A 57671-nucleotide genomic window follows, 5' to 3' on the forward strand; every position below is an offset into this window, starting at 1 on the left:
TCCTTTATTTTCGTCGCCCTTGTTGTCGTCGCCCTTGTTTCGATTGCCACTGTTACGATTACCTTTGTTTTCGACACCTTTATTGTCGTTGCCTCGGTTCTTGTTGCCGGTATTGCGGCTTCCTTTGTTGTCGTCGCCCTTGTTGTTGTTTCCATTATTCCTTGAGCCGACGTTCCCGTTGCCCTTGTTCTCGCTGCCGCGATTGTTGTTCCCGTGATTATTGTTGCCCGTATTGCTGTTGCCGGAGTTACCGTTACCGTGGTTGTTGTATCCGACGTTGTGGTCGCCGACGTTTCCTTTTCCGACATTGCCCTTGCCCTGGTTTCCCGAGCTCTTGGTCAGCGGCGTCACGTCGATGGCGCCTTTACCGCCGGGGCCTCCGGCAGCGAAGGCGACACCGCCACCGAGCATGTTCGCCGCGAACCAGATCGCAACGATCGCCACCGTCCCCCCGATGGTCCACAAAAAGATTCTCGCGGTGATTTCAACGGCCCCGACGACGCGCGCGCCGGCTCGGCCGAGCAGGGGACTCGGTGGACATGTATCGATGCTGGAGGCCACGGCTGACTCCGGAATCTCAGTCTTGGGAGGGGTGGTGGAGATTGAGAGATGTCGCGGGTCTGACGTTCAGTGCTTCCTAGCTCGAGGAACGGCTCATCGAGGCGGGAGTGATCGGCTCCGTGGTTGCGGTGTACGGAGGCTGCGTCCGATTCCGACGCGACATCCAGTAGGCACCGGCGGCCACGGCCACCAGGAACACCAGCACCGACACCGCGATCAGTGCGTAAAAGATCGGGGATACCGAGTACGGCGCCGGGGCAGGCACGTGGTTTCCGTGCAGCAGGTTGGCGGGGGCGATGAACAGGGGGCCGTGGCCAGCGATCAGTGACATGGGTTTCCTTTCCGGGATTCGTTCTCAGGTGGCGGTCGAGGAGTGGTGCGCATTCCCACCGTGGTGACCGGTGGGGTTGGCGTGGGTCCCGGCGGAGTGGTTCTGGTCGTTGCCGGTCTTGGCGCTGCCGTGCTCACCGGCGTGCCGGTCGGTCTTGGCTGCGGAGTGGGCGCGCTGGTCGAAGGCGTGCAGGCTGGAGCGGGTACGGGAGTCCTGCCTAGAGAGCGAGCCGCCTGCCGCGCGGTTCTGAGACGAGTGATCACCGGCGAGCACGTGCTTGCTGCCCCTGTGATGGTCGTGGCGCGGGGCGGATTCGGTTCCGGCGGTCCGCCGGCTGTGCTCGTGGGTGCGGGTCTTGTCCAGGTTTCCGGTGCGGGACCCGACGTTCGTCGACTTCGCGGTCTTGGACCTGGCGGTCCTGGTCGTCGTCGCGTTCGTCCTGGCGGCGGCGCCGACGTGCCCGGAGCGCTGGTCCTGGGCGCTGCGCTGCGCGGCCTGCGTGGCCCGCTGGGCCTTCTGGTCGGCGGTGTGAGCGTTCGTGGTGGCCTTCCGGGCCTGCTTCTCGGCCCGCTCGAGGGTGCGCTGGGCGCGCTGGTGCTCGCTGGTGCTGGACGTGGTCGCGGCCAGGGCCCGGCGGGCCTGGTCGGCCTTCGCCGAGGCCGCACCGGCCCGGTCGTGGGCCTTGTTGGCGGCGGCATCGCCGGCGGTCTGGTTCTTCTTGGCGGCGGCGGCGAGCTTGGCGAGCACCGGCGCCCAGGCGCGGCGAGCCGCGTTCCGGCAGTCCTGCAGGCTGCGGTGGGCGCGCTGCTCGGCGGCCGTGCGAGTCGTGAGGGTCTGCCGGGCCTGGGCGAGCCGGTGCTCGGCGGCGCTCTGCTGAGCGCGCAGTGCCTTGTTCGGGTCGCCGTGCGGGGCGTCGTTGGCCGCGGCGGGGCGGGTGGACGCGCTGACCGAGGAGCGGACCCGGGCCAGGTCGTGCTCGGAGGCCACCACCTGTGCCTGCGCGGCGCTGGTCTTCTTGTGCGCGCCGGCCAGCGTGCGGTCCGCGGCCTGACTTTGCCGATCAGCGGTCAGACCGGCCTGCCGCAGCGCGGCCGTGCTGGTCGGGGCGCTCTTCGGGTCGGTCTTCTTGCGCTTCTTGCCGTGGGGTTCGTTGGCTGTCTTCGGCGTGATCGGGGGGCCGGAGCGGGTGGGCCGCGGAGCGGGATGGGGCGGGGCGCCGGTGGTGACACTCGCGGGCCGTGGCGGCGCCGGAGCGGCGTTGGCCACTGCCGGGGTGACGCCAGGGGTCGAGGGAGCCAGGGAGGAGATGGCGGCGGCGAGCAGGAGTCCGCCACCGAGCAGGCCGATGATCCAGAGACTGACACGCAGCGCAGGACGATCCAGCAGGGACATCAGGACTCTCCGAGGACAGGTCGTTCCGGCCGGGACCGACCGGAGACGAAGAAGCGAGTGGGGGCGGGAGACGGCGGAGCCGGGCGATGCGGAGGACGCGGAGGCTCGTGACCGAGAACGGTCAGGAGATGAGCGCCGGACGGAACGTGCTGTCCAGCGCGGCTGGCTACGACCGGCGCGGACGGTGTGTCGTCGGCGGCGGGTGCGCGCGGCAAAGTGCGCGGTCCGAGACTGACGACGATCGCGGCTCAGCGGCACATGCGACCGACGTCCCGGACCTGGTGGTGCGCGGCCTGGAGCTCACGCAGAACACCTGGTCTGGCTGCGCACCCGAACGCGATCGTGAGTCCCCAACGATCAAGCGTTCATGATGTGCGCTGGCACTGTAGGCACCTGTGGCCGAGAAGGTCAACGGATCTCCGGAACCAGTACTGAGGCGGCCGCCGGCCGCGAGCCGGGCGTCCGACCGACGGCAGCATGGGTTGAATGGCGCCGCTCCTCCGCCCGCGGGACGATCACCGCTCGGCGGTGCCTCGCTTCGAGCCCAGCAGCCGCGCGGGGTGGCGGTGGTCCGCGTGCTCGTCCTGGTCCTGACCGCGGTCCTCGCCGGCAGTATCTGCGGGTGCCCTACCCGACTCATGGCGATGACGTCGCCGGAGTGACAGCCAACGTGCAGGCCCTACGGGCACAGCGGTGGTCGACGGCCACGGACGCCCCCCGATCTCATTTTGCAGGCCAACCGAGCGTCCGCCCCGTGAGCGAGTAGCCGGCCGCCGTTCTCTGTTCGAATTAGGAATTGACTCGGTGGCGTCCGGGTTGCGGCGCGGCTGCGTCAATGCGAAGATCCTCCGTGCACGAATCCTCGGAAGGGAAGACTGTTGGCCTGGTCACGCGAAAGTCGATGGGCCGATATCCACACTTTCCGCTATTCCGGGCTGCGCTTCGACCGGGCGAGTGGCGTAGCGGAGTTCGACTACCGCCACGAGGGCAGTGCACAGCAGCTGGCCTTCACCGAGACCGTGGAGTTCCCCCTGCCCGGCGAAGGGGTCGCCGACGCTGATCTGGAGCAGTTCTTCCGGGTCCTGGAGCTGCTCTACGTCGCGGTCGGCACGGCCTACTACAAGGCGATCGCGCCGCGGCGGGTGGTCGTGGACACCGTGGAGCTCGCTCCGGCCGCCGCGCGCTGGGCTGAGCAGCTCTATCGGGACGGCTTGGCGGAGTTCGCCTACCGCTGGGACCTCGAGCACGTCTTGGATCTCCCCGTGCACTGCGTGACCAGGGCCGCCGCCGACGCAGCGCGCTCGGTGGAGGAGAACCACGCAGACCCGTTGGTCGCGTTCAGTGGTGGCAAAGACTCGGTCGTTGCCTTGGAAGTCCTGCGGGCCGCCGGATTCTCCCCGGCCACGTTCACAGTCGATCGCCGACCGAAGCCGTACATGGGGCCGATTGCGGCGAAGTTGCCCTCGCGTTCCCTGCGGGCCCGCCCGCGCCCGGACCCCTGGTTGCAGCGCCTGGCGCGCGAGCAGGCCGTCCGCTCGGGTCACGCCCCCCTGACCACGATGACGACGCTGGTCGGGGCCTCGGTGGCCGCTTTGCACGGTCTGGGCCCGGTGGTGATGGCCAACGAGCGCTCGGCTGATGAGCAGAACCTGATGTGGCGAGGCCGGCAGGTGAACCATCAATGGGCCAAGTCCACCGCGGCCGAGATCGCCCTCGAAGACGCCATCCGGGAACAGGCAGGTATCGCCTCGGGTAGTTTCTCGCTGTTGCGTGGAATGTCCGAGCTGGAGATATGCCGGGTGTTCGCCGCCCTTGGCGGTTACGACGCGCTGTTCTCCAGCTGCAACGTCGTTGCTCGGTCAAATGATGACGATCCGTCGTGGCGGTGGTGCAACGACTGCGCGAAGTGCCGCTGGGTGTTCCTGGCGTTCGCCCCGTTCATGACCCGGTCCAGGTTGGCGGGAATCTTCGGGTGGGATCTGCTCGATGACCGAGCCCAGTTCGAGGGCTACCACGAGCTTCTGGGCCTGGTTGGGCATAAGCCCTTCGAGTGCGTCGGAGAGATCGCGGAGGCTCGTGTCGCGCTCGAGCAGCTCGCCGAGGATCCGGAGTGGCGGGACGCTGCCGTGGTCCGCGAGCTGGCCGCACGGCTGCCTCGGGTGCCGGCCGAGGCGGCCGCGATGGTGCGCCGGATTGATCCGGTGTCGACGGTCCCGGCCTCGTATCAGGCCGCGCTCGATCAGTGGGCTCCGGTGACCCCGCACGGCGGATCATAGGACTCGTCCGCCGAGACATAGGTGTTCCACGCCTGCTCGGTCAGGGTTCCCTCGGTGGCGCCGCAGACCCGCCGGATCGCCGTGCCGACATCGAGGTTGGTCAGTTGCACGGCTTGGTCCTGGCCTCCGCTCGCCACGATCTGCGCGGCCGGGTCGAAACTCGCGCTGAAGGTGTTGTCGGTGTGGCCGGTCACTGGGTTCCCTATGGGGCCCGGGTGATCCGGGTCGCGGACGTTCCAGAGCGCCACACTGCGATCGTGGCTGGCCGTCGCCAAGGTCGCCCCGTCGGAGCTCCAGCTCACCGCACCCAGCACGTTGTTCTGCTTGACCAGCGCCGGACCAACCTGGTGGGCGCGCGCCGGATCGCTGGTGTCCCAGATTCTCAGGGTGTGGTCGTAGCCGGTGCTGGCCAGATGCTTCCCGTCAGGGCTGAACGCCGTCCCGTAGATCTTGTCGGTGTGGCCGGTCAGCGGTGCTCCGAATTCGTGAGCGTGGGCGGGATCGCTGAGGTCCCAGAGCCGAATCCTGCCGTCCGAGCCCCCGGTGGCCAGGAGGCGCCCGTCCGGACTGAATGTGACGGTGCTGACCAACTGTCCCGGGGTGCCCGGCAGGGACACATTCAGCGGAGTGGGATTGGCGGGATCGGAGAGGTTGAACAGTCGTGTCGTGCCGTCGGTGGCGCCGACCGCCAGGGCGTGACCATCGGGGCTCACTGCCAACCCGCCGGCCGCGCTGGGGATCACGAGGTCGGGGCCGAGCTGGGTCGGCCGGCGGGGGTCGCGCAGGCTCCAGCGTCGAATCGTGGTACCGGCACCGCTGACCATCACGGCGTCGTCGGGGGTGAAGGCCACATCGAACCCGGGGGCCTCGCGCTGGCCGCGGGCGCTGCCTTGGGTGACCGGCTGCCCCAAGGCCACCGGGGAGTTCGGGTCGCTGGTGTCCCACAGGTAGACGGTGCCGTCCTCGACGTCGCTGGCGGCGAGGAGGTTGCCGTGGTGGCTGAACGCGAGGTCGGCCGACGTGCCGGCGACGGCGAGACGTGTCGCGGGCAGCGACCAGACGCGGACGCCGGTGGCGTCGGCGCCCCCGGCGACCAGCGAGTGCCCGTCCGGGCTGAAGGCCAAGGCGCCGACCCCTCGGGTGGCTCCGGCCAGGGGCAGCCCGATGGTGACGGGCTGGCCGGGGTCGGTGATGTTCCACAGGGTGATGGTGTTGTCTGAGGAGGCCGTGGCCAACGTGGTCCCGTCCGGGCTGATTGCCGTGGCGAGAATGGATGAGCCCGGGGGAATGTCTGGCTGAGCGAGCAGCCGCGGCGTGGCCGGGTCGGTGGTGTCCCACAGCCGCAGGGCACTGTTGCCGCCGGTCGCCAGCAGCTTCGGGTTGGTGGGGCTGAACGCAACGGCGTGGGTCAACGCTGAACCGGTCGGGAGCGGCGCCGACCCGACCGGGTGGGTGGGGTCGGCGATGTTCCACAACTGGACGTCTTCCTGATCCCCGGCCACCGCCAGGGCGTGACCGTCCGAGCTGACGGCCGCACCGCTGCCGTAGACGCTGTGGCTCACGCCCGGCAGCCGAGGCCCCAGATCGATCGGGTGGGTCACGTCGGTCATGTCGAACAGCCGGGTGGTTCCGTCCGTGGCAGTCGCCACCAGCAGCCTGCCGTTGCTGCTGGTAGCCAGGGCGTTGATCCGCGCCGCCCCGCTCGGCAGCTCAGGGGTCACCGCCGCCGGGTGATGCGGGTCCGCCACGTTCCACACTCGCAGCGCACTCTGCCCCGGTAGAGCGTTGTCCTCGCTGCTGATCACCAGCCCGCGGCCCGGGTCAGCGGTGAGGCTGCCGATCCGGCCGGGCTCGCGCAGCACCACCGGCTGTGGGCCGGCGCCCGCCGGGCCAGCGGCCCAGACCCGGATGGTGCCGTCGTCGCCGCCGCTGACGATGCTCGGGCCGACCTGTGCGACGGCGCGCACGGTGCCGTGGTGGCCCCGCAGCGGCTGGGCCAGAGGCTGGTTCTCGGTGTCGAGCAGGGTGGTGTAGAGGCCCGGGTCGGGCTGCATCCGGTAAGCAGTCAGATAGAGCTGGGCCGCGAGCGACGGATTGGTCTGCTCGAGAGACCTGGCCTGCGCCATGACCTCGGAGAGCACGGCCCGCTCGCTGACCTGGCGCTCGGCCACGCCTTCGACGATCGCAACGGTGCCCGCCGCGATGATCAGTACGACGGCGGCGATCGCCGCGATCCGCAGACGTCGCCGCCGGGACGCGATGGCGCGTTCCTGCTCGTCGGCGGCCGTGAGGAACCGGCGGGCCAGGTCGTTGATGCCAGCGGCGGTGCTGTCGGCAGTCACCACCCGGTGGGCGGTGGCGAGCACGGTGCCGCGCAGCAGCTGCTCGGGAGGGCGCCCCGCCTCGTCCCACTGCCGCGCCCGCACCTCGATGTTCTGACGCAGCACGTGGTCGGTGCGCTCTCCGTCGATGGCGTCACGCAACCGCTGCCAGGCTCGCAGCAGGGCATCGTGGGTGATCTTGACCGTGTCCTGGCCGACGGTCACCAGCCGCGCCGCCGAGAGAATGTCCAAGGCCTGCTCGGCCTGGTCGTCTTCGGAAGTACGTATCAGCTGGTCGCGTCGTAGCTCCTGGCGGGTGTCGTGTCCCGAGTGGTCTCCGACCCGGACGAGTCGCACCAGCATCGCCAATGCGACCTGTTCGAGCCCGGCCCGCTGCAGCTCGGTCCAGGCGTGGGTGGCGGTGTGGGCGACCGCACCGTCGATGCCTCCGACACGTTCGTAGGCGCGCAGCGACATCGGCCCGGCGCTGTTCATCACCTGCAGCACGTGGGAGATCAGCGGGAGCTGACCTTCGATCGTGCCGCCGTCGTCGACACCAGCGTCGGTGATGAGCTTGCCGATGAGGTCGTTTCCGACGGTGATCCCGGCCTGGCGGGCGGGCCGCTGGATGGCCTCGGTGAGCTCCGGGCTGGTCAGCGGGGTCAGGTTGAACGGCGCGTCGAGGGCAGGCTCCAGGGCTGGGAGGCCACCGAGCTCAGCGAAGAAGTCGTTGCGGCAGGCGATCACGACCAGGGTCTGTGGCGGCCTTGTCGTGTCCGCCGGAGTCCGCTCGGTATCGCTCGCGGGATCTTCGTCAGCGCGCGCGTCCAGGTCCTCCGCGCCACTGTCGCCGGGTGCGCCCGCCATCGCGGGAGTGCGGTCGGAGCGTCGCGCCGCGAGTCCGGCCAGCTCGGCGACGAATCGTCGTTGCACCGCCTGATCGACCTGGAAGAGTTCCTCGAACTGGTCGACCACCAGCACTGCCCCGCCTGGACTGCCGGTCTCGTGCCCGGCGGTGACGGCGGCACGAGCGTCCGCGAGCGCCTGCATCGGGTTCGGACCTGGGCTGAACACCGCCGCCGGCCATTGGGCGACGGCGGGATCGGAGGACAACCCGTCACGTTCGAGCACGGGCAGCAGTCCGGCTGCGAGCAGGCTGCTCTTCCCGACCCCGGATTGCCCGAGCACGAGCAGCGGCCCCGGTGCGGAGGAGTCGTGGAGGGCGTCGAGCCGGCCCAGCAACCTCGCGACCGCGACGTCGCGACCGAAGAACCGGTCGGCGTCGTCGTGGCCGAACGGTTCCAGACCCTGGTAGACCACCGCGGGGCGCTGCCCGTCGGCCGCGTCGGCCCGGCCGGACTCGGATCGGGCACGATCGTAGATCTCGCGCCACCACGGAATCCGCAGCAGCGTCTCCCGATCCCGCCGGGACGGGTCGCGGGTGTGCTCGCGGACCGCGAGCACCAACACCTCGAGCGGCCGGAAGCTCGTTGGGAGGTGTGAGCCGCCCAGCCACCGGCTGATGGTCGGCCGCGAGGGCGCCTCGGCGTCACCGACCTGCGCGCTCCACTCGGCCAACATCCTGGCCGAGGTTGGTCGTGACCCGGGGAGTCGGCGCAGCGCCTCCAGATGCTGCACGAACCACGCCGGTGCAGCCATCACATCTCCCGTCGCGTCGGCGTGTGGAACTCGCTGAACCCCCGCACGGATCCCCCTGACCTGCACGTTCGTCCAGCGCGGCCGCTTGATGAGCCCGACCACGGCGTGTCGCTGAAACGCTCCGCTCCGTACCTCATCGGATCTTAAGCGCTCGGTGGGGCGTCCACCGCGACATCGGGACGGCCGCGTCGAACCGGTGCATGTGCGCAGTGGCGTTGCGGTTCGCCAGGACGTCGTCCTCGAGGGTCACCCGCCGCCTGGGGTGCGAGCAGGCGGGAGCTCAGCCGGTCGTCGTGGACCGGGTGGCCGGGTTGGTGGTGACGATCCGGGTCCAGGGACCGGACGGGACCGTGGTCTGGTCGACGAACCGCCAGGACACGTGGTCCTGGTCGCTGTCGTAGCCGTGGGTGAAGGCGAGGCAGCCGTTCAGCGCCGGGGAGACATCGAGCCCGGCGTTGTTGATCTGGGTGTTGGCCGGCCGCTCGTCGTGGCTGCCGAACACGTACCGCGCATCGTCGTAGAGCCTCGGCCCGGCATCCTCGATCTGGCCGTAGCAGCTGTGGCCGGCGTTGCTGAGCTCGACCCAGTGGTTCTTCATCAGGCTGCCCTGCGCGAGCTGGGCGGCGTAGCGAGGGTCGTGGGCCCACGGGATCACGGCGGCACGCTCGGCGCGCGCGGTGGCGTTGTGGACGTCGTCGAACGGCAGGTCCAGATAGAACGGGTTCTGCCGCGGGGTCATCGCCGTGGGGAAGAACCCGTTGGTCGCCGTACGCGGTTCGGCCTGGCAGCCACCACCGGTCACCACGCCGTCACAGCCGCCGTAATGGCTCTCCCACTGCGGGTCGTAGGTCGAGATGGCCTGGCTGCCGTCCGACGCCCCGGAGATCACCTGCCCGACCCAGAACGAGGTCGCCGCGATGCCGGTGTGCCACGGATACTGCGGAGGCTGTGTACCGGCGGGCGCCCCCGCCGAGGTGACCGACGGCGACGACGCCCCGGCCACGGCCGGCGCGGATCCGCCGGATCCGCCGCAGGCGGTGCAGAGCAGCAGCCCCGCCGCTGCCGCCACCACGCCAACCCGGCCGCGACGGGGGAACCACCGGCGTGCCCGACCCGCCATCACCCCTCACTCTCCGCCCCCGACGCCGCAGTGAACCACCGCGCGAGGAAGTCCGGTGTGAGTCCGTCCGCGGTCCGACCCGCCCGGACGGCGCTCCCCGTTCGGGGTGAGGCCGTACGCGGGCCGACCGACCGCAGCGTCACACGAAACGAGGCCGGGGAGCGGCGGGCACCAGGGGCATCCGCTGGGGCTCCGGCACCTGCGGATCGGCCAGGCGGCGTGAGAGCAGGTCGTCGTCCACCCGGCGCGCGATGCCGGCGGCGTCGGGCAGGCGTGTGAGCGGGTTCGGGCTGGTGCGTGGCGGGGCGTCGAGGGCGAGGGTGCTGCGCAGATCCCCGAAGGTGGACCGGCGCCAGGCACTGATGTTGGGTTCCTGCACCCCGGTGACGTGTTCCAGGAACCGCAGGATCGAGGTGTGATCCAGCAGCTCGCTCGAGACCCAGCCGCCGGTGCTCCAGGGCGAGATCACGAGGCAGGGGACGCGGAACCCGGGACCGACGTGTTCCCCGTCGGCGTACTCGTCGGGCGTCCCGACCGGCGGGACGGGCGGCGAGACGTGGTCGAAGAGACCGTCGTTCTCGTCGTAGTTGAGGATGAACACCGTCTTGGCCCAGACCTCGGGATGCGCGGCGAGCGCCCCGAGCTTGCGGGCGATCGCCGCCGCCCCGTCCGCCGGGCGGTACATGGGGTGCTCACTCTCGGACGCCCGCGGGAACACCCACGACACCGTCGGGAGCCGCCCCGCCGCGACGTCACGTTCGAACTCGCCGGGACCACCGCCGCCGAGTCCCTTCCGCGCCAGGGGCGAGCCCGTCGTGGCGGTGCGGAACTGCCGGAATTCCTCCAGCGGGTTGAGTCCGGTGCCCCGTTCCTCGTCGTACGCCCGCCAGCTGACCCCGGCACGCTCCAGGCGCTCCGGGTAGGTCGTCCAGTTCAGTCGCCCGGCCTCGGCGGAGGCGTCACCGGTGTCGTACACGGGACCGCCGGCCCGGCCCTCCGGATCCATCGTGCCAGTCATCCACATCAGCCGGTTGGGCCACGTCGAGCCCATCACGGAGCAGAAGTAGTTGTCGCAGATCGTGAAGTTCTCGGCCAAGCCGTGGTGGAACGGGACGTCGTCGCGGGTGAAGTAGCCCATGGCGTATTCCCGGCGCTCGGGAACGGGACCGGGATGCCCGAGCGTGCTCAAGACGGACCGGCGGGCCTCGTAGGTCAGGAACCCGTCCATACGCCCGTTCGCCCAGTAGCCGTGCTCGGCCTCCCAACTGTGGTTGAGCGAACGGATCGCCTGAGCGCTCGTTCGGGAACTGTCGAGATGGAACGGCATGACGTATCCGTCGGGATGCGCCGGCAACGGTTGCTGGAAGACCGTGCGGGACGAGCCGGGCAGACGCTGCGGGCGCGGGTCACCGAAGCCGCGGACGCCGGGCATGGCGCCGAAGTAATGATCGAAGGAGCGGTTCTCCATCATCATGAGCACCACGTGCTCGACATCGGCGACCGAGTGGCCCGTGGGAGTCACGGCCACCCGTTGCAGTCGCTCCGGCAAAAGCGCGACCGCCGCCACCGCAGCGGCCGCCGCCGATCCGCCGAGAACTCGCCGACGTCCCATTTCCACCACGGTCGTGATCGTAGTGTAATACGATCGGTACCCCGTCGCGGGGATGATACCGGCGACGATTCCGCTCAATAGAGAGCAATTTTCCGGTTGAGCGCGTGCAAAAGGCGGGTCAGAGGCAGGGAAGCTGCCGGCTCGAGCTCGGCGCGTCGCAAGACGCTGAGCTGCGCCGACGTGACGAGGTGATCCCTCTCGATGATCCCGAACACGAGCAGCGCCCGCCCCCGCCGAACGAGACCGGGCGGAGCGTCGCCCCTCCGGCTCGGGAGTCAGTTGGCCCGGAGCCAGGGGTAGCGGGCGGTGTCCTTCCCGGCGTAGTCCGGGTCGAGGTAGATGAAGCATCGCTGGATGAGCCAGTCGCGGATCTCGAACACGTCGCACCAGCGGCCGGCGGCCCAGTCCGGGACGCCCGCACGCCACGGCCCGTCGGTGTGCTCGCCGTGGCTGGTGCCCTCGGCCACCACCAGATCACCGCCGGAGAAGATCCAGGTGAATTCGGCGTAGTGGTGTTTGATCGATTTCAGGGTGCCGCCGACATCGGCGAACATGCGCCCGATGGCCTCGTGGCCCTCGGCGATGCCCCACTTGGGGAACATGACCTGGGCGTCGGGCGCGAACAGGTCGAGAATGCTGCCGCCCGAGGAGGTGGTTCCGCCGTTGTCGAACGCCTTGAGGTACTCCAGGGCGACCGACTTGCGCTGCTCGTCGGTCATCGTCTGCCTGCTCAGGGCCATGGTCTGCTCCGGTCGCCGATGGATGCGAGGGACGTCAGCGAGACTAGACGGACCGCGAGGGCGCGGCGTGCATCATGAATTGTCGACAGAAATAGGGTCCGTCATTCCGCCGACGGCATCAGCTCGATCAGATCGTCGAGCAGGCCTCCCGCGATCTCGATCTCCTGCCCCAGCTGGTGATCGGCTCGCAGGTCCGGGAGCTTGCCCAGGAGGCCGTGGAAGGCCTCGCCGAGCAGCCGGCCCCGGGGTGCGGTCTCGGCGAGGCGAAGTGCCCGGGTCGCGGCGACGAGCTCACAGGAAAGCACGGTGCGGTAGTTGGCCGCCGTCGACCGGGCACTGCGCACGGCCTGCGGTGTGAAGCTCGCGTGGTCCTCGACTCCCCGCGAGATCACCGAGGTTCCGAGGGTCACCGGGCTCGCCGAATGTCGCAGCATGCCCAACGCGTCGTGGGCGATGTACTCGAGGATCATCACTCCGGAACTGCCCGGCGGCCCGCTCGTCAGGAACGGCGTGAGGCCGGTGAAGTCCGGCTCCACGAGGTCGGCCAGGCGGGCGGCCGAGAGTTCGGCGACGTGGTGCACCGCGGCGCGCAGTTGGTCGAGGGCCAGAGCCGGGTAGGCGGTCGAGAACTGGCCGTGATGGAAGACCGCGCCTCCGGCGACGTCGACGAGCGGGTTCTCGGCCGCGGCGTTGACCTCGATCTCGAGCACCCGTGTCAGCGCCTCGGAGCTGTCCAGTGCGGGGCCGTGCACCTGGCAGAACGCCCGGAGCCCGAACGGGTCCTGGATGCGCCGGCCGGGGCTCAGGTCGCCTTCGTGCCAGAGCAGTTCGCGCATCGTCCGGGCCGAGCGCACCGCGCCGGGGTGGGGACGACGTGCGTGGACCTGTTCGGCGAACGCCTCCGCCGAGCCGCCCATCGCGCAGTACGAGAGGGCGGTGACCAGGTGCGCGGCGTCGAGCAACCGGCGGAGCTCCTCCCCGACGAGCACGGCCCGCGCGAGGGTGACCGCGTTGGAGGACATGAAGGCGAGGGCGTCGCCGGGCTCGAGGCCGATCGGCTCGACGTGCCCGGAGGCCCAGGGCAGGTGACCGGTCAGCGTGAGCGCGATCTCGGCCAACGCCGTGAGGTCGCCGGTTCCGATGGTGCCGAGGTCGTGCACGGTGGGCACCGCGTCGGTCCGCAGAGCCTGCTCGAGCGCGTGCAGGAACGCGGGATGGATACCGCTGCCGGCAGCCGCGAGCTGGTTGAGACGCACCACCATCGCCGCCCGCACCGAGACCTCGTCCAGCTGGTCACCGATCCCGGGAGCGTGGCTGCGCAGCAGGCGCAGGTCGTGGTCACCGGCGGCGCTGTTGATCACCACCGCGTCGCGGTTGGCGCCGACCCCGGTCGTGCGGCCGTAGACCGGCCGGATCCGGCTCAGCTCGTCCGCCACCTGATTGGCGCGGACGACGGCCCGTTCGGCATCCGGAGCCAACGACACCGACGTCATCCGATGGGAGGCACGGACCACGTCCTGGCAGCGCAGCGAGTCGCCGTCGATGATCAGGAAGTCCCGGCCGCTCATGACGGCGCTCCTCCCCCCGTCGGGACGGGCTCCGGAAGCCGGGTCGGCCGGCGCTGGACCTCGTACCGGACCCCTCGACGCACCACCTCGCGCACGAGCGGGACACCGGGCCGGTAGACGAGGTGGACGTAGGTCGGGGCGTCCAGCCGCACGAGATCAGCCCGGTGCCCCGGAGCGATCACCCCGACGTCGTGACGATCCAGAGCGGTGGCGCCGCCGACCGTCGCGGCGTGCAGTGCCTCGGCGGGGGTCAGCCCCTGATGACGGACGGCGAGGGCCAGGCAGAAGGCCATGCTCGAGGTGTACGAGGACCCCGGATTGCAGTCGGTGGCCAGCGCCACGGTCGCCCCGGCGTCGAGCAGCCGGCGGCCGTCGGCCCAGGGGGTACGGGTACTGAACTCGACGCCGGGCAGCAGGGTGGCCACCGTCGACCCGGAGGCGAGGGCGTCGACGTCGTCGTCGGTCAGGAAGGTCGCGTGGTCCACCGACGCCGCGCCGATCTCGACCGCCAGCCCGACACCGCCGCCGACGCCGAGCTGGCCCGCGTGCAGCCGGGGACGCAGCCCCTGCGCGCGTCCCGCCTCGAGGACGGCCCGGGACTCGTCGACGTCGAAGGCGCCCTGCTCGCAGAACACGTCGATCCATCGGGCGTGTGGGGCACATGCGTCGAGCATGGGGCCGCGGACGAGGTCGATGTAGGCGTCGCGGCGCCCCTGGTACTCGGTGGGCACGACGTGGGCACCGAGGTAGGTGGTCTCCGGGGTCGCCCGGGACGCGATCTCGAGCGCGCGGCGTTCGTCGGGCACGGTGAGGCCGTAGCCGCTCTTGCACTCGAAGGTGGTGATCCCGGCGGCGAGCATCTCGCCGGCGAGGCCCTCGACCGTCGCCGCGAGCTCCGCGTCGGTCGCGGCGCGCGTCGCCTCGACGGTGCTGCGGATGCCCCCGGCCGCGTAGGCACGGCCGTCCGCCCGGGCGGCGAACTCCTCGGCGCGGTGGCCGACGAAGACGAGGTGGGCGTGGCTGTCGACGAATCCGGGGATCACGGCCTGTCCGTGACATGCCACGCGGTGGTCGGCGGCCGGTGCGTGACGGGCGGGTCCGGTCCAGACGACGAGGCCTTCGTCGACGACCACCGCCGCGTCGGACATGACGCCGAGCGGGTTGCCGTCGCCGCGCGCGGGATCGCAGGTGACGAGCTCGCCGATGTCGGTGTAGAGGACGGTCACGACACGCACTCCCGGGCCCCGGGGTCGTCGAGCAGTGCCGCGGTCACACGGGCCAGGTCGCGGCCCGGCTCCGGGCGGGTGAGGTGTCGTCCGTCGCGGACCACCACGCGGCCGTCGATGACGACGTCGCGCACGTCGGCGGCCGTCGCGGCGAAGACCGCGGTCTCGGCGGTCGCACCGCCGCCGGCGGTACGGACCGTCGTGAGATCGATCGCGATCAGGTCCGCACGCGCGCCGGGGGTGATCGTCCCGGCGTCGGGGCGGCCGAGCGCCCGGTGCCCGTACTCGGTCGCGCACCGCAGGAGAGTGTCGGCGTCGATGACGCCGCGTTGCCGGCGGCACAGTCGCTCGTCGAGCTCGACCGCGCGGGCCTCCTCGAGGAGATCGACGACGGCGTGGCTGTCCGAGCCCAGGCTCAGCGGACCGGAGGGCGCCGCGAGCAGAGCGGATGCCGGGCCGATGCCGTCGCCGAGGTCGCGTTCCGTCGTCGGGCAGAAGCAGACCCCGGTCCCCGATTCGCGCAGGTCGGCGATGTCGGCGGGGCCCAGGTGGGTCGCGTGCACGGCGGTGGTGCGGGGGCCCAGGACGCCCGCGTCACGCAGCAGCGCCACGGGACTGCAGCCGTGCACCGCACGGCAGCGTTCCACCTCCGCGGTCTGCTCGGCGACGTGGACGTGCAGTGGAGCCGAGTGCGCCTGCGCCCACCCGGTCACCGCCGGGATGTGCTCGAGCGGCACGGCGCGCACCGAATGGAGAGCCGCGCCGACCACCACGTCGTCGGCGCCGCTGAACCGCTGGTGCAGGTTCTCGACGCGCGCGCCCCAGGCGTCGCCGGAGCCGTCGCCGAAGCGCCGCTGGGCCGGCCCCAGCGGGGCGCGGTCGACGTCGGAACTCAGGTAGCAGGTGTCGAGCAGGGTCAGCCGGATTCCGACCGTCCGGGCCGCCTCGATCAGGGCGACGCCCATCGCGTTGGGGTCGTCGTACGCGGTGCCGTCGCGGTCGTGGTGGACGTAGTGGAACTCGCCGACCGCGGTGATCCCGGCCAGTGCCATCTCGGTGAACACGGCCGTGGCGAGTTCGTGGTAGGTCGTCGGGTCGAGCTGGTGGGCGGCGCGGTACATGAGCTCGCGCCAGGTCCAGAACGAGCCATGATCGCGTTGGGTCCGGGAGCGCAGCATCCGGTGGAAGGCGTGGGAGTGCCCGTTGGCCAGCCCGGGCAGGACCAGCCCGCGCAGCACGTCGACGCCGTCGGGCGGGTGGTCGACGTCGGGGACCACCCCGGTGATCCGGCCGTGCTCGACGTCGACGAGCACGCCGTGCCGGGTCGCCCCGGGACCGGTCCACGCGTGCTCGCACCACCACCGGCCGTTCACGGTGCGGTCCACTCGCGCATCACGTCGGTCAGGGAGGCCACGCCGGACAGACAGTCCGTGTGCTCGGCCCATTCCTGCGGGGAGTGCGAGACGCCGGTCGGGTTGCGCACGAACAGCATCGCGGTGGGGACCTCGGTGGCCAGCACGCCGGCGTCGTGGCCGGCGGCGGTGGGCAGCACGGGGAGGTCGCCGAGCGCGGCGAGAATGCGGTCGCGCGGGCCGTCCGGGAAGTCGACCCGCGGCGAGAGCGACTCGGTGGTGACCGTGAGCTCCGTGCCCTCGTCGTCGGCGTGGCGGGTCGCGGCGTCGAACAGCTCGGTGGTCATCGCCTCGAGCACGGTCGGGCTCGGGGCGCGGGCGTCGAGCGTCGCGGTGACCGCGGAGGCGATGGCGTTGGCGCCGTTCGGGGCCACGTACACCTTGCCGAAGGTCGCCACTGCGCCGTGCGCCCAGGCGCGGTCCCGTGCGGCGGTGACGGTCGCCGCGTAGGGCAGCATCGGATCGTGCCGGTCGGTGAGCAGGGTCGCGCCGGCGTGGTTGGCCTCGCCCCGGAACGTCAACTGCCACCGGCCGTGCGGCCAGATCGAGGAGGCCACCGCGACCGGCCGACCCAGCCGGTCGAGCGCGCGGCCCTGCTCGATGTGGAGTTCGACGAACACCCCGACGCGGTCCGCGATCCGGTCGTCGCGGCCCATCCGGTCCGGGTCGATCCCGGCGCCGGCGGCGACCTCGGCGAGCGTCCGGCCCTCGGCGTCGCGCAGGTCCAGCGCCCGCGCCGGGGCCAGCGCCCCCGTCGAGAGCTGAGATCCGACGCAGGCGACCCCGAAGCGGGCGCCCTCCTCGTCGCTGAAGGCGACGACGCCGACGGGCACCCGGGGCCGGTGCCCCTCCCCGCGCAACGCGTCGATCGCCGCGAACGCCGCCACGATCCCCAGCGGGCCGTCGAAGGCGCCGCCGTCGGGCACCGAGTCCAGGTGCGACCCCGTGACGAAGGCGTTCGTCGGGTCGCCGGAGGCGCCCTCGGGCATCCACCAGGCCCACAGGTTGCCGTTGTGATCGCGATCGACGTCCATCCCGCGGGTCGTGGCGCACCCGGTGAACCACTCGCGCAGCGTCTGGTCGGCGTCGCCGAGCACGAAGCGGCGGTAGCCCCCGGTGCGCCGGTCACGACCGACCTCGGCGATGTCCGCCCAGAGGCCGTCGAAGGTGGTCACCGACCCTCCATGGGGATTCGGAGGCCGCGCTGCCGCGCGACGTCGCGGGCGTGGGGATAGCCGGCGTCCACATGGCGCAGGACCCCGGTCGCCGGGTCGTTGCGCAGGACGCACTCGAGCTTGCGCGCGGCGAGATCGGTGCCGTCGGCGACGCAGACCTGACCCGCGTGCTGGGAACGGCCGATCCCGACCCCGCCGCCGTGGTGGATCGACACCCACGACGCTCCCGACGAGGCGTTGGTGAGCGCGTTGAGCAACGGCCAGTCGGCGATCGCGTCGGAGCCGTCGAGCATCGCCTCGGTCTCCCGATACGGCGAGGCCACCGATCCCGCGTCGAGATGGTCGCGCCCGATCACCACGGGGGCGCGCAGTTCTCCCGAGGCCACCATGTCGTTGAACCGCAACCCGGCCCGGTGACGCTCGCCGTAGCCGAGCCAGCAGATGCGCGCGGGCAGGCCCTCGAAGGCGACCCGGTCGCCGGCGAGGGTGATCCAGCGCCGCAGCGCCTCGTCGCGCGGGAACAGCTCGAGCACCGCCCGGTCGGTGGCGGCGATGTCGGCCGGGTCGCCGGAGAGCGCGGCCCAGCGGAACGGACCGCGGCCCTCCTCGAACTGCGGGCGGATGTAGGCGGGCACGAAACCCGGGATGTCGAACGCCCGTTTCTCGCCGCCGTGGCGGGCCTCGTCGCGGATGGAGTTGCCGTAGTCGAACACCTCGGCCCCACGGTCGAGGAAGCCGATCATCGCCCCGACGTGGGCGGCCATCGACGTTCGTGACCGCTCGGTGTAACCGGTCGGGTCGGCGGCCGCCGCGGCGGCCATCTCGCCCACCTCGACGCCGAGGGGCAGGTAGGCCAGTGGGTCGTGCGCGGGCGTCTGGTCGGTGACGACGTCGACGGGGGCCTCCCGGCGGAGCAGCTCGGGGAGCACCGCCGCGGCGTTGCCGACCACGCCGATCGACAGCGGGCGACGGGCGTCGCGGGCCTCGAGGGCGAGGCGCAGGGCGTGGTCGAGGTCGTCGGCGCGCACGTCGAGGTAGCGGTGCGCGATCCGGCGGTCGATACGGGTCGGGTCACAATCGACGCAGAGCGCGACTCCCCCGTTCATCGTCACGGCGAGCGGCTGGGCTCCGCCCATGCCGCCGAGACCCGCCGTCAGGGTGATGGTGCCGGCCAGCGAGCCGCCGAAGCGCTTGCGGGCGACCGCCGCGAAGGTCTCGAAGGTGCCCTGCAGGATGCCCTGGCTGCCGATGTAGATCCACGAGCCCGCCGTCATCTGGCCGTACATCGTCAGGCCCGCGGCCTCGAGCCGACGGAACTGGGTCCAGTCCGCCCAGTCGCCGACCAGGTTCGCGTTGGCGATGAGCACCCGGGGAGCCCACTCGTGGGTCTGCAGCACCCCGACCGGCTTTCCCGACTGGACGAGCAGCGTCTCGTCGTCGGCGAGCTGGAGCAGGCAGTCGACGATGGCGTCGAACGCCGCCCAGCTCCGGGCCGCGCGTCCGGAGCCGCCGTAGACCACCAGATCTTCGGGGTGCTCGGCGACCTCGGGGTCGAGATTGTTCTCGAGCATGCGTAGCGCGGCTTCCTGCTGCCAGCCACGGCAGCGCAGCTCGGGGCCGCGATGGGCCCTGACGACAGGACGCGGCGGCGACTCGGACATCGGCTCCTCCTGGGCTTCGGGCGAGCACCAGTGCACTCCGGGCCGGTGGCGGACACCAGGGGCACGGCGGAGTTAGCGTCTCGGTTCCGAGACTTTGGAGTCGTCATGCCCAGTAGCGCCTCACCGGCGGTCGGTCGCGCGCTCGACGTGCTGCTCCACCTCGCGAGCCGACCCGGACCGGTCCCGGGTGCCGCGCTGATCCGCGACCTCGAGCTGCCCCGTTCGACGGCGTACCACCTGCTCACGGTCCTCACCGAGCGGGGTTTCGTCCTGCACTACCCCGACCAGCACGCCTACGGGCTGGGGGTCGCGTCCTTCGAGATCGGCAGCGCCTATCTGCGGCAGGGTTCGCTGGAGAACCTGGGCCGTCCCGTCGCACGCCGGCTGGCCCGTCTCAGCGGGACGATCGCGCACCTCGGAATCCTGCACGGAGCCGACTCGCTGTACCTGGTCAAGGAGCGGCCGGCGGGGCGGACGCGCCCGCCGTCACTGGTCACCGAGGTGGGAGTGCGGCTCCCGGCCTCGCTCACCGCCAACGGCCGGTCGATCCTGGCCCACGTCAGCTCGGCGCAGCGGCGCGCCCTGTTCCCGGCCGCGGAGTCGCTGGTCCTGCGCACGAGCTCCGGACCGGCCACCCCGGGCGAGCTGGAGGACCTGTTGGACGGCGAGCGCGAGCGCGGCTGGTCATGGGAGCTCGGAATGATCACCGAGGGGATGGAGTCGGTCGGGGCGTGCGCCTTCGACCACACCGGCCTCGCGGTCGCCGCGTTCAGCGTGACGCGACGTGCCGACGTGGCCGCGGGCCGGCCCGACGACCTCGCCGCCCTGGTGCGTTCCAGCGCCGCCCGGCTCACCCGGGCGTTGTCCGGCTCGGCGCCACCGGGATGGTTCCGGCCCTCGTGAGTTCTTGTCGGTGCTCGTCAGGTCGCCGGTCTGCGGATTGGCGGCCCGGGACGTGGTTGCGGGTGGCTCCGTGGAGTGTGCTGGAGGCATGCCTGACGTGGTCATCGGAGTGGGGCCTGTCAGCCCCGAGCAGGTCGTCGCCGTCGCGCGGGACGGCGCCGTCGTGCGGCTGGGCCGCGAAGCGGTCGCCGCGATCGACAAGAGCCGCGACGTGATCGAGTCGCTGGCTGAGGAGACGCAGCCCCATTACGGGGTTTCGACCGGCTTCGGAGCCCTGGCCACCCGGTTCATCCCGGCGGCGCTGCGCTCGCAGCTGCAGGCCGGCGTGGTCCGTTCGCACGCCGCGGGCTCCGGGCCGGAGGTGGAGTCCGAGGTCGTCCGGGCGCTGATGCTGTTGCGGCTGTCCACGCTGGCCACCGGGCGCACGGGGGTCCGGGTGGAGACGGCCCGGGCCTACGTCCAGCTGCTCAACGCCGGTCTGACCCCGGTGGTCGGCGAGTACGGCTCGCTCGGCTGCTCCGGCGATCTGGCACCGCTGGCGCACTGCGCACTGGCCGTCATGGGCGAGGGCGAGGTCCGTGACCGCACCGGGCACCGGCTGCCCGCCGCCGAAGCGCTCGCGGCTCACCGGATCGAGCCGGTCGTGCTCGCCGAGAAGGAAGGCCTCGCGCTGATCAACGGCACCGACGGCATGCTCGGCATGTTGGTGCTGGCCTGCCACGACCTGCGCGGGCTGCTGCGGGCCGCGGACCTGGCCGCCGCGATGAGCGTCGAGGCCCTGCTCGGCACCGACGCGGCGTTCGCGGCCGATCTGCAGGCGCTGCGCCCCCATCCCGGGCAGGCCGACTCCGCGGCGAACCTGGTCGCGCTGCTGGCCGGCTCCCCCATCATGGCCAGCCACCGCGGCCCGGAGTGCACCCGCGTGCAGGACGCCTACTCGTTGCGCTGCGCCCCGCAGGTCCACGGCGCGGCCCGGGACACCCTGGCCCACGCCGAGCGGGTCGCCCTGACCGAGCTGGCCTCGGCGATCGACAACCCGGTGGTCACCGTCGACGGTCGCGTGGTGTCCAACGGCAACTTCCACGGCGCCCCGCTGGCCTACGTGCTCGATTTCCTGGCGATCGCGGTGGCCGACGCGGCGTCGATCGCCGAGCGACGCACCGACCGGTTGCTCGACGTCGCCCGTAACCACGGCCTGCCCGCGTTCCTGGCCGCCGACCCGGGCGTGGACTCGGGGCACATGATCGCCCAGTACACGCAGGCCGCCATCGTCTCCGAGCTCAAGCGCCTCGCCACCCCGGCCTCGGTCGATTCGATCCCGTCCAGCGCCATGCAGGAGGACCACGTCTCGATGGGCTGGTCGGCCGCCCGTAAGCTGCGCCGCTCTCTCGACGGGCTGGGACGGGTGCTGGCGGTGGAGGCGCTGACCGCGGCCCGCGCGCTCGACCTGCGCGCCCCGCTGACCCCGGCTCCGGCCACCGCCGCCGCGGTGGCCGGCCTGCGCAGCGAGGTGCCGGGCCCGGGCGCCGACCGCCACCTCGCACCCGAGATCGAGTCGGCCCGCAGCCAGGTGATCTCGGGAGCCCTGGTGGCCGCTGTCGAGTCCGTCACCGGCCCCCTCCGTTGAACCTCTCGTCCCGGGCCGAGCAGTTGGACGGATCCCGGTTCTCCGCCCTCGTCGGGGCGAGGCGCAACATCGCGACGGTGTGGTCGATGTCCAGCCACTCGTGTTCGGTCCCGAAGGCGATGTGCTCCTGGGTCCGGGCCAGGTATCCGCGCAGTGCGGCGTGAGGTGCGTGGAACACGGCGCGCCCGCCGGGCGATCGCAGTTCGATCTCGACGACGCCGCCGGGCGCAGGTGTGTCGAGGGGACGAAGGCGGACGTCGCCCTCACCGGCGGACTCGATCAGGCCCTGGGCGAGGAGCCCGCGGGAGAACCGCCACACGACCTCGCGGGACCGGAGGGTCTGGAACGCGAGCACCACCGCATAGGGGTCGTTCCCGGCGAAACGGAGCTCGACCTGAGCGGGCGCCGGAGGATGGTGGGCCCGCACCAGTTCGAAGGTGACGGGACAGCGCACGAGGATGTCGTGTCGCATCGCACGGCCTTTCATCGCGAGACGTCTGGTGGTCGAGCGGCGACGGCGTCGAAGGCGGCCGCCGCTCATGAGCCGGCGACGACCACGCGCGGGGCATCCACCGCGGAATCCGCAGCGCGCGACGCGATGGGCCGCCCCCTCGTGCGGCCCATCGCCGGCGTTGCCCGGCGGCATGGCCCCACGCGTGATCGCCATGGGTCGGCCGATCCCGGGTGGTGCACTACCTCCGGGCCGGACGACCGGTCCTGCGAGACGGGAACGCACCAGTGGTCCTGGCCCGGACCGACCTCGCCTCGCTGTGCCGCGCGCCGATCACGATGACCGGACGCGCGCGTCAGCAGACGTCACGTCGTGGGCAGGGCCGATGAGGCCTGTCTCGAAGAACTGACCGAGATGTCGATCGCACGACCGCCACCGGCACGACGGCGGGCGGCGGACGGCGAGAGCTCAGTCAGGACCGACGGCGACCTCGGGGAACCACCACGTCCGCCGTCGCCCACAGGCGATCAGCACGAGCGCCGTCAGGATCGCCGGCAGGGCCAGCGGGTCCGTCAGCATGCCGGTCGGGGCACTCGCGCCGGGGCCCGCCGTGTTGCCGGCGGCCGCGGCCGGGCCCGCGGGTGCGACGGGATCCCCGGGGGCAGGCACGCCGGGAACCGGGTGCGGCGACACCGGACCCGCCGGTGCCTCGAGGGTCAGCCACGGGGCACTCGGCCAGCCCGCACTCGTCACCGCGTTTCCCGCGGGAGCTGGATCGCGCGCGCTTCCACCGGGGAGCACGGATGGCGCCGGACTCGACGCCGCAGACCGATCTGCGCTCGTCGTCTGGGTGCCGGTCAGGGCCAGGGCGGGTGGCGTGGTCGGCCCGACGCCTCCGACGGTCGCCGTCAGCGCGCCGAGCCGGGCGAGCACCACGGCGGGCGACAGACCGATGGCGCTCCCGCCGAGCGTGGCCACGTCGTGTGTCAGCACCGTCGTGGTGCGGGTCAGCACGGACACGGTGTCAGTGAGGGTGCTGCCGGTCCGGGCGATCGCTCCCGGGAGACGGACGAGCGTGCCGCTGGTCTCGGCGACCGCTCCCGGGAGACGGACGAGCGTGCCGCTGGTCTCGGCGACCGCTCCCGGGAGACGGACGAGCGTGCCGCTGGTCTCGGCGATCGCTCCCGGGAGACGGACGAGCGTGCGTGGCACAGGTACGACCGGGGCGAGCGGCAGGGACGCGACCGGGGCCGCCGCGTGGGCCACCGCGGACGTCACCGTCGCGGCGGCCGGGAGGGCAGGGTCCAGCACGGGCGCGCTCGTCGTCGTGGCCGTCGTCAGATGGGTCGCGAGCGTCGGTACGCGCTGCGCGACCGAGCCTCGGGTGGCTGAGGTCGCTGGGCTCACGACGGCCGACGTTGCTCGGCTGAGCGCCGGGTGGATCGTCGGTGACGGGTGTGGCGCGACGGTGTCGTGGTTGACGACCCGGGCGCGGGATCCTGCGACCGACGACGCCGTGCGGACGAGGTCCGTGGACGTGGTGGCCTCACGGCGTGCCACGCTCGTCGTTCCACCCGACGTTGTCTTACTCGACGCCGCTTTGCCCGACGTCGCTGCCTTGCCCGACGTCGCTGCTTTGCCCGACGTCGCTGCTTTGCCCGACGTCGCTGCCTTGCCCGACGTCGCTGCCTTGCCCGACGTCGCTGCCTTGCCCGACGTCGCTGCCTTGCCCGACGTCGCTGCCTTGCCCGACGTCGCTGCCTTGCCCGACGTCGCCGCGAGCGAGACCGCCTTGCTGGAGACGGCGTGGACCGCCGCAGTCGTCGTGCCGGACGCGGAACCGCCGCCGGACGAATCCCCCGTGCCGGAGTCGGCCTGGGCGGGACCGGCGAGCAGGAGCCCGGCGAGGAAGAACCCGCCCAACAGCCCACCAAGGCAGACGAGGCGGCGGAGGAGACGAAGCGAAACCTGCTTCGAGGAGAGGCCCTCGACGACTCCCACCTCCTCTCGGCAAAGCCAGGCGGCTCGCGAGCCGGAGGGCTGATCTCCCTCGGCCAGGACCCGCTTCCGGGTCGTCGAGACGCCGGATGTACACCCCAGAGGACGACAGGTACCGCGTGGTTGTCCGGCGATGTACCACTGTGACCTGAATCACGTACTTCCGGCCTCGAGATGCGCCGCCAAGACTTAAACCTCGGCGCAAACGGTGTAACTGGTGCAGTCTCTTGAGCTGGCGACGAGTCCGCTGTGGAGTCCGCTGGTGACGGTCGCGGTGCTAGAGTGCGCGCTCCCGGTCGGGGGCCGATCCTGCGCCCTTCGAGGAGTGCCCATGCGCCGCCGCGGTGTGTCCTTCGGAGGCCTCGTCTGGCTGATCATCGGGTTGGTGGTCGCCCTCTCGAACGGCTACGGAATCACCAACTTCTCGAGCCTGGTCTCGTTCTTGCTGGCGCTCTTCCTGTGGCCCCTCGTGCTGCTCGGCGTGAACCTGCACGTGCAGTTCTGAGCTCACCGGCCACCATGCCCAGGCCGGCCCGGGCGAGTCAGTCGAGCCCGAGGACCGTCCCTGCCTGACCGGCCATGGCCTTCTCGCCGAGCGCGTTGGGGTGGACCGGGACGAAGTTGGTGGAGCCCAGGATCGGCTCGACCCACCGGGTACCGACCGGCTTGCAGGCGTCGTGGCCGGCAGAAATGGTCGAGACGTCGATGAAGGTGACGCCGGTGCGGGCCGCGGCGCGTTTGACGGCGCTGTTCAGTGTCGCCTGGATGTTGTCGAGGTAGGGAACGTCGCCGGAGGCGATCGGCATGATCGGGTAGCAGCCCGTCGTGGGCGGCAGGATCTGCAGGTACCCGGAGATCGCGACCCTCGCGTGAGGCGCCTTCGCCCTCACCTTGGTCAGGGTCGCCACCAGGTTCGGGTAGGTGCTGTTGTTGATGGTGTCGACGAACGAGTTGCCGTACATGTCCTTGCAGGGACTGCCCTGACCGGCGGTGCGTGCCGCGGCCGTCCCACACTTCTGGATCGTCCCGACGAAGACGCCGTTGTCGTTGCCGCCGATGGTCATCGTGACCAGCCGGGTCGTGCTGGAGAGCGCGTTGAGCTGTGGCGCCACGCCTGGGTACTGCGAGGTCGTGTAGTCCTTGGTCTCGGCGCCGCTGCAGGAGACGTCGGTGAGCTGATAGCCGCGGGCAGCGGCCAGATCGTGACCCCAGTTCAGCGACGACTGCGCGCACGCTGGCGGGGCGCCCGGTGCCGGCGGCACGATCCCGGCGCCAGCGCTGTAGCTGTCGCCCATGTTCACGTACCGCAGCGTGCCGGTGTTCGCGACGGCGACAGCTGGGGCGGCGGCCAGACCGAGGACGGCCAGCAGGGCGACCGCCGCGCGTGTCACGAATCGTCCGGGCAGATGCATCAGGGCGTCCCCTCGACCGGGCATACCCGTGAGGCATTCCTCCGGGCACTCGGGTGATCGCGGCGGGCCGCGGCGATGTTACGAAGACTCCCGCGACGGGCGGGTGGTTCATCCGGGCCTCGGACGTGCCTCGAACGGGGCGACGCGCCTCACGCGGGGACGGGCGTCCGCGCCCGCGCCCCAGCGACACTCAGGGGGTGAACGCTTCGGCGACGAGCGCGGTGTCTTCCGATCCACGGTAATAGGCGACCTTACCGTCACGGAACCGGAAGTAGTGGTGGAGATTCGTCGCCACGTCCTTGCCGGTGGCGGACACCGTGAATCCGTAGCGAAGGAAGACCATCACGTCCCCGTCGTCGTTCTCGGCGAAACTCAGTGGCGTGAATTCGTTCACCGGGCCGGTCTTGACGATACCCTCGAAGAAGCTCGGAAGTTCGTTCTTACCGTGCTTGACGCCGTGCCACGGCCCGATTTCCAGGGCGGAGTCAGCGGCCCAGTCGACATCGTCGGTACACCGGGCGAGGATTGCATCGACATCACCCTGCCCGAAGGCCGCGTAGATGTCCTTGACGGTTTCCGTGTTCTTTCCAGTGGCCATGATCCGCTCCTGGTGCGGCGAAGCAACCTCGGAGGGGCGGTAATGAATCTCCGCCGCGCCGGGTCATTCTATTCCACTCCGACAGTTCCCGTACACTGCCACGTCCAGCATTCCAACGAGCACTCGGAGTGAAGTGGCTCTTCTTCGGATCTGAACCGTCCATCCGCGGGCTCCACCGTTTCGCTGCGGATCAGGCGTCCCACCGCGGTGGGCATCAGCTAGCTGTGCTTGCCCAGCAGCCCGACGAAGAAGATCCGATCCCGGGAGAGCCCGACCTCCACCGGCCTCGGACGCTTCAAGGACGCAGGGCGGTTCCGCCCACGCCAGGGCTTCGTCCTACTCCGCGGGCAGCGCAGAGTTGCGCCGCGTCGATGCCGTCTTCGAGGTGGTCGTCGTCACGCGGCCAGACCCTTTTGGCTCTCCTGTGCGTCGGTCATTCGGTGCAATGGAGATGGGCCCCAGGGACCCTTCTTCCCCCGGAAGTGCCGACGAGATGGATACGACGCGGATTCGAGGGCACACTGAGTCATGCACTCGTCACGATGCGTCGTGATCCACAGAAGCCCGGAGGAGGCGCCGTGTCTCTCCAGCGCCGCACCGACACCTCAGGTCAGGTGACCGGACCCATCAGGCCCCGGAACCGGGCCGGGCACGTGCAGGGCAAGGGCCCGGGAGTCCAGGCCATGCGGCGGGACCTCCTGGACGGCGAGCAGATCTACGGAATCTTCGGCGACCGACGGGGCGCCACTCCCCTCGTCGGAATCACCAACCGCCGCGTTCTGCTGGTGGACGCGGCGTACGACGAGGACCGCGTGGCACTGACCTCGGTGCCATTACGGCAGATCACCAGTTGCTCCTACATCACCGCATCCGGCACGGCGATCACCGAGTCGACGGTGGTCGGGATCAAGGTGGGGCGCAACATGTTCGAGGTCAGCTGCAACTCCCCCGAGGAGGCGCAAGAAGTCCACGGCTTGATCATGTGGCATCTGATCGGCCTGTAGCCCGATCGCAGAGCCCACTCGAGCATCGGGCGCATTCCACTCAGCGTCGGCCTTTCCGATGCCGCTGCGGCACGATGGGCTGATGGGGAGCGCAGACAGCGGGTCGGTGCGCTTCCTGGACCTCGGCGCACTGATGGTCGAGGTCGACGGACACCTCCGCACTCCGGGTGGTCGCCGCCCGGCCGCCGCCCTGGCCGTCCTGCTGATCCACGCGAACCGCCCGGTGTCCGTCGACACCCTGAGCGATGCAATCTGGGACGATGGCCGACCGCGCGCGGTGTCGACGCTCGAGTCGCATCTGTGGCGCCTGCGCCAGGTGCTCGAGCCGGGCCGAGAACCCGGGGAACCGTGGTCGCTCCTCGTCACCGACCCCGGCGGCTACCGACTGAGTGTCGCGGTGGAGCAGGTGGACTCGTCGCGGTTCGCCGCTCTCGTCGAGGAGGCCGGGAGCCTGCTCGGGCGAGGGCAGCCCGACCGGGCGCTGCAGCGGTGTGAGTCGGCGCGCGCCCTGTGGCGAGGCCGCCCGCTCGCGCCGGTGGCCGACCAACCGTGGGCGGCGCCCACCGTGGCGCGACTGGAGGAGCTGCGCGCTCAGCTCGCGGAGCGACACGTCGACGCGCTGCTCGACCTGGGAGACCCTCAGCGGGCTCTGCTCGAGCTCGAGCCGGCGCTCGGCGAGCATCCGCTGCGCGAGCACCTGTGGGCGCGGCGCATGCTCGCGGCATTCCGCGCCGGACGCGTCGACGACGCCCTCGCCACCTACCACCGGGCCCGGTCGCTGCTCGTCGCCGAGCTCGGCACCGAGCCCACCGACGAGCTCCGCGACCTGCACCGCCGCATGCTCGCGGACGACCCGTCGCTGCGATCGGTGACGGCCGCCGGACCCACGAATCGGAGCGCACCGGAGCTCGACCTGCCGCGGTGGTCGAGCCGGCTGGTCGGGCGGGACCGCGAGCTCGAGCGGTTGACGTCGCTCGTCGGCCGATCGTCGCTGGTGACGGTCCACGGCCCGGCCGGAGTGGGGAAGACGCGGCTGGCGGTCGAGGCTGCCCACCGGGTCGCCGACGCCTTCGCAGACGGCGTGTGGTTCGTCGACCTCGTCGGGGCCCGCGACGGCGACCAGGTCCTCGACGCGATCACCACGGCGCTGTCGCTGGCGGCGCCGGCCACCGGTTCGCCGTCGGACGCACTGCACGCGTTCCTGCGTGATCGGCGCGGCCTGCTGCTGCTCGACGACTGCGAGCACGTCCTGACCGCGGTGGCTTCCCTCGTCGAACCGCTGGTCCGCGACGCCCCGGGCCTCGGGCTGGTGGTCACCAGCCGCGAGCGGCTCGACCTCGAGGACGAGACCGCTATGGAGCTGCCGCCCCTGGTGGTCCCCGACGAGGACGACGCCGGCGGCTCCGCGCTCGATCTGTTCCTGGACCGCTGGGAGGCCGTGACCGGGCCGACGGACCCGGACGATCTCGACGAGGCCCGCCGGGTCTGCCGGGCGGTTGAGGGCGTGCCCCTCGCCCTCGAGCTCGCGGCGGCCCGCGCCGCGACCTTCACCCTCGCCGAGATCGCCGAGCAGACCGAACAGGACCCGGGCACCCTCTCCGCCCTCGGGCGCCACCGGCACGGAGCCCGACCCGGCGTGTACGCCGCGGTGGAGCGCAGCCACCGGTTGCTCGACGACGACGCGCGGCTCCTGCACCGTCGTCTCGCGGTGCTGCCGGGACCGTTCACCGTCGCGGCCGCGGCCGCGGCCGCCGGGATCGCGCCCGTCGTCGCCGCCGACCTGCTGGCCGACCTGACCCACCGTTCGATGGTCGTCGCCCGCGGCCCGGCGGGCCCGGGCCGCCCGTCGAGGTTCTCGCAGCTGACCATCGTGCGAGCCCATGCCGCCCGGGCACTGGACGACGCCGGGGAGAAGGCCGCGGCCCAGGATCGACGGGACGCCTGGATCGAACGCCTGGCCACCGAGGGCCGGCCTCGCCTGGGGACGCCCGAGGAGCTCGCCCGCTCGCGGGCACTCGCCGACGACGCCGCAGCGCTGCGCAGCGCGCTGCAGCACACCCTGATCGAGGACCCGTCACCACGCGGCCCGGAGATCATCGCCGGCCTGGGGGCGCTGTTCTGGTTCCAGCACGACGCGACGCTCGAGGGCACGCGGTGGGTCGAGATCGCCCACACGCTGTGCGCCACCGACCCGGACGACGTCGCGCCGGTCACGGCGTTGCGGGTGTCGATCGGCTCGGCGACGGCGCAGGCGTTCGCGGGACGTCTCGACCTCGCCGCACCGCTGTGCGACGGCGCGCTCCGGGACGTCGCGAGGGTTCGTCTCGACCCCGACCAGGAGCTGCTGAGCGGTGACGCCCTCGTCGTGCTGTCGACGTCCCTCGGTTTCGCGGGCGAGCCGGAGCGGGCCGCCGTTGCCCTCGGTGCCGCCGCCGACATCGTGCGGCGCACCTCGGACCCCACGCTCACGCTGGTCCACCGCGTCCGCACCCGCATGGCCGAGCTGGGCCGCAGCGCTCCGGGTGAGGTCCTCGCCGCCCTCGCGGAGGTCTATCGCGAGGCGTCGTCCGTCGACAACTGGTTCGGCGCCTGGCTGGCGAGCGCGATCGCGCACATGGCCGCGCTGGCCATCGAGGACGCGCACACGGCCCTGCAGTGGTCGGACGCCTGCCTGGCCGTCGTCGACCGCACCGGCCGTCGCCAGGCCCCGCTGCAGCTGGAACTGCGGGCCAACACCCTGGCCCAGCTGGGGCGCTACCCCGAGGCACTGCGCGTCTACGGGGCCGCGATGGCACAGAACGACCGCGCCGGCCTGCCCTGGCCCACCGCCGTCGGCACCGATGTCCTCCTCGAGCGCACCCGTGCCGCGGTCCCGTCGCACTCGGCGGAACGCATCGGGCGCGGCGTCGCCCGGCTCACGGTCGCGGACTTCCGGACGCCCGCGGTCGCCGACGGCCGGTGGGAACGACCGGAGCACGCCTGAGGACCGTCGGCGCCGTCTTGGAGCCGACCTGGCGCGCCGTTGGAGGCCCCCGGGACATCGTCGTCCCGACGCGGACCCCGCCCCTGGGGACCGCTCTCGACGGAAGGACATCCGATGCCCGTCTACCAGGTCGTGACCAGCGGAGTGGAGCTCACCGAGGAGCAGCGGGACGCGCTCGCCACCCGGTTCACCGATACCCACCACGAGGTCACCGGCGCACCCGACCCCTTCGTCCGGATCGTGTTCCAGCCGCTGCCGCTGGGCCTGATGTACACCGCAGGCCGCGTCGAGCCGTCGCTCATCCTGAGCGCCGGGTGCCGCGGAGGCCGATCCGAGCAGACCCGCCACGAGCTGATGACCAAGCTCTACGAGGTCATCCAGGACGTCGTCGGCCTACCGGCGGACCAGGTCGTCGTGGTCGTGAGCGACACCCCCTCCAGCTGGATCATCGAGGCCGGCATGGTGCTGCCCGAGCCGACCCACGACGCCGAGGCGCTGTGGATGAAGAAGCTCGACGAGATGTTCCCCGGCAAGTACCAGCAGTACGTCTGACCGAGGGCATCGACGTCGGCGACCGGAGCTCAGGCGGTCCCGCCATCGGCCTCGAGGATCTCGCTGACGAACTCCGGGCTCTGGTGCAGGGCAAGGCTCTCGTACCGTCCGCCGCCGAGGGTGCGGAACGTGTGCGGGGTGTCGGGCGGGATCACCAGGGTCTGGCCGGCGACGGCGACGAACCGCTCCGAGCCGAGGGTGAACATCGCCCGGCCCTGCCGGATCAGGATGATCTCGGGATACGGGTGCTGGTGCAGGGGCGGTCCGACGTCCACGCGGGTCGTGCTCAGGTGGATGTAGGAGACCTCGACGCCGTAGGCGCTGCCCTCGAGTGTCGTCGACCAGTGCGGGGAGTCGCCGGCACCGCCGGGAGCGGTGATGACGTGCGGCTCCGGAGCGTTCGTCGGTGCGGCCACGGCGGCTACCTCGTCTCGGCGCGGATCAGACCTCGGTGGCGGCGAGGCCGTGGTCGAGGCGGATCGGGGCGAGGGACGAGGGCGACATGAACGCGGTGTTCACCGTGATCACCCCGTCGACCACGACGAACGTGTTCGTCCCGACCAGATCGGGTCCGTCGTCGCGGGTGGCTCGCCATGAGACGAACACGACCTCACCCAGCTCGAACACCTCCATCGCGGGGTCCAGACCCGCCGCGGCGTCCAACGTCGCGGCGTGGACTGCACGGATGTAGTCGTGCCCGCGACCGATCCGGTCCGAGTCGGCGAGCACGGCATCCGCGGCGTACCCGGCCACGATCGCGTCGAGATCGCGATCGCGGACCGCGGCCACGTGCTCGTCGAAGACCCGCCTGACGCTCCTGGTCATCTCGCGTGCCCCTCTCTCTCGTCCGATCCCGAGGCTAGGGTCATCGCTCATTCGACGGAAACGATGACTATTGATGATCGACATCGATGTCATCGATGGCGCCGAGGAGCGGGTCATGCGGTTGACCGGGGTCGATCTCAATCTGCTGGTGGCGTTCGACGCGCTGATGTCCGAGCGCAGCGTGAGCCGAGCCGCCGATCGGCTGTCGATCGGCCAGCCCGCGATGAGCGCGACGCTCGGGCGCCTGCGGCGCGTCTTCGACGACCCGCTGCTCGTCCGGCAGGGCCGCGGACTCGTGCCCACGCCGTTGGCGGAATCGCTGGCCGAGCCGATCCACGAGATCCTCTCGAGGATCGACGAGACGCTGTCGACCGCCCGCTCGGGATTCGACCCGACCACCGATCGCCGGAGCTTTTCGGTGATGACCAGCGACTACGTCACGCTGGTGTTCCTGCGGCACCTGCTGACCCAGCTCGACGAGGAGGCGCCCCACATCCGGGTGCGCGTCCGGCCGGTCACCGCCGACTTCCGCGAACAGCTGCGCCGCAATCTGACCGACCTGATCATCGTCCCGGACGACGTCCTCGGTGACGGCCACGAGTTCCCCACCCGACCGCTGTTCAGCGATCGGTTCCTGTGCGCGGTGCATCGGGACAACCCGGACATCGGCGGGACGATCACCGTGGAGCAGTTCAGCGAACAGCCGTACCTGGCGTACAACGTCGGGCCCCTGCCGTCCCTGATCGAGCAGCAGCTCGACGCAGCCGGGATCACCCGCAACCTCGAAATCTCCACCGAGGCCTTCGTGCTGGCCCCCCACATCCTGCGCGGAACCCGACTGCTCACCGTCCTGCACCGACGTCTCGCCGAGGCGATGCCGGAGGACCTCGGCGTCCGGCTCCTCGAGCCCCCGATGCCGCTGAAGGGCGTCACCGAGGTCATGGCCTGGGCGCCGCGCCACGAGCACGATCCCGCCCACGCCTGGTTCCGGGAACAGCTCCTCCGACTCGCCGGACGGCTGTGAAGGCGTCTCGGCCACGGCCCCTCTCCGACCGCTCGCACGGCGCGGCGGCCATGCAGGTACAGGGAACCGGAAGCCTGTGCCTCGCCCGTCGCCGGCACGGGCCCCGAGATCGGTCGCCCCGCACCCGTTCGCAGAGGGCTCCGTGGTGGGAGACGTCGCGCGGGTCGGCGCCCGGGCCGTTGCGGCGACCACTGAGTCCCGGTGATCATGCGATCCCCGTGAGGATGACGCTGAGCCAATCTTCGGGTTTCGGGTTTCGGATATTCATAACGCTGGGCGGATACATCGTAAGACCCAAACCCCGTCGATCCGTCACGATCAGCACATCGGCACCACCCGCCCGTCCCCGACGAATGTGCCGTACAACCAGCTGATCATTTCCACACGATTTCCTGCATGGTCAGCGACACGACACGGCGCGGTTCTCGACTTCCTTGCCGATCGCAATCCCGGATGCGACCCTCGATCCGGCCCGGGTCGAGCGCTTTCAGATACGTATCTGGGCGAGCTTCTGACCAGCGGCAGAATTCTGGGTCGAGGGGGTTCGGTTGCCGGCCATTTCATCGGGCTCATCACGCCGCCGGTCGCTCTGGCTCATCAACGGGGCGGTCCTCCTGATTGTCGTCGTACTGGCCGGAGGTACCGCCTACCTGCTGACGGCGGGGTCACGGAACTCGACCGCGAACCTCCGCACGACAGTTCTCGGTCACGGTCCGGTATCGCGAACGGTCACGGCCACCGGCAGCGTGACGAGTGGGACGAGTTCGACGTTGGATTTCGACACGGCCGGGAAAATCGCGAAGGTCGACGTCGGGCTCGGCGACCACGTCACGAAGGGGCAGGTCCTGGCCGAGCTCGACGACGAGTCCGCGAGCGCGAACCTGAATGCCGCCGAGGCCCAGATCCGCGCCGCCGAGGCCCAGCGGACCTCGGCCCAGGCATCGCTCGACGCCGCCTATGCCGCCCAGGCCCAGGCCCAGCGCAGCTCCGCCACTCCGACCCCCACCCCGACCCCCACCAAGACGCCGGCACCGGCGGCTCCCACGAGTGCTGCGCTCCCGGTCGCTGCCGCCCCGGTGAGTGCCGCGGCACCCACGGGCACCACAACGAGGGCGGCCGGCACCAGCGCCGCGGCCCCGACCACGGCAGCGGGCACCACCGGCGCCACGACACCGCAGCAGCTCGCCGCGAACATCGACTCGGCCCGGGCGCAGGTCCGGTCGGCGCAGGCGACGCTCGCCCAGGACAGGGCGACCCAGGTCCAGGATCAGCAGGCGCTCGACGACCTCCAGCTGATCGCACCCCAGGACGGGACCGTGACCAGCCTGGACGCCCAGGTCGGTCAGATGGTCGGCGCGCAGGGCACCGTCATCAGCTCCACCGCGGCCGGCAACCCGACCGGAGGCACGCTGCCGAGCGGGAGCGCGACCTCCAACGGCGGCACCGGCGCCGGCTCCAGCACCAGCGGGACGAGCACCCAGACCGGCACCGGCGGCACGTCGGGCGCCGCCTCGTCGCAGGGGAACACCGTCACGTCGGGCGCCTCGGCCCCGGCGGTGATGACCGTCGTCGATCTCAACGGCCTGCAGGTCAGGGCCAACGTCCCGGAGCTCAACATCGGGTCGGTCGCCAGCGGGCAGCACGCCGACGTCGCCGTCAACGCGCTGCCCGGACAGACCCTGCCGGGCATCGTCGTCACCGTTGACGCGCTCCCGGGGTCGGGCACCTCGGTCCAGTACGGCACGTCGGTGTCGCTACCCCAGACGCCACCCGGCCTGCGGGCGGGGATGTCGGCCAATGTCACGATCACCACCCAGTCGGTGCCGAACGCGGCCTTCCTGCCCTCGGTGGCCGTCCGGAGCTCCGGCCCGGGCGCCGCGACGGGCACGGTCACGGTGCTCACGGGCCCCGACCAGCACACCGAGAACCGGACGGTCGGGCTCGGCCTGAGCTCCAACACCGTCACCCAGATCACCTCCGGCCTCGCTCCCACCGACCGGGTGGTCCTGCCCTCGGCGACCGCGGCCCCGGCCGGACCCGGCGGCGGTGGTGGCGGCGGGGCCGGCGGTGGCGGTGGTGCCGGAGGTGGCGGCGGCGGAGGCGGCGTCCGATGACCGGCCCCGGGCCGAGGCCCGAGCCCCCGGTGATCGACGTGCGGGCCCTGACCAAGGTCTACGGCGAGGGTGAGTACGCCGTTCGCGCCCTGCGCGGCGTGGACCTGGTCGTCGCGCGCGGCGAGTACGTCGCGGTGGTCGGTCAGTCCGGGTCGGGCAAGTCCACGCTGCTCAACGTCCTGGGCTGCCTGGACACGCCCACGTCCGGCCGGTTCCGGCTGGAGGGCATGAACGTCGCCGACCTGAGCGACCGCCAGCAGTCGGTCCTGCGCAACCGGCAGATCGGGTTCGTGTTCCAGTCCTTCAACCTGATCCCGCGGACGACGGCCCTCGCCAACGTCGAGCTCCCGCTGATCTACGCCGGGGTGGGACGGCGGGTGCGGCGCGCGCGGGCGCGCGCGGCACTGACCCTGGTCGGCCTGGAGGACCGACAGAGCCATCGACCCAACGAGCTCTCCGGCGGTCAGCAGCAGCGGGTGGCCGTCGCACGGGCGCTCGTGGCATCCCCGGCCCTGCTGCTGGCCGACGAGCCCACCGGGAACCTCGACTCGGAGTCGACGGCGGAGCTGCTGGATCTGTTCGACGGCCTGCACGCCGCGGGCCGCACGATCGTCCTGATCACGCACGACAGTCAGGTCGCCGCACGGGCCGACCGGGTCGTGACGGTCACCGACGGACGGCTGACGGACCCGTCCCGGCCGGTGATGGCCGGCGAGCCCCGGGCATGAGCGTCCTGGAGAGTGTCCGCTTCGCCGTGCGGGCGCTCGTGACCAACCGGCTGCGGTCGCTGCTGACGATGCTCGGGATCGCGATCGGCATCGGCGCGGTGATCCTGCTGACGGCGCTCGGCAACGGTGCCCAGGCCTTCATCAGCAACCAGATCACCGGCCTCGGCGGCAACAGCATCACGGTGCTGCCCCGCCAACCACCACGGAACACCGGCCTCTCGGGACGCCCGCTGGACGCCGCCGACCTGGAGGCCCTCTCCGACCGGCAGGGCACCCCGGACATCGCCACGGTCTCGCCGGTCGTGACCACCGCCCCGACGACGACCGCGGGCGCGAACTCGTCGAGCGCGACCCTGCTGGGCGCCGAACCCGCCTACTTCGCCGCGACCAACGCGAAGATCGCGACGGGAGCACCGTTCACCCAGCAGGACGTCGACCAGGCCGCGAAGGTCGTCGTGCTCGGCCAACAGGTCGTCACCGACCTCTACGGCCTGGGCGCCGACGCCCTCGGCCGGCAGGTGCAGTTCGACGGGGTGCCCTTCACGGTGGTCGGCACGCTGGTGTCGTCGGGTCAGGGCGGCCCCGGCGGGGCCGTGGACTCGAGCGCGATCGCCCCCCTGACGACGGTGCAGTCCTCGCTGACCGGCTACGGCAACTTCTCGCGCCTGGTGGTCCAGTCGACCTCGGCCGCGACGCAGACCGGGGCGACCGCCGAGATCGAGAACATCCTCGATCGCCTGCACGGCGTCACCAACCCGAACGACCGCGACTACCAGGTGTCGAGCTCGGCGCAGCTCGCCTCGGTGATCAGCTCGACCCTTTCCACGTTCACGCTGCTGCTCGGTGCGATCGGTGGCATCTCGCTGCTGGTCGGCGGGATCGGGATCACCAACATCATGCTCGTCTCGGTGACCGAGCGGACCCGCGAGATCGGTATCCGGAAAGCGGTCGGAGCACCGCCGTCGGCGATCCTCGCCCAGTTCCTCATCGAGGCGGTGATCCTCAGCCTGCTCGGCGGCATCGTCGGTGTGCTGGTCGGGCTGTCGAGCCTGTTCATCCACATCGGCGGGTTCACCCCGATCGTGCTGCCCGTCGCCGTCGTCGCGGCGATCGTCATCTCCGGGGCGATCGGCGTCTTCTTCGGCGCCTTCCCCGCGCGGCGGGCGGCCCACCTGCCGCCCATCGAAGCGCTCCGTCGGGAGTGATCCCCATGAGCTCCCTCGGTCCCGACGACCCGCCCCGCAGACGGAGGCACCCATGAACACACCACCGCATCCGGGCCACGAGGGCGCCGGGAACAGGCCGTACGACGACGAGGCCGACACCGACGGGCTGCCGGCCGCGACGAGCGGCGAACCGGCCGGCTCCGCGCGGGCCCCCGTCCGGGTCTCCGACGAACGACGAGCCGACGCCGTCGCCACCCTCGACGAGCCGCTCGACTCCGGGGACCTCGTCGCCCGCGTCCATCGCCCCGGCCTGGCCCGCTCGACCCGCCTCCTGCTGACGGTGCTGGCGGTCGTCGCACTTCTCGCGCTCGGCACCTGGATCGGCCGGGCGACCGTGCGCCGCACCGGCCCCGGCTCGATGCCCGACGTCGTCGGCACCGTCGAGTCGGCGACCGGCGGCGCCAACGGACAGATCACCGTGCGGGCACCGGACGGCACGATGACGGTGTTCATCACGACCTCCGGCACGAAGGTGGCGGTTGCGAGTCCCGGCGGGATCGGCGGTGTAGAGCCGGGCCAGAACGTCACCGTCAGCAGCCAGCAGGACCGGCTGGGCGGCACCGAAGCCACGCTCGTCCAACTACGGACGCCCTGACAGGAGGTCGGACCGCAACGAGCCGGAGATGGCGCTGTGCCCGCAGGGTGTCCTTCGGCCGAGGATGCTGCACGGCGCCCTGCACACGACCGGGGGGACCGAGGGAGCCCGGGATGCCCGCACCCACCGCACCGCGCCGATCACCGACGAGCCGACGGGACCGGGGCGATCGGAACCCCGGCGTACTCCGCGCCGTCCCTCCCGACGATGCCGGTGCACCGACTCCAGCGCACCACCCCGTCGGCTCCGCCCTGACGCTGCGTGGGCAGGACGCGATGAGTGCGACTGCTCCGCTGGCGGCGGTGGCAGCCTCGGCGGGGGCGGTCGCGGAGGCCGCGGCCGGGCTGCTGCTCAGTGCGGCGGGTCTGGCCGCCGACACCCTCGTCGCCGTGCTCTCGCCGACGGAGGTCGCCGCCGAGGTGATGACCCGTGCTGCGGACTCCTATCGCGGCAGTGACCGCGACCGGTCGACCGCAGCCGGTCCTCGACCTGGTCCCGGTTCCTGACCGTCGGGGCCGAGGCCGCGCCCCGGCGCCGCGCCGGTCGTCGAGCCCGCACGTTCGGCGCAGGTCAGCTCGTGGACAGGCGCTGGAGCCGTGGGCGACCGTGGGTCATGCCTGAGGCGGTCCTCCCGATCCGACCCTGACCGACGCCCGCGCCCCGCTCAGGTGGTCCCGCCTGCCGCGCTGAACCCGGACACCGAGGAAGGCTGGCTGATCGACGATGGAGACCCGCCCCACCTACTCCGACGGCCGCCCGCTGATCGCTGCCGATCAGCACCTGGCCGAGCGCGACCACACGATGCGCCGTCTGATCGAACGCCTCGGGCCCGTGAGCCTCGAGATCGACGACGCGGCCGGGGACCGATTCGCGGCGCTGATCCTGGCCATCGTCAGCCAACAGCTCTCGACCCGGGTCGCGCGCGCCATCTACGGGCGACTTCTCGACCAGTTCGACGGCCGGGTACCCACGGCCGCCCAGCTCCTCGCCGCCGACCCGGACCCGCTGCGCGAAGCGGCGGGCCTGTCCCACGCGAAGAGCCGCGCCCTGAGCTCGCTGGCCGAGCATGTCGAGGCCGGGAAGCTCGATCTCTCCGCTCTGCCCGAGATGCCCGACGACGATGTGCGGGCTGCGCTCACCGCGGTGACCGGGATCGGCGCGTGGACGACGGACATGTTCCTCATCTTCAACCTGCACCGGTCCGACGTCCTCGCCGCCGGCGACCTCGGAATCCGCAAAGCCGTGCAGCGCGAGTACGACCTCGGCGACCTCCCGGACACGCCCACGACGACCCGTCTGGCCGAACCGTGGCGGCCCCATCGCACCCGCGCCTGCCTCTACCTGTGGCGAAGCCTGGAGACCTGACCAGCAGGGCGTCGGGAGAACAACGCCTGCCCCACCAACTCACGTCGGCGCCGCCGCTCGACGTCGTGGCCGGCCGAGGGGGAAGCTCGGCGTCTGACCCGTCACCGATGCTGATCGGAGCGAGCATGGACGTCGAGATCGTGGGGCGGATGCTGTCGACGCTGCCCGCGGACGACGATCATCCCTATCGCACCGGACCGTGGCGACCGCAGACCACCGAGTGGCGGGCCGACGATCTCCGTGTCGTCCAGGGCGAGATCCCCACCGACCTCGACGGCGTGTACCTGCGCAACACCGAGAACCCGCTGCATCCCGCGGTGCGGAACTACCACCCCTTCGACGGCGACGGCATGGTCCACGTCGTCGGGTTCCGGGACGGAAGCGCGTTCTACCGCAACCGGTTCGTCCGCACCGACGGGCTGCTGGCCGAGGCCGACGCGGGCGGCGCCCAGTGGGCCGGGGTGTCCGAGATGCCGTCGTGGTCCCCGCGTGAGGACGGCTGGGGCGCCCGCGAGCGGATGAAGGACGCGTCGAGCACCGACATCGTGGTGCACCGCGGAACCGCACTGACCAGCTTCTACCTGTGCGGGGACCTATACCGGGTCGACCCGTTCACCGCCGAGACCCGCGGCAAGGAGACCTGGGGCGGCGGGTTCCCCCTGGACTGGGGCGTGTCCGCGCACCCCAAGGCGGACGAGCGCACCGGGGAGCTGCTGTTCTTCAACTACGGGAAGCAGGCGCCCTACATGCACTACGGCGTCGTCGACGCCGACAATGCCCTGTCGCACTACATCGACGTGCCACTGCCCGGCCCGCGACTGCCGCACGACATGGCGTTCACCGAGAACTACGCGATCCTCAACGACTTCCCGCTGTTCTGGGACCCGTCGTTGCTCGGCCAGGGCGTCCACGCTCCGCGATGGCACCGGGACGTGCCCTCGCGCTTCGCGGTCATCCCCCGCCGCGGCCGCACCGAGGACATCCGCTGGTTCGAGGCGGAGTCGACCTTCGTCCTGCACTTCACCAACGCCTACGAGGACGGCGACGAGATCGTCCTCGACGGCTTCTTCCAGGGCGACCCCGAGCCTCAGGACAACGGGATGGGCACCAAGTGGCAGCGGGCGTTCCGCTACCTCGCCCTGGACCGCATGCAGACCCGCCTGCACCGGTGGCGCCTGAACCTGACGAACGGCCAGGTCCGCGAGGAACAGCTCACCGACTCGATCACCGAGTTCGGCATGATCAACGGCGCGCGGGCCGGTCAGCCCTACCGCTACGCGTGGGCCGCCACCGGCGAACCCGGATGGTTCCTGTTCGACGGCCTGGTGCGCCACGACCTGCACACCGGCGCCGAGGAGCGGCTGCGCTTCGGCGACGGGATCTACGGCAGCGAGACCGCGATGGCACCCCGGGTCGGGAGTACCGGCGAGGACGACGGCTACCTGGTCACGCTGGTCACCGACATGAACGCCGACGCGTCGTTCTGCCTGGTCCTCGACGCCGCCCGCGTCGCCGACGGGCCGGTGTGCACGCTCGAGCTCCCCGAGCGGATCTCCAGCGGAACCCACTCCACCTGGGCCGACGGGCGGGAGCTGCGCCGGTGGCACACCGCCGACACCGCTGCCGCCGCGATCGGTCTCTAGACCGGTTGCCCGCGCACATACCTCCGCGTGCCGACCCGACGTGGCTGATGAGTCCCTTGACCGCGCCGACGCCGCCAAGCACGGTGTGACGACCGTCATAGTATTCGAGGTTTGCGATGACCGAGACCATCCGGGAAGGCGCCGCCCGCGACGACGTGCAGGCGCGAAACCGCCAATTCATGGACGCCTTCGCCGCCGGCGACGCGGCCCGCGTGGCGTCGCTCTACACGGAGGACGCGGTGGTCCTCCCGCCGGACGCGCCCATGATCACGGGTCGGGCCCACGTCGAGGAGTTCTGGCGCGGTCTGATGAACGCGGGAGTTCGGGAGGTCGGCCTCGAGACCCTGCGGCTCGACGGTTCCGCCGAGCTGCTGCACGAGATCGGCCGCGCGACCATCACGGTGCGGCCGGCGGACGGCGAGACGATGACGCAGCTGGCGAAGTACGTCGTCGTGTGGGAGCGCAAGCCTGCGGGAGAGTGGCAACTGGCCGTCGACATCTGGAACGCGCAGCCCACGTGACCGCTCGACCGGGCCAGTACGGGGCACCTTCACCCCACCGAGGATCGTTCAGTCCGGGCCTCACCTCGGGGCGAGCGGGGCGACTCCTGCCGGCAGTACCATCCCGGCCGTGCCTCACGACCTGGTCCTCAAGGCGATGAACGGTGTCCACCGCGTGCTCGTGGGCGCCACCGGCGGCAGGGTCGGCTGGGAGTTCGGCGGGATGCCCGCCCTCGAGCTGACGACCATCGGACGCAAATCAGGTCAGAAGCGCTCCGTGATGCTCACGGTGCCGTTGGTCGAGGGCGAGACGTACGTCGTCGTCGCCTCTCGCGGCGGCGACGACATCCATCCGGCCTGGTTCCTCAACCTCCGGGCGAACCCCGACGTCGAGGTGTCCCTCAAGGGCGGGCCTACCGAGAAGTGGCGGGCCACCGTCGCCTCGCCGGAGGAGCGCGCACGGATGTGGCCCCTCATCGCGGACAAGTACTCCAACTACCGCGGCTATCAGGAGCGCACCCGGCGCGAGATTCCGCTGGTCCTGTTGACGCGCGCCTGAGCGCGGACGACGGCCCGCCTGCCGTCACTCGACGCCGCTGCGCAGCGGCTCGGGAGCCGGTTCGGGCCCCGGCAACCGGTCGCATTCGGCGGCGATCTACGCGACGGCGTGGGGAGCGCGGTCGCGAACATGTCGCGCACCCTTCCGCCAACGTCCAGTGCCGCTGGGAACACCCACCGGAACCGCAGGCGATCATCATCGCGCGAGGGGCTCGGCCACGCGTCCGGGTAGCCGATCGAACCCAGGGACATCCCTGCGATCTACGAGCCCCCGTCCGCGGCGGCCCGCGCCCGCGCCCGTTCCCGCTGTTCCTCGAACCGCACGGCCTGGGCGTCGATCCGGCCGAGGAACGTGGCGAGCTCGGTACGGGCCTGCTCGCCCTCGGCGTCGAGGCCCTCGAGCTCGAAGACCTTCCAGTGCCGCAGCAGGGGCCACACCACCTCGTCGTGGTGGACACGCAGGTCATAGATTCCGGTGTGGGCGATCTGGACCGCCTTGCGGGTGAAGCCCGGGATGATCACGCCCGGCATCGCGAACCCGACGACCTCGTCGGTGATGGCCCGCAGGGTCGCGGTCGGCGCGATCTCGAGGGCCGCGCTCGTCAGGTTCCGGTAGAAGACCATGTGCAGGTTCTCGTCCGTGGAGACCCGGGTGAGCAGCTTCTCGGCGACGGGATCCCCCGCGAACCGGCCGGTGTTGCGGTGCGACACCCGGGTGGCGAGCTCCTGGAAGGAGACGTAGGCGAGCACGTGCAGGATCGGCTTCTCCGCCGAGTCGAACCCGGACTGCATCACCTTCATCCGCGCCTGTTCCAGCTCGTCCGGGTCGACGCCGCGCGTCACGAGCAGGTAGTCACGGATGCAGTAGGCGTGTCGTGCCTCCTCGGCGGTCCACCGGTGCACCCACGTCCCCCAGGCCCCTTCCCGGCCGAAGGCCCGCTCGATCTCCCGGTGGTAGCTGGGCAGGTTGTCCTCGGTGAGCAGGTTGACCTCGAGCGCCGTGCGGGCCGCCGGCGACAGGGCAGACTGCTCGGGGTCCCAGGCCTGCCCGCCGAGGTCGGCGAAGTCGCGGCCGAGACTCCACGGGATGTACTCGTGGGGCATCCAGTCCTTCGCGGCCCCGAGGTGCCGGTCGAGGTTCTCGGCGACCACGGGCTCGAGGTCGAGGAGCAGGCGGGTGCTGTCCAGGATCGTCATCGTTGCCTCGGTTCTGCCGAAGACCGGATCGGGGCTCGAGCGTAAGGCCCCGCAGGCCCGCAAGATGATCGTCGCGACGATGGTCGGACGCCGGGTGGCGGATTGGTCGCCCGGATCCCGAACGGACAGGGGTGGCCGGCACGAACGTCGACCGTGGGTGGTGAGCTCCCCGAGCGGGGAAGACGCGCGCTGCGGGTGGCGTCGCTGAACATCGCTGCCGGCCGCGGGCCTGACGGGCGGGCGGACCCGCACCGGTTGTGGTCGGCCCTGCAGGAGTTGGACGCCGACGTGCTGGCCCTGCAGGAGGTGGACCGCGGCCAGGAACGCTCCGGCCGGATCGACCAGGCCGAGCTGGCCGCCGCCGTCGTCGGGGTGACGGGACCCGAGCACGTGCGGTTCGAGGCGACCGTGGGTCGTCTCCCGGCCGCTCGTCGAGGACGCGACACCGGGCCGACGCGCCACCGCGAGCCCGCGGCCATGAGCACCGCGACCTCAGTCAGCAGCCCCGGCTACGGCATCGCGCTGGTCAGCCGGGTCCCCGTCCGCCGGTGGCGGCGCGTGGAGCTACCCGGGTTCCCGGCGCGGCCGTGGCGCAGCGAACCCCGCGTCGCCCTGGCCGCGGTGCTCGCCGAACCCGCCCCGGTCCGCACCATCGTCACCACCCACCTGTCGGTCGTGCCCGCGCTCAACGCGATACAGGCCCGTCGTCTTGCCGCCGCCCTCTCCGACCTGCCCGGGCCGGTGATCCTGCTCGGCGACCTCAACCTGCCGGCCGCGATCCCCGCTCGGCTGCTGCCGGCCTGGCGGCCCCTGGGGCGGGGCTCGACCTACCCCCGACCGCGTCCCCGACTCCGGTTGGACCAGGCCCTGCTCCGCGACCCCGGCCGCGCCGGGCCACCGGCGGACTGGACCGCCGGCGTCGTGCCCACCGGGATCTCCGACCACTGCGCGGTGACCGTCGACCTCGCCTGAACGACCCAACGGAGCCATCGGCTCGCGCTGCTCCCGTGGGGGACACTGCGCTGACCCCTTCTCCGGGCGCGCCGTACAGGAGAGTCGATGGACCACGACGTCAACGTCTTCGATCCGTCGGTGTTCGCGCGCGGCATCCCCCACGAGGCACTGCGGCGGTTGCGTGACGAGGCCCCGGTCGCGTGGCAGGACGAGCACGCGATCGGCGACTGGTCCGCCGGGCCCGGCTTCTGGGCGGTCACCCGCTACGACGACGTGCACTCCGTGCTGCGCAGTCCCGAGCTGTTCAGCTCCTGGCTGGGCGCGACGCAGATCCGTGACCCCGAGCCGGAGGACCTGCCCTTCATCCGCCGGATGATCCTCAACATGGACCCGCCGGAGCACCAGCGGCTGCGCCGCCTCGTGACCGGCGCCTTCACCCGCCGTCGTCTCGACCGCTTCTCCGACGACGTCGCCGCGCGGGCCCGCGGCCTGCTCACCGAGGTGGCCGGGGACAAGAGTTGCGACCTGCCGGTCCAGGTCACCGACGCGTTCCCGCTCGCGAATCTCGCCGAGCTGATGGGCGTCCCGGAGTCCGACCGGCACCTGCTGCTGACCTGGACCAACCGGGTCATCGGCTACCAGGATCCTGAGCATGCCGAGGTGGTCCGCGACGAGCGCGGGCGCCCGGTCAACCCACGCTCGCCCGCCATGCTCGCCGAGATGTTCGCCTACGCCGGCGAGCTCGCCGACCACAAGCGCCGCCACCCCGTCGACGACGTCATGACGGCCTTGGTGCAGGCCCGCATCGACGGGGAGTCCCTCGACGACGCCGAGCTGCAGATGTTCTTCTTCCTCCTCACGATCGCCGGCAACGACACCGTGCGCTCCGCCCTCCCCGGCGGGGTGCTGGCGCTGGTGGAGCACCCCGAGCAGTACGCGCGCCTGCGTGAGGACCGGGACGCGCTCCCGCGCGCGATCGAGGAGATGCTGCGCCTGCACCCGCCGGTGCTGACCTTCCGACGGACCGCCACCCGCGACACCACCCTGGGCGGAGCGGACATCGCAGCGGGCGACAAGGTCGTCGTGTACCACGTCTCGGCGCACCACGACGAGCGCCACTTCGACGACCCGTTCCGCTTCGACGTCGACCGCGACCCGTGCGATCACCTCGCCTTCGGGCAGGGCCCCCACCTCTGCCTCGGCGCGCACTTCGCGCGGCTGCAGATGCGGGCGTTCTTCACCGCCTTCCTCGACGTGCTCCCATCGGTCGAGCTCGACGGCGACCCGCGCCGCCTGACGTCGAACTTCATCAACGGCCTGACGCACCTGCCGCTGCGCTGGTGAGAAGGAGGACGAGACCATGCCGTTCTACCGTCGGGTGGGCGAGATCCCGCACAAGCGGCACACCCAGCACCGCAGCCCCGCGGGCGACCTGTACTCCGAGGAGCTCATGGGCGAGGAGGGCTTCAGCTCGGACTCCTCGCTGCTCTACCACGTCGCGATCCCCTCGGCGGTCGTCGACGCGACCCCGTGGGACCCGGGCGAGCTCGGCACGACGATGAACCAGCCGCTGCTGCCCCGGCACCTCGCGCTGCACACCCTGTTCGAAGGCCAGGAGTGGAAGTCCGCGGACCCGGTGACCAGCCGCCGGCTCGTGCTCGGCAACGCCGACGTCCGCATCTCCTACGTCGTCACCGGGGAGACCTCCCCGCTCTACCGCAACGCCGTCGGCGACGAATGCATCTACGTCGAGTCCGGCGACGGCGTCGTCGAGACCGTCTTCGGCACGCTCACGGTGACCTCCGGCGACTACCTGGTCCTGCCGCGCTCGACCACCCACCGCTGGCTGCCCTCCGGCGACGAGCCGCTGCGCTGCTACGTCATCGAGGCCAACTCCCACATCGGGCCCGCCGCCCGCTACCTCTCGCGCCACGGCCAGTTCCTCGAGCACTCGCCCTACTGCGAGCGCGACCTCACCGGCCCGACCACGCCCCTCGTCGTCGACGACGCCGTCCTGCACCGTGACGTCGAGGTCCTCGTCAAGCACCGCGACTCCCGCGGCGGCGTCACCGGCACCCGCTACGTCGTCCCGACCCATCCCTTCGACGTCGTCGGCTGGGACGGGTGCCTCTACCCGTTCACCGTCAACGTGGCCGACTTCGAGCCGATCACCGGGCGGGTGCACCAACCGCCGCCGGTGCACCAGGTCTTCGAGGCGACGAACCTCGTGATCTGCAACTTCGTGCCCCGCAAGGTCGACTACCACCCCGGCTCGGTGCCGGTGCCCTACTACCACTCCAACGTCGACTCCGACGAGGTCATGTTCTACTGCGGCGGGAACTACGAGGCCCGCCGCGGCTCCGGCATCGGGCAGGGCTCGGTGAGCCTGCACCCCGGCGGCCACTCCCACGGCCCCCAGCCCGGCGCGGTCGAGCGCTCGCTGGGCGTCGAGTACTTCGACGAGCTGGCCGTCATGGTCGACACGTTCCGGCCGCTCGAGCTCGGCGAGGGTGGCCGCGCCGCCGACGACGGCCGCTACGCCTGGACCTGGTCCGGTCGCGGTCCCGAGGGCGAGCTCGGCCCGCTCACGTGACGGGTCCCGACGACGGGTACGGGGTCGCCTCCCTGCCCTTCGGCGTCTTCGACGCCGGCGGCGGCCGGCACCTCGGCGTGGCGCTCGGCGACGAGGTCGTCGACGTCGGGGCGCTCGCCGTCGCCCGCCGCTCGGGGTTGGTCGACGTGCTCGACGCCTCGTCGCTGAACCCGCTGCTCGCCGCGCCGCCCGAGGTGTGGCGTGAGGTGCGGGCCGACCTGCGGGAATGGCTGGGCGAGCCCCGGTGGCGTTCCACGCCCGCCGCACGCGCCGTGGTCCACCCCCGGCACGCCGTCCGGATGCACCTGCCGTTCACCGTCGGCGACTACGTCGACTTCTACGCCAGCGAGCACCACGCCACGAACGTCGGACGCATCCTGCGCCCGGGTACCGCGCCGTTGACGCCGAACTGGAAGCACGTGCCCATCGGGTATCACGGCCGGGGCGGGTCCGTCGTCGTCAGCGGCACCCCCGTGCGCCGTCCCCGCGGGCAGCGCAAGCCCGACGACGAACCTCCGGTCTTCGGGCCGTCCGAGCGGCTCGACTTCGAGGCGGAGGTCGGCTTCGTGGTCGGCTCCCGGACCGAGACGGGTCAGCCGATCCCCGTCGCCGAGGCCGCCGAGCACATCTTCGGCGTGGTCCTGGTCAACGACTGGTCCGCCCGCGACATCCAGGCCTGGGAGTACGTGCCGCTCGGCCCGTTCCTCGGCAAGTCCTTCGCGACCTCGATCTCGGCGTGGGTCGTGCCCTGGGACGCCCTCGCCGACGCCCACGTCGCCCCTCCCCCGCGGGACACCTCGCCGCTGCCCTACCTCGTCGATCCGCACGACACCGGGCTGGATCTCGACCTCGAGGTCGCGCTCAACGGGCACGTGATCTCACGGCCCCGGTACCGCACCACCTACTGGACCCCGGCCCAGCAGCTCGCCCACCTGACCTCGAACGGCGCGCCCACCCGGCCCGGCGACCTGTTCGCGAGCGGGACGGTCAGCGGGCCGGTGCGCGAGGAGTTCGGGTGCCTGCTCGAACTCGCCTGGGGCGGCCAGGACCCGCTCACCCTGGCCGACGGCACCCGGCGCAGCTTCCTCCTCGACGGCGACGAGCTCACGATCACCGCCCGAGCGCCGGGGCCGGCCGGCAGCACCGTCGCGCTCGGCCCGGTGACCGGCACCGTCCTGCCGTCGGACCCCTCCCGGCCGGCTCGCGCGACATCCCCTACGACTGGAGGTCGATGACGACCTTGCCGTGCACGTGCCGCGCGGCCTGGAGCTCGACCGCGGCGCGGATCTGCTCGACCGGATAGCTCGCCGCGATGGGCACCCGGAGCCGGCCCGCCGCGACCAGGCCGGCGATCTCCTCGATGGCGCCGGGAGCGGCGTTCGCGCCGTTCGCCGCGGTGATTCCGTCGACCTGGGCGGCGATGGTGGTGATGCGCTCGTCGGGCACGCCGAGCTCGCGGGCCGCGTGCACCGTCTCCGTCCCGTACAGATCGATGGCCGCGGTGACGCCGGCGGGCGCCGCGGCGCGGACCCGGTCGGCCAGGCCGTCGCCGTACGTGACCGGCTCGGCCCCGAGGTCGCGCAGGGCATCGGCCGACGTCGCCGATCCCGTCCCGATCACGCGCGCGCCCGCGAGGCGGGCGAGCTGGACGGCGAACACGCCGACGCCGCCTCCCGCGGCGCCGACGAGCAGGGTGTCGCCCTCGCCGGGGTCGACGACGGCGAGGGCGGCGGCGGCCGTACTGCCGGCGATGGCGAGGGTGGACGCGGTGCGGTCGTCGACGCCGTCGGGGGTGCGGTGGGCATTGCCGCCCGGGGCGATGGTTCCCACCGCGTCCACCACCACGTGGTCGGCGACCGCGCGGGAGAGGACACCGCCGAACACCCGGTCGCCGGGGGCGAACCCGGTCACGCCGTCTCCGACCTGGTCCACCACGCCGGCGTAGTCCGTGCCGAACCCGGACGGCAGGGTCAGGCCGAACCGGGCGGCGGTGTCCGCGTCGGAGGTCATGAACCAGTCCATGGGGTTCAGGCCGGCCGCGGTGACCCGCACACGCATCTGCCCCGGACCGGGCTGCGGCACGGGGACGTCGCGGACGGACAGGACCTCGGGACCGCCGAACACCTCGAGCAGGACCGCTCTGCTCGTGGTGTCGACACCTTCTTCGTACACGCTCACCGGTCTCCTCGGGCGACGAAAGCGGACTATGCTCCGCTTACCAAGACCAGCATAACCGGAGCGTGTTCCGCTTTGACAGAGTCCGAGGCTCGCGGTCGTCGAGCGGACGCGGCCCGCAACCGCGCGCAGCTCCTGGACGTGGCGGCCCGTGTGTTCGTCTCCGCCGACGCGGAGCCGTCGATGCGCGCGATCGCACGCGAGGCCGGGGTCGGTATCGGCACCCTCTACCGGCACTTCCCCACCCGCGAGGCCCTGGTCGACGCGGTCTACCGCGACCAGGTGGCACGACTGACGGTCGGCGCCCGCGAGCTGCTCGCCGGACTGTCCCCGCCCGCGGCGCTGCGACGCTGGATGGACCTGTTCGGGGACTGGATCGCGACCAAGAACGGCATGCTCGACACGCTGCACGCGATGATCGAATCGGGCGAGATCGCCCATGCCCGCACCCGGACCGAGCTGCTCGCGGCCATCGACGAGATCCTCGACGCGGGCCGCGCGACCGGCGAGCTCCGCGCGGACGTCACCGCTGACGACGTCGCGGCCGGTCTGATCGGCATCTTCACCGTGGCGACCCCGCCCGAGCACGCCGCCCGGGCGGGCCGACTGCTGGACATCCTGATGCAGGGCCTCCGGGCGACATCCTCGACCGGTCGGGAGTCGCCGTGACCGCGGTGTCGGTTCTCGCTGTCATCTTCGCCGGGCTGTTGGCAGGCGAAGAGTTCGTCGTCCGCTGGGGCGTCGCCCCGGCGATGCGGACCCTGCCTGATCCCGCCCATCTCCGGACCCGCCGCCTTTCCAACGCGCCGCCGACCGGCGGCGTCCCATCCGATTCACGACTGATCATGTCGCCCCCTGACCTACACATCGCACACGACTGTTCTCCAGTTCGTGCCGTCGTCCCGCCACAACCGTTCCCCTGTTGGAGCCAACACTTCCCAGCGGGGCCGGCACATCCCCCGGGTGTCCACTCCCATGTTCGGTGACGATTCGTCGTTCATCGCTCCGCCTCACATTCCGATTGCCGGTGACGCAAGGAGCGGAGCGTTCGGAAGGCGTTCGCACGACCGGTCCCCGGTGGCGGGGGTCGAGACTGGCCGGATGCAGGAGCATCCCGCCGCAGCGACGCGCCGCGAACTCCCGGTCACGGTTGCGCTGGCCGTCCTGACGATGACGGCGGGTGCCGCCGACGTGATCGGTTTCCTGTCCCTGGGCGGGGTCTTCACCGCTCTGCAGACCGGGAACGTGCTGTTCCTGGCCTTCGCCCTGCTGGGCATGGGATCGACCCCGGCCTGGCGGCCCGCGTTGTCGCTGGTGGCCTTCACGGTCGGCGCCGCCCTCGGCTCGGCGGTGATCAGTACGTCGGGGACGAAGCGCTGGTTCCCGATGGTGATGGGTGCCGAGGGCGTACTTCTCGGCGCGGCCGGCGCGACCGCCCTCCGCGTGGGTGTCGGCTCGCCGCCCATCAGCCCACATCCCGCGGTGATCTGCCTCGTCGCGTTGGCCATGGGGCTGCAGTCGATGGCGGCGTTGCGGGCCCGGGTCCCGGGGATGTCGACCCAACTGATCCAGGTCTCCCTGGTCACCCTCGTCGACGCGGTCGTATCGCCCGGCGGCGACGGGCGGCGCCGACCGCGCGACGCCGGACATCTGACGCGCACCCGGCACTCGATCACCATCGGCGGGGTCTTCGTCGGGGGTCTGCTCGGTGCCCTGTTGACCAGATGGGGGTCGGGCCCCGCGCTGCTCGTACTCGCCGCCGCGGTGCTGATCAGCGCATCCGGATACGCGATGGTGCCTCGGTATCGGCCCCCGGCGACCTGAATCGGCTGTCAGAGGCCCGAGAACGCCCCGTGACCTCCACCGGGCGGCGTCAGAAGTCGGTGTCCGCGTCGCTCGGCGCACCACTGGGCGCCGAGAGGCGCTGGAGATGCCAGTAGCGACTGACCCGGATCAGTGGTCGGACGAGCAGTTCGATGCTGCCCAGGATGAACAGCCACGTCCCGGCGGTGGTCGTCGTGCCGAACAGGAACAGGACGCTTCCGACGATGAACCAGAGGCCGATCAGGATGTCGTTCACCGTGCCCAGCGCCTCGTACCTGCGCCGCAGGATCAGCTCGTGGTGGCCGATGACGATCGTGTACGGACCGGCCGGCGTCGGGAGAACAGGGTCGCTCATGGAGTGATGCTGGACCGCCGGGAGTCGCACGAACAGCATGCGGACCGCCCGACCTGGACCGAGGACGCCCCCCGGTGCACCCGGGCAGGCGCTGGCCTGGCCGCTCCCGTCGGGGCACGCTCGGAGCATGAGCGACCGACCGTTCGAGCAGTCGATGTACCCGCACTACGCCGCCGAGAGCGCCGATGCGCGAGACAATCCGGTCGGCCTCGGGGAGCACCTCGCCGAGGACACGGCGGGCGCGGGCACGCACGACCCGGAGGAGCTCGGCGGCGCCGATCTCGCCGATGAGCTGGAAGGTCGGCCCACTCCGCCGTTCCGGACCCCGCACCCGGACCACGAGTCCTCCTGACCCGGCGCGACGGTCACGATTTCCGTTGTCGGACCTGTGACCCCAGGAACGTCCCCGCGATGACCGCGAGCAGCTCGTCCCGAGCTGCGCGATGGGACTGCGACGGCCCCGAGCCCGCCACTCCGAAGACCGCCTCCGTGCCGTCGCTCTTCTCGATGCCCAGCGTCGGGGTGCTCGTCCACGGGGCAGCGCTGATGGGGCGCGCCCCGACGATCTCGCCCGCTCCCCGACCGGTGCACTCCGCTCCGCCCGGGTGTGTGCCGACGATGTAGACGGGTGAGCCGTCGGAGACCGCGCAGCCGTACTGGAGGAGCCAGTCGACCAGGCCGAGGCTCCAGGGCTCGAACAGGACCCGGTGGCTGGTCGCCACCAGCTCGCCGTCGCTGGCCAGCCCCACGGCGGCCTGCGCTCGGACGAGCTCCCGTTCGTCGACGAGACAGCACCCGGTGGCTGTGCCGGGGACCACACATTCCGAGATCCACGAATCGAAGTCGGACACCGTCCCCACGGTGCGCGATGTCGTCGCCATCGTCTGCGCACGTTCGGAGAATGGACGATGAATACGGAGTCGTCGCCATTCGGATCTCGCCGCCCGTACGCGCGAGGCGTGTGGCCCCGATGTCGCAAGATCTGAGACTCATGGCGACTTTCTCGGCCCGGAGATCTGACCGAACCGCCGCCTCGTGCCGCCGCGAGGCCGACGCCCACGGCCACGTCGGACTGTGGGGCGGGCAGTGGCGGACCCCCGGCGAGAGCACGGGGCCGATCGCCTGCTTCCCGGAGCCGCCTCGCATCATCGAGCCCGCAGGCGCGTTCGCGGCTGATCGTGGGATCCCGGATGATGACCCACGCCGCGCCCCCGTCAGGAGCGGGGGCGCGGCGCTGCCCATCCCGTGAGGTGGCGGGCGGCTCGCGTCACTTCTTCTTCTTGCCCTTCTTCTTCTTGTCCTTCTTCTTCTTCCCCATGGATGATCACCCCCTCCCCTGCTCTCGACAACGCCGGTCAAGGTATCGTTGACCACTATCTCGGTCAAGGAGTCGTTGACATCCGTGTCTCAGAAGAAGGCATTCGCCCAGCTCAGGAAGGCGCTCGACGCACTCGAGTCCGCCGATGGGCCGCGCGAACGGCTCAGCGCCGTTCGTCGGTTGCGCCAGACGGCCGAGGAGCTCGAGGGCGACCTCGTCGAGGAGGCGCGATCGGCCGGTCTGCGCTGGTCCGACATCGGCGAGCTCTACGGGACCAGCAAGCAGGGCGTGCAGCAGCGGTTCCGGCGGCGCATCGGGAAGGCCGCCGAGTAGGCGTCAGCGGCGGACCCGGCGTCGGGTGAGCGGGGCGCGGCGGAAGGGGATCGGTCGATCGCCCGACCACGGTGCGGTGGGGGCGCGACACAGCGAGGCGAAGCGGAGCAGGACGGCGTCGTAGTTCACGCGCCAGCCGGCGAAGTCGCGCCATGCCTGGTCGCGGTCGGGCCGCAGCGGCGCGCCGGCCGCGCTCAGCTCGCGACACGCGTCGTCGAACTCGTCCCTGGTGATCGAGACGGGGTCGGTGGGCGACGGCTCGGGGTCGTAGGGCATCAGGTAGAAGTCGCCGACGCGCTGCAGTGCCAGGTAGCCCGACCGCAGGCAGAGTTCGGCCGCGGGTCGGCGTCCCAGGTCGAGGGTCGACGAGGTGAGCGCGGCGGCGTCCAGGACGGCGCCGGCGGCCGTCACCCATGAGCGGTCCGGCTGCGGTGATCGGAACAGGACGAGGCTGGGTGCCGTGCTGTGGGTCTCCTCGATGTCGGCGAACCAGCGCTGCCACTCCGCCCAGAACCCGTCCAGTTCCTCGAGGCCGTCGATCCGGGCCAACCGCGCGAGGAGGGCGGCGGCCGACGGAGGCCGGCCCGCCTGGGTCTCGAGTGCGGTGACCATCACCTCGCGCCGGGAGAACGACGCGTAGATCGACGGCAGGTACGACACGAGCAGCGCCAACAGGGCGAGCCCCAGGACCGCCTCGGCGAACACCAGCGCCGCCGTCGACACCGTCGCGGGCGCTCGGAAGCCCAGGGTCAGCAGCGACGACCCGCTCTCCAGGAATGCTCCGTCCCACGACTGACCGGTGGCCCGGAAGATCGCCATGAACCCGGCCAGCACCAGCGCCAGCCACACGACCGGCAGGCAGAGCAGGCTCAGCGGCGCGTAGAGCGCGAGCAGGCGCTCCCGCCGCGCGCTGTCACGCAGCCGGCCGACCGGCTCGAACACCAGACCTACCAGCACGAACACCCACCGGGTGATGAACACCGGCGTCGCCCGGGGCACGGCCAGGGTCTGCGCGGCGGAGAGCGCGGTCGCCGCCACGACCGCCGCACCCACCAGCCCGAGGAGCACTGCCAGCGCCGTCTGCACCGGAGCATCGTGCCCGTCTGGCGCCGCATCGTGCCGGGACGAGCCGCCGCCGGCTGACCCTCAGTCCCGGCGCCGGTGATCGACGACCGGAGGGCCGACCTTCGGGGCCACGTCGCCTCGCGGCGAGACCCGGGCAACCGTGTCGCCCCGGACCTGACGCTCCTGGCCGCGCTGCGGATCGGGCAGCGGCACGGTGGTTCAGGCCGCGGCGATGATGTAGAGCGAGTACACGAGGATCGCCGCGACGGCGGCGAAGCAGGCCCCGGCCACGGCGGTGCTCATGGCGACCCCGAGGCCCCGGCCGTTCTGCCCGCCGTCCAGGGCGCGACGACGGGAGCTGAGCCCGATCGCGCCGAGGGCGAACAGGACGACCACGACGACGCCCACCGCCAGCGACACGACGCTGACCAGGCCCAGGGCCGCCCACTCGATCTTCATCGCCGATGCTCCCCTTCGATGGGTGTCAGGCCGCTGCCGGGGCCGTCTGGTCGATCGACGGGACGTCGTTGACGTTGTCGGCAGTGACCGGATTGCGCTTCGACCACGCGTAGATCCCGCCCGACGCGGCGATCAGCACCACCGCGACCAGGATCGTGCCCAGCGGGCCCTTGCCCGCGGTCCACGCCGCGACGGCACCGACGGCGGCGGCGGCCGGCAGCGTCAGCACCCACGCGATGGCCATCTGCCCGGCGACACCCCACTGGACCTGGGCCAGCCGCCGGCCCGCGCCCGCCCCGAAGATCGAGCCCGTGCAGACCTGGGTGGTCGAGAGCGCGAAGCCGAGGTGGGCCGAGGCGAGGATGACGGTGGCCGAGGCGGTCTCGGCCGCGAAGCCCTGCCGCGTCTGGATGTCGCTGATCCGCTTGCCGAGGGTCTGGATGATCCGCCAGCCGCCCACGTAGGTCCCGAGCCCGATGGCCACCCCGCAGGAGAGGATGACCCAGAACGGCGGCCCGGCGTTCGGCGAGAGGATGCCGGCGCTGATCAGGGTCAGCGTGATCACGCCCATGGTCTTCTGGGCGTCGCTGGTGCCGTGGGCCAGCGCGACCGTGGACGCGCTGAGAATCTGGCCGAAACGGAAGGTCGTCGAGATCGTCTCCGGATCGGACCGCTCGGTCATCCGGTAGGTCAGGTACGTCGCGATCAGGGCGATCAGCCCGGCGAGCAGCGGGGAGATCACCGCCGGCAGGACGATCTTCGAGATGACCGCGCCGAAGTTCACCGCGTCGGCACCGGCGGCGACGACGGTCGCGCCGATGAGGCCGCCGAACAGCGCGTGCGACGAGCTGGACGGCAGGCCGACCAGCCAGGTGACGAGGTTCCACAGGATCGCTCCGACCAGCCCCGCGAAGATCACCACCGGGGTGATCTTCGCGTCGTCCACCAGGCCGTTGGAGATGGTCTTCGCGACCTCGATCGAGAGGAAGGCGCCCACCACGTTGAGCACCCCGGCGACGGCGACCGCGACGCGCGGCGGCATCGCTCGCGTGGCGATCGACGTCGCCATCGCGTTGGCCGTGTCGTGGAAGCCGTTCGTGAAGTCGAAGGCGAGCGCGGTCACCACCACGGCGATCACGATCAGTGACACGGTCATCGGAATCCCCGCCCCCCGCACGTCGCGGGCATCGGGCGAGGGATCCGCCCCGACGACGGCCCCTGGTGCCCGGGCCCGGTCCAGCCCGGTGGGCGAGAGTCTGCTTCCAGGGCGAAGTCCGGGTGACGCTCCTCTAGCTCCCGGTGAACACGGGATAACCGCAGATCACGGAATCGCACATCCGGCGGAATTGACGCTGCCGAATCGTCGCAGCGCAACTACGGACCGTGAGACGCGTTCGACCTTCCGTCCGCGTCGCCCGCGAGGATCCAGGTGTCGCGAGCGGGAAGGTCGAGCTCGGGGCGGGCCGGGGTTGCCCCGGCGCCGACGAGCTCGTACCCGAGGCGTTCGGCGATCTCCCGCACGACGCCGTCGTCGGCGGGCACGGTCAGGCGCAGGCGATCGCAGCCCGCGCGGCAGGCGATCTCGGAGGCCGACTCCAGGGCGACCACGACGTGGCTCCTGACCACGGGCTGCCCGGTCAGCAGTGGGGCGATCGCGACGGTGTCGGCCCCGGGGAACGAGAGCATGACGCCGAGGCGCGCGCGGCCGTGGTGGCAGACGACCAGGATCTCGACCTCCGAGTCCGCCGCGAGTGCGTCGACGGATTCGATCAGCAGCCGGGCCAGGCCGGTGGCGTCTCCGGACACGAGCCGGGCCAGGTCGGCGCCGTCCATGACGCGCGGGTGGAGGGCACGGCGGCCGGCCGCACCGCAGCGGCAGCGTCCGGCGGGCTCGGTCTGCCGCGTCACAGCGCCTCCGGCCGAGCCCGTGTCGACGACGGGGTGCGACGTCACGGCCGAACGGTGGCCTCGGTCTGGACAGCTGTCAAGTTTTTCCTGGACGACTGGTCAGACGCGCCGGTACGGCAGCCCGCGACGGACTCGTCCATCGGGGGCGTCGTCGCGGAGTTCCCGGCGCCGGCCGGCTCGACCTACTATCCGGGCTGATCGCCCGTCGATGGTTCGTGGCGCCGGACTCGGGCTGACCCACGAGGACGCCGGAATCTCGACGCGGGGACGGAGCGGGACGTGCCGGATCGCGACGACGAGCTGCGGCGCACGGTGGGAGAGGCCGGCCAGGTACGACAGGCGTTCGAGGAGCTGCCGCTGATGATGGCGGCGATGGACGGACCGGAGCTGCGGTTCGTCGCGGCGAACGCGGCGTACCGGGCTCTGGCCGGCAGCTCGGCATTCATCGGTGAGCCCCTGCGCGGTGTCTTTCCCGAGGTCGGCGGGCAGCAGGTCTTCGAGGCGGTCGAGCGTGTCTACGCCACCGCTGAGCCCTACTCGATGCACGAGTGGCGGATGCAGTTCGGGATGGACGACAGCGGGCAGCCCAAGGAGCTGTTCCTCGACGTCCACCTGGTGCCGCGCTTCACGGCCGAGGGCGAGAAACGCGGTGTCGTCGGCTACATCACCGACGTCACGGCGCTGGTCACGGCACGGCTCGCCGCGCAGACCAAGGCCGCCGAGGTCGAGCGCCGGTACGAGCAGGCGCGCGACGTGATCGCGTTGCTGCAGCGTGAGCTGCTCTCGCCGGGACTGCCGGTCCTGCCCGGGGTGCGCGTCGCCGCCAGCTACCTGCTCGCCGACGCCGAGACCGCCGCGGGCGGCGACTGGTTCGACGCGCTGCCGCTGTCCGACGGCCGCGTGGGACTGGTGGTCGGTGACGTGGTCGGGCACGGGGTCGCGGCGTCCGCGGTGATGGGACAGCTGCGAGCGATCGCGGCCGAGCGGCTCCACAGCGGCGCGACCATCGCCGACGCGCTGGCCGCCGTCGACGCCGTCGCCGACCGGGTGCCGGGAGCTCGGGCAGCGACGGTGTGCGCCGCCGTGCTGGACCCGGCCACCGGCGCACTGTCCTACTGCACGGCCGGGCACCCGCCGCCGCTGGTCGTTCCGGTATCGGGCGAACCCGGGTACCTGCCCATCTCCGGGGCGGGTCCGCTGGGCACCGGGTCGGAGTTCCCGCTGGCGAAGGCCGTGCTCGAGGTCGGTGACGTGCTGCTCTGCTACACCGACGGGATCATCGAGCGTCCCGGCCGGACGCGTGTGGAGAGCACGGCGGAGCTCACCCGGGTCGCCGCGGACGGTGCCGCCGGGCGGGGCTTCCACACCGGCGAGTTCTCCGCGGTCGAGCGGGTGTGCACGCAGACCCTGGAGCTGCTGGTGCGAGCGACCGGACACGGCGACGACATCACCCTGCTGGCCGTTCAGCGCCGCGAGCCCCTTCCTCCTCTGGAGCTCACGCTGCCCGCCGAGCCGGAGACCGTCGGAGTCCTTCGCGCCCAGCTCCGTGCCTGGCTCGTCGAACTGGGGGTGAGCCCGGACGATCTCTTCCGCGTGCCGCACGCGGTGAACGAACTGGTCACCAACGCCGTCGACCATGCCTATCCCGACGGCGACCCGGGCCCGGTGTCGTTGTCGGCGAGCGTGGACACGACCGGGACACTCCACGCCTCCGTCTCCGACCGGGGGACGTCCGCGGCCGACGGTCCCGACGGCGTCGACGACCTCCGCGCGCTACCGCTGCACGTCGAGCGCGGCCGGGGGTTGGCCATGACCCGCCGACTCCTCGACCTCCTCGACCTCGAGCAGGGAGGGCAGGGCACGACCGCGACGATCAGCCACCGGCTCTCACGACCGGCCCGGCTGTTGACCGCCGACGACGTGCGCGGTGTGGTGGCCCCTGCCTCGCCGGGCATCCGGGCCGAGTTCCTGCTGATCCTCGACGAGTCCTCGGGGCGGGGCCCACGCATCCGACTCTCCGGACCGGTCGATGCGGACAACGCCACGAAGCTGAGGACCGCGCTCGCGGGCCACACCCTCGGCGGGCCGGATCAGCTCGTCGTCAACCTGAGCGACGTGACGCTGTTGGCCAGCGCCGGTATCGCCGTGCTGGCCGCCGCACGCACCCGAGCCGCGGCCGGAATGCTGCAGCTGTACGCCGCCGTGGGGAGCGAGGCGGACCAGGTCCTGACCCTCGTCGGCTTCGACCACACCACCGAGGACCCCGATCGGCAGCCACCGAACCACCAGGTCAACGCGACGACGGACGCGGGCTGACGCCCGGGGACCGG

General features: G+C 71.7%; 53 protein-coding genes (1 of these 53 only partly in view). 27 read left to right on the forward strand and 26 right to left on the reverse strand.

The window, feature by feature from the left end; translation table 11 throughout:
- The 3 genes from LQ327_RS00830 to LQ327_RS00840 all read right to left on the reverse strand — a co-directional run.
- Positions 1-561, reverse strand: partial view of a hypothetical protein gene (locus LQ327_RS00830; protein ID WP_230729625.1) — the start only. Its footprint begins 2445 nt before the window's first position; only the first 561 of its 3006 coding nucleotides appear in the window; the start codon lies at positions 559-561; its stop codon lies off the left edge, out of view.
- Positions 562-637: 76 nt separating this feature from the next.
- Positions 638-892, reverse strand: a complete 255-nt coding sequence (locus LQ327_RS00835; RefSeq protein ID WP_230729626.1) for a hypothetical protein — start codon at positions 890-892, stop codon at positions 638-640.
- A 24-nt stretch (positions 893-916) separates the two neighbouring features.
- Complete coding sequence (locus tag LQ327_RS00840) at positions 917-2284, reverse strand: hypothetical protein (RefSeq protein ID WP_230729627.1); 1368 nt, start codon at positions 2282-2284, stop codon at positions 917-919.
- Between the two features lie 107 nt (positions 2285-2391).
- Between LQ327_RS00840 and LQ327_RS00845 the strand changes: the two genes are divergently transcribed.
- On the forward strand, positions 2392-2655 hold the full coding sequence (locus LQ327_RS00845; RefSeq protein WP_230729628.1) for a hypothetical protein: 264 nt from the start codon (positions 2392-2394) through the stop codon (positions 2653-2655).
- Between the two features lie 507 nt (positions 2656-3162).
- A complete protein-coding gene (locus LQ327_RS00850; RefSeq protein ID WP_230729629.1) occupies positions 3163-4560 on the forward strand; it encodes a MurL-like N-terminal domain-containing in 1398 nt (465 codons plus the stop codon).
- On the opposite strand, the gene LQ327_RS00855 is transcribed toward LQ327_RS00850, so the two are convergent.
- The 9 genes from LQ327_RS00855 to hutU form a co-directional block, all read right to left on the reverse strand.
- Complete coding sequence (locus LQ327_RS00855; protein ID WP_230729630.1) at positions 4524-8540, reverse strand: nSTAND1 domain-containing NTPase; 4017 nt, start codon at positions 8538-8540, stop codon at positions 4524-4526. The genes LQ327_RS00850 and LQ327_RS00855 overlap by 37 nt on opposite strands.
- A 280-nt stretch (positions 8541-8820) precedes the next feature.
- A complete protein-coding gene (locus tag LQ327_RS00860) occupies positions 8821-9609 on the reverse strand; it encodes a hypothetical protein (RefSeq protein WP_230729631.1) in 789 nt (262 codons plus the stop codon).
- Between the two features lie 190 nt (positions 9610-9799).
- Complete coding sequence (locus tag LQ327_RS00865; protein WP_230729632.1) at positions 9800-11350, reverse strand: phospholipase C; 1551 nt, start codon at positions 11348-11350, stop codon at positions 9800-9802.
- A gap of 197 nt (positions 11351-11547) precedes the next feature.
- Positions 11548-12012 (reverse strand): nuclear transport factor 2 family protein, encoded by a 465-nt coding sequence (locus LQ327_RS00870; RefSeq protein ID WP_230729633.1) that lies wholly within the window; start codon positions 12010-12012, stop codon positions 11548-11550.
- Positions 12013-12113: 101 nt separating this feature from the next.
- Positions 12114-13580, reverse strand: coding sequence for an aromatic amino acid ammonia-lyase (locus tag LQ327_RS00875; protein ID WP_230729634.1), 1467 nt, complete (start codon positions 13578-13580; stop codon positions 12114-12116).
- On the reverse strand, positions 13577-14806 hold the full coding sequence (gene hutI, locus LQ327_RS00880) for an imidazolonepropionase (protein ID WP_372460588.1): 1230 nt from the start codon (positions 14804-14806) through the stop codon (positions 13577-13579). The genes LQ327_RS00875 and hutI overlap by 4 nt, the downstream gene beginning before the upstream one ends.
- Entirely contained in the window at positions 14803-16191 is a 1389-nt protein-coding gene (locus LQ327_RS00885; protein ID WP_230729636.1) for a formimidoylglutamate deiminase, read from the reverse strand. Before LQ327_RS00885 ends, hutI begins: the two co-directional genes overlap by 4 nt.
- Positions 16176-17393 (reverse strand): allantoate amidohydrolase, encoded by a 1218-nt coding sequence (locus LQ327_RS00890; RefSeq protein WP_230729637.1) that lies wholly within the window; start codon positions 17391-17393, stop codon positions 16176-16178. Before LQ327_RS00890 ends, LQ327_RS00885 begins: the two co-directional genes overlap by 16 nt.
- Positions 17390-19054: a urocanate hydratase gene (gene hutU, locus LQ327_RS00895; RefSeq protein ID WP_230729638.1), complete on the reverse strand. Its 1665-nt coding sequence runs from the start codon at positions 19052-19054 to the stop codon at positions 17390-17392. The genes LQ327_RS00890 and hutU overlap by 4 nt, the downstream gene beginning before the upstream one ends.
- A gap of 105 nt (positions 19055-19159) precedes the next feature.
- On the opposite strand from hutU, the gene LQ327_RS00900 reads away from it, so the two are divergent.
- A complete protein-coding gene (locus LQ327_RS00900) occupies positions 19160-19957 on the forward strand; it encodes an IclR family transcriptional regulator (RefSeq protein ID WP_230729639.1) in 798 nt (265 codons plus the stop codon).
- An 88-nt stretch (positions 19958-20045) separates the two neighbouring features.
- Positions 20046-21584, forward strand: a complete 1539-nt coding sequence (gene hutH, locus LQ327_RS00905; protein WP_230729640.1) for a histidine ammonia-lyase — start codon at positions 20046-20048, stop codon at positions 21582-21584.
- On the opposite strand, the gene LQ327_RS00910 is transcribed toward hutH, so the two are convergent.
- Both LQ327_RS00910 and LQ327_RS00915 read right to left on the reverse strand, forming a co-directional pair.
- Positions 21565-22038, reverse strand: coding sequence for an SsgA family sporulation/cell division regulator (locus LQ327_RS00910; RefSeq protein ID WP_230729641.1), 474 nt, complete (start codon positions 22036-22038; stop codon positions 21565-21567). The genes hutH and LQ327_RS00910 overlap by 20 nt on opposite strands.
- A 465-nt stretch (positions 22039-22503) precedes the next feature.
- On the reverse strand, positions 22504-24036 hold the full coding sequence (locus LQ327_RS00915; protein ID WP_230729642.1) for a hypothetical protein: 1533 nt from the start codon (positions 24034-24036) through the stop codon (positions 22504-22506).
- Between the two features lie 328 nt (positions 24037-24364).
- On the opposite strand from LQ327_RS00915, the gene LQ327_RS00920 reads away from it, so the two are divergent.
- Complete coding sequence (locus tag LQ327_RS00920; RefSeq protein ID WP_230729643.1) at positions 24365-24538, forward strand: hypothetical protein; 174 nt, start codon at positions 24365-24367, stop codon at positions 24536-24538.
- A gap of 37 nt (positions 24539-24575) precedes the next feature.
- Here the strand turns inward: LQ327_RS00920 and LQ327_RS00925 are convergent, their stop codons facing one another.
- Positions 24576-25424 (reverse strand): SGNH/GDSL hydrolase family protein, encoded by an 849-nt coding sequence (locus LQ327_RS00925; protein WP_230729644.1) that lies wholly within the window; start codon positions 25422-25424, stop codon positions 24576-24578.
- 211 nt (positions 25425-25635) lie between these two features.
- Positions 25636-26043, reverse strand: coding sequence for a nuclear transport factor 2 family protein (locus LQ327_RS00930; RefSeq protein WP_230729645.1), 408 nt, complete (start codon positions 26041-26043; stop codon positions 25636-25638).
- 683 nt (positions 26044-26726) lie between these two features.
- Between LQ327_RS00930 and LQ327_RS00935 the strand changes: the two genes are divergently transcribed.
- From LQ327_RS00935 to LQ327_RS00945, 3 genes are all read left to right on the forward strand, one after another.
- A complete protein-coding gene (locus tag LQ327_RS00935; protein WP_230729646.1) occupies positions 26727-27047 on the forward strand; it encodes a PH domain-containing protein in 321 nt (106 codons plus the stop codon).
- Between the two features lie 82 nt (positions 27048-27129).
- The gene (locus LQ327_RS00940) at positions 27130-30030 is read left to right on the forward strand and encodes an AfsR/SARP family transcriptional regulator (protein ID WP_230729647.1); all 2901 of its coding nucleotides are present in this window, start codon (positions 27130-27132) and stop codon (positions 30028-30030) included.
- A gap of 114 nt (positions 30031-30144) precedes the next feature.
- Entirely contained in the window at positions 30145-30582 is a 438-nt protein-coding gene (locus LQ327_RS00945; RefSeq protein WP_230729648.1) for a tautomerase family protein, read from the forward strand.
- 29 nt (positions 30583-30611) lie between these two features.
- Here LQ327_RS00945 and LQ327_RS34465 read toward each other — a convergent pair whose 3' ends face one another.
- Entirely contained in the window at positions 30612-30998 is a 387-nt protein-coding gene (locus LQ327_RS34465; protein ID WP_230729649.1) for a cupin domain-containing protein, read from the reverse strand.
- A gap of 25 nt (positions 30999-31023) precedes the next feature.
- Positions 31024-31407, reverse strand: coding sequence for a Cif family virulence factor (locus LQ327_RS00955; RefSeq protein ID WP_230729650.1), 384 nt, complete (start codon positions 31405-31407; stop codon positions 31024-31026).
- 73 nt (positions 31408-31480) lie between these two features.
- Here LQ327_RS00955 and LQ327_RS00960 point away from each other — a divergent pair, with 73 nt between their 5' ends.
- The 10 genes from LQ327_RS00960 (at position 31481) to LQ327_RS01005 (ending at position 41161) form a co-directional block, all read left to right on the forward strand.
- A complete protein-coding gene (locus LQ327_RS00960) occupies positions 31481-32431 on the forward strand; it encodes a LysR family transcriptional regulator (protein WP_230729651.1) in 951 nt (316 codons plus the stop codon).
- 770 nt (positions 32432-33201) lie between these two features.
- Positions 33202-34545, forward strand: a complete 1344-nt coding sequence (locus LQ327_RS00965; RefSeq protein ID WP_230729652.1) for an efflux RND transporter periplasmic adaptor subunit — start codon at positions 33202-33204, stop codon at positions 34543-34545.
- Positions 34542-35273, forward strand: a complete 732-nt coding sequence (locus LQ327_RS00970) for an ABC transporter ATP-binding protein (protein ID WP_230729653.1) — start codon at positions 34542-34544, stop codon at positions 35271-35273. The genes LQ327_RS00965 and LQ327_RS00970 overlap by 4 nt, the downstream gene beginning before the upstream one ends.
- Entirely contained in the window at positions 35270-36478 is a 1209-nt protein-coding gene (locus tag LQ327_RS00975; protein WP_230729654.1) for an ABC transporter permease, read from the forward strand. The genes LQ327_RS00970 and LQ327_RS00975 overlap by 4 nt, the downstream gene beginning before the upstream one ends.
- Positions 36479-36530: 52 nt before the next feature.
- Positions 36531-37094: a hypothetical protein gene (locus LQ327_RS00980; protein ID WP_230729655.1), complete on the forward strand. Its 564-nt coding sequence runs from the start codon at positions 36531-36533 to the stop codon at positions 37092-37094.
- 275 nt (positions 37095-37369) lie between these two features.
- Positions 37370-37600, forward strand: a complete 231-nt coding sequence (locus LQ327_RS00985; RefSeq protein ID WP_230729656.1) for a hypothetical protein — start codon at positions 37370-37372, stop codon at positions 37598-37600.
- Positions 37601-37817: 217 nt separating this feature from the next.
- On the forward strand, positions 37818-38459 hold the full coding sequence (locus LQ327_RS00990) for a DNA-3-methyladenine glycosylase family protein (protein ID WP_230729657.1): 642 nt from the start codon (positions 37818-37820) through the stop codon (positions 38457-38459).
- A 125-nt stretch (positions 38460-38584) separates the two neighbouring features.
- Positions 38585-40102 carry a carotenoid oxygenase family protein gene (locus tag LQ327_RS00995; protein WP_230729658.1) on the forward strand — a complete coding sequence of 506 codons (1518 nt, stop codon included), beginning with the start codon at positions 38585-38587 and terminating at the stop codon, positions 40100-40102.
- Positions 40103-40218: 116 nt separating this feature from the next.
- Positions 40219-40623, forward strand: coding sequence for a YybH family protein (locus tag LQ327_RS01000; RefSeq protein WP_230729659.1), 405 nt, complete (start codon positions 40219-40221; stop codon positions 40621-40623).
- 109 nt (positions 40624-40732) lie between these two features.
- Entirely contained in the window at positions 40733-41161 is a 429-nt protein-coding gene (locus tag LQ327_RS01005; RefSeq protein ID WP_230729660.1) for a nitroreductase/quinone reductase family protein, read from the forward strand.
- A 260-nt stretch (positions 41162-41421) separates the two neighbouring features.
- On the opposite strand, the gene LQ327_RS01010 is transcribed toward LQ327_RS01005, so the two are convergent.
- Positions 41422-42357: an acyl-ACP desaturase gene (locus LQ327_RS01010; RefSeq protein WP_230729661.1), complete on the reverse strand. Its 936-nt coding sequence runs from the start codon at positions 42355-42357 to the stop codon at positions 41422-41424.
- A gap of 153 nt (positions 42358-42510) precedes the next feature.
- Here LQ327_RS01010 and LQ327_RS01015 point away from each other — a divergent pair, with 153 nt between their 5' ends.
- From LQ327_RS01015 to fahA, 4 genes are all read left to right on the forward strand, one after another.
- Positions 42511-43329, forward strand: coding sequence for an endonuclease/exonuclease/phosphatase family protein (locus LQ327_RS01015; RefSeq protein WP_230729662.1), 819 nt, complete (start codon positions 42511-42513; stop codon positions 43327-43329).
- An 87-nt stretch (positions 43330-43416) separates the two neighbouring features.
- Positions 43417-44655, forward strand: a complete 1239-nt coding sequence (locus LQ327_RS01020) for a cytochrome P450 (RefSeq protein ID WP_230729663.1) — start codon at positions 43417-43419, stop codon at positions 44653-44655.
- A gap of 16 nt (positions 44656-44671) precedes the next feature.
- On the forward strand, positions 44672-45904 hold the full coding sequence (locus LQ327_RS01025) for a homogentisate 1,2-dioxygenase (protein ID WP_230729664.1): 1233 nt from the start codon (positions 44672-44674) through the stop codon (positions 45902-45904).
- On the forward strand, positions 45901-47139 hold the full coding sequence (fahA, locus tag LQ327_RS01030) for a fumarylacetoacetase (protein WP_230729665.1): 1239 nt from the start codon (positions 45901-45903) through the stop codon (positions 47137-47139). Before LQ327_RS01025 ends, fahA begins: the two co-directional genes overlap by 4 nt.
- On the opposite strand, the gene LQ327_RS01035 is transcribed toward fahA, so the two are convergent.
- Positions 47120-48082 (reverse strand): NADP-dependent oxidoreductase, encoded by a 963-nt coding sequence (locus LQ327_RS01035; RefSeq protein WP_230729666.1) that lies wholly within the window; start codon positions 48080-48082, stop codon positions 47120-47122. The genes fahA and LQ327_RS01035 overlap by 20 nt on opposite strands.
- 72 nt (positions 48083-48154) lie before the next feature.
- Between LQ327_RS01035 and LQ327_RS01040 the strand changes: the two genes are divergently transcribed.
- Positions 48155-48748, forward strand: coding sequence for a TetR/AcrR family transcriptional regulator (locus LQ327_RS01040; RefSeq protein WP_230729667.1), 594 nt, complete (start codon positions 48155-48157; stop codon positions 48746-48748).
- A gap of 432 nt (positions 48749-49180) precedes the next feature.
- Entirely contained in the window at positions 49181-49903 is a 723-nt protein-coding gene (locus LQ327_RS01045; RefSeq protein ID WP_230729668.1) for a YoaK family protein, read from the forward strand.
- Positions 49904-49952: 49 nt separating this feature from the next.
- On the opposite strand, the gene LQ327_RS01050 is transcribed toward LQ327_RS01045, so the two are convergent.
- On the reverse strand, positions 49953-50258 hold the full coding sequence (locus LQ327_RS01050; RefSeq protein ID WP_230729669.1) for a YrhK family protein: 306 nt from the start codon (positions 50256-50258) through the stop codon (positions 49953-49955).
- A 127-nt stretch (positions 50259-50385) separates the two neighbouring features.
- On the opposite strand from LQ327_RS01050, the gene LQ327_RS01055 reads away from it, so the two are divergent.
- Positions 50386-50610, forward strand: coding sequence for a hypothetical protein (locus LQ327_RS01055; RefSeq protein ID WP_230729670.1), 225 nt, complete (start codon positions 50386-50388; stop codon positions 50608-50610).
- Between the two features lie 13 nt (positions 50611-50623).
- On the opposite strand, the gene LQ327_RS01060 is transcribed toward LQ327_RS01055, so the two are convergent.
- Positions 50624-51076: a hypothetical protein gene (locus LQ327_RS01060; protein WP_230729671.1), complete on the reverse strand. Its 453-nt coding sequence runs from the start codon at positions 51074-51076 to the stop codon at positions 50624-50626.
- 584 nt (positions 51077-51660) lie between these two features.
- On the opposite strand from LQ327_RS01060, the gene LQ327_RS01065 reads away from it, so the two are divergent.
- Complete coding sequence (locus LQ327_RS01065; RefSeq protein ID WP_230729672.1) at positions 51661-51909, forward strand: RNA polymerase subunit sigma-70; 249 nt, start codon at positions 51661-51663, stop codon at positions 51907-51909.
- A gap of 3 nt (positions 51910-51912) precedes the next feature.
- Here LQ327_RS01065 and LQ327_RS01070 read toward each other — a convergent pair whose 3' ends face one another.
- The 4 genes from LQ327_RS01070 to LQ327_RS01085 all read right to left on the reverse strand — a co-directional run bounded on the left by LQ327_RS01070 (position 51913) and on the right by LQ327_RS01085 (position 55341).
- Positions 51913-52995, reverse strand: a complete 1083-nt coding sequence (locus LQ327_RS01070; protein ID WP_230729673.1) for a hypothetical protein — start codon at positions 52993-52995, stop codon at positions 51913-51915.
- Between the two features lie 198 nt (positions 52996-53193).
- On the reverse strand, positions 53194-53433 hold the full coding sequence (locus LQ327_RS01075; protein ID WP_230729674.1) for a hypothetical protein: 240 nt from the start codon (positions 53431-53433) through the stop codon (positions 53194-53196).
- Positions 53434-53458: 25 nt separating this feature from the next.
- On the reverse strand, positions 53459-54589 hold the full coding sequence (locus LQ327_RS01080; protein WP_230729675.1) for an inorganic phosphate transporter: 1131 nt from the start codon (positions 54587-54589) through the stop codon (positions 53459-53461).
- Positions 54590-54807: 218 nt separating this feature from the next.
- Positions 54808-55341: a hypothetical protein gene (locus LQ327_RS01085; RefSeq protein WP_230729676.1), complete on the reverse strand. Its 534-nt coding sequence runs from the start codon at positions 55339-55341 to the stop codon at positions 54808-54810.
- A 279-nt stretch (positions 55342-55620) separates the two neighbouring features.
- On the opposite strand from LQ327_RS01085, the gene LQ327_RS01090 reads away from it, so the two are divergent.
- The gene (locus LQ327_RS01090; RefSeq protein WP_230729677.1) at positions 55621-57657 is read left to right on the forward strand and encodes a SpoIIE family protein phosphatase; all 2037 of its coding nucleotides are present in this window, start codon (positions 55621-55623) and stop codon (positions 57655-57657) included.
- Positions 57658-57671: the final 14 nt, after the last annotated feature.

It is taken from the genome of Actinomycetospora endophytica (assembly GCF_021026375.1).
In the GTDB taxonomy this organism is placed as follows: Bacteria; Actinomycetota; Actinomycetes; order Mycobacteriales; family Pseudonocardiaceae; genus Actinomycetospora; species Actinomycetospora endophytica.

Excerpts from the sequence above, each read along its gene's own strand:
- LQ327_RS00835 (WP_230729626.1), bottom strand. The coding sequence starts at position 892 with ATGTCACTGATCGCTGGCCACGGCCCCCTGTTCATCGCCCCCGCCAAC.
- LQ327_RS00940 (WP_230729647.1), top strand. The coding sequence starts at position 27,130 with ATGGGGAGCGCAGACAGCGGGTCGGTGCGCTTCCTGGACCTCGGCGCA.
- LQ327_RS00875 (WP_230729634.1), bottom strand. The coding sequence starts at position 13,580 with ATGAGCGGCCGGGACTTCCTGATCATCGACGGCGACTCGCTGCGCTGC.
- LQ327_RS00945 (WP_230729648.1), top strand. The coding sequence starts at position 30,145 with ATGCCCGTCTACCAGGTCGTGACCAGCGGAGTGGAGCTCACCGAGGAG.
- LQ327_RS00975 (WP_230729654.1), top strand. The coding sequence starts at position 35,270 with ATGAGCGTCCTGGAGAGTGTCCGCTTCGCCGTGCGGGCGCTCGTGACC.
- LQ327_RS00855 (WP_230729630.1), bottom strand. The coding sequence starts at position 8,540 with ATGGCTGCACCGGCGTGGTTCGTGCAGCATCTGGAGGCGCTGCGCCGA.
- LQ327_RS00970 (WP_230729653.1), top strand. The coding sequence starts at position 34,542 with ATGACCGGCCCCGGGCCGAGGCCCGAGCCCCCGGTGATCGACGTGCGG.
- LQ327_RS00930 (WP_230729645.1), bottom strand. The coding sequence starts at position 26,043 with ATGGCCACTGGAAAGAACACGGAAACCGTCAAGGACATCTACGCGGCC.
- hutU (WP_230729638.1), bottom strand. The coding sequence starts at position 19,054 with ATGTCCGAGTCGCCGCCGCGTCCTGTCGTCAGGGCCCATCGCGGCCCC.
- LQ327_RS01055 (WP_230729670.1), top strand. The coding sequence starts at position 50,386 with ATGAGCGACCGACCGTTCGAGCAGTCGATGTACCCGCACTACGCCGCC.
- hutH (WP_230729640.1), top strand. The coding sequence starts at position 20,046 with ATGCCTGACGTGGTCATCGGAGTGGGGCCTGTCAGCCCCGAGCAGGTC.
- LQ327_RS00900 (WP_230729639.1), top strand. The coding sequence starts at position 19,160 with ATGCCCAGTAGCGCCTCACCGGCGGTCGGTCGCGCGCTCGACGTGCTG.
- LQ327_RS01075 (WP_230729674.1), bottom strand. The coding sequence starts at position 53,433 with ATGAAGATCGAGTGGGCGGCCCTGGGCCTGGTCAGCGTCGTGTCGCTG.
- LQ327_RS00935 (WP_230729646.1), top strand. The coding sequence starts at position 26,727 with ATGCGGCGGGACCTCCTGGACGGCGAGCAGATCTACGGAATCTTCGGC.
- LQ327_RS00960 (WP_230729651.1), top strand. The coding sequence starts at position 31,481 with ATGATCGACATCGATGTCATCGATGGCGCCGAGGAGCGGGTCATGCGG.
- LQ327_RS01000 (WP_230729659.1), top strand. The coding sequence starts at position 40,219 with ATGACCGAGACCATCCGGGAAGGCGCCGCCCGCGACGACGTGCAGGCG.
- LQ327_RS00840 (WP_230729627.1), bottom strand. The coding sequence starts at position 2,284 with ATGTCCCTGCTGGATCGTCCTGCGCTGCGTGTCAGTCTCTGGATCATC.
- LQ327_RS01010 (WP_230729661.1), bottom strand. The coding sequence starts at position 42,357 with ATGACGATCCTGGACAGCACCCGCCTGCTCCTCGACCTCGAGCCCGTG.
- LQ327_RS00990 (WP_230729657.1), top strand. The coding sequence starts at position 37,818 with ATGGAGACCCGCCCCACCTACTCCGACGGCCGCCCGCTGATCGCTGCC.
- LQ327_RS01050 (WP_230729669.1), bottom strand. The coding sequence starts at position 50,258 with ATGAGCGACCCTGTTCTCCCGACGCCGGCCGGTCCGTACACGATCGTC.
- LQ327_RS00870 (WP_230729633.1), bottom strand. The coding sequence starts at position 12,012 with ATGGCCCTGAGCAGGCAGACGATGACCGACGAGCAGCGCAAGTCGGTC.
- LQ327_RS00920 (WP_230729643.1), top strand. The coding sequence starts at position 24,365 with ATGCGCCGCCGCGGTGTGTCCTTCGGAGGCCTCGTCTGGCTGATCATC.
- LQ327_RS01025 (WP_230729664.1), top strand. The coding sequence starts at position 44,672 with ATGCCGTTCTACCGTCGGGTGGGCGAGATCCCGCACAAGCGGCACACC.
- LQ327_RS00955 (WP_230729650.1), bottom strand. The coding sequence starts at position 31,407 with ATGACCAGGAGCGTCAGGCGGGTCTTCGACGAGCACGTGGCCGCGGTC.
- LQ327_RS01080 (WP_230729675.1), bottom strand. The coding sequence starts at position 54,589 with ATGACCGTGTCACTGATCGTGATCGCCGTGGTGGTGACCGCGCTCGCC.
- LQ327_RS00985 (WP_230729656.1), top strand. The coding sequence starts at position 37,370 with ATGAGTGCGACTGCTCCGCTGGCGGCGGTGGCAGCCTCGGCGGGGGCG.
- LQ327_RS00995 (WP_230729658.1), top strand. The coding sequence starts at position 38,585 with ATGGACGTCGAGATCGTGGGGCGGATGCTGTCGACGCTGCCCGCGGAC.
- LQ327_RS00980 (WP_230729655.1), top strand. The coding sequence starts at position 36,531 with ATGAACACACCACCGCATCCGGGCCACGAGGGCGCCGGGAACAGGCCG.
- LQ327_RS01045 (WP_230729668.1), top strand. The coding sequence starts at position 49,181 with ATGCAGGAGCATCCCGCCGCAGCGACGCGCCGCGAACTCCCGGTCACG.
- LQ327_RS01020 (WP_230729663.1), top strand. The coding sequence starts at position 43,417 with ATGGACCACGACGTCAACGTCTTCGATCCGTCGGTGTTCGCGCGCGGC.